This is a genomic window from Sulfoacidibacillus ferrooxidans, from assembly GCF_022606465.1.
Classification (GTDB): Bacteria; Bacillota; Bacilli; order Alicyclobacillales; family SLC66; genus Sulfoacidibacillus; species Sulfoacidibacillus ferrooxidans.
The window spans coordinates 115344-173014 of the sequence record NZ_JALBUF010000005.1 but is presented as its reverse complement, the minus strand read 5'-3'; the positions used below and the strand labels follow the sequence as shown (position 1 = coordinate 173014).

General features: G+C 43.8%; 60 protein-coding genes (2 of these 60 cut by a window edge). All 60 read right to left on the bottom strand.

The features are described from left to right. Window positions 1–348: the 5' portion of a hypothetical protein gene (locus MM817_RS09570; protein ID WP_241714180.1), read on the bottom strand. Its footprint begins 279 nt before the window's first position; the window shows 348 of its 627 coding nt (coding positions 1–348); it begins with the start codon at window positions 346–348; its stop codon lies off the left edge, out of view. Window positions 349–418: 70 nt separating this feature from the next. Then, complete coding sequence (locus MM817_RS16970; protein ID WP_272879883.1) at window positions 419–2995, bottom strand: FtsK/SpoIIIE family DNA translocase; 2577 nt, start codon at window positions 2993–2995, stop codon at window positions 419–421. Window positions 2996–3136: 141 nt separating this feature from the next. Continuing rightward, the gene (locus MM817_RS09555; RefSeq protein ID WP_241714178.1) at window positions 3137–3367 is read right to left on the bottom strand and encodes a YlzJ-like family protein; all 231 of its coding nucleotides are present in this window, start codon (window positions 3365–3367) and stop codon (window positions 3137–3139) included. Further along, window positions 3364–4077 (bottom strand): ClpP family protease, encoded by a 714-nt coding sequence (locus MM817_RS09550; RefSeq protein WP_241714278.1) that lies wholly within the window; start codon window positions 4075–4077, stop codon window positions 3364–3366. The genes MM817_RS09555 and MM817_RS09550 overlap by 4 nt, the downstream gene beginning before the upstream one ends. 132 nt (window positions 4078–4209) lie before the next feature. Next, window positions 4210–5880, bottom strand: coding sequence for a ribonuclease J (locus tag MM817_RS09545; RefSeq protein ID WP_272879882.1), 1671 nt, complete (start codon window positions 5878–5880; stop codon window positions 4210–4212). A 136-nt stretch (window positions 5881–6016) separates the two neighbouring features. Further along, window positions 6017–6904 (bottom strand): 4-hydroxy-tetrahydrodipicolinate synthase, encoded by an 888-nt coding sequence (gene dapA, locus MM817_RS09540; RefSeq protein WP_336605163.1) that lies wholly within the window; start codon window positions 6902–6904, stop codon window positions 6017–6019. A gap of 20 nt (window positions 6905–6924) precedes the next feature. Next, window positions 6925–8130: an aspartate kinase gene (dapG, locus tag MM817_RS09535; RefSeq protein WP_241714176.1), complete on the bottom strand. Its 1206-nt coding sequence runs from the start codon at window positions 8128–8130 to the stop codon at window positions 6925–6927. Then, window positions 8127–9170 carry an aspartate-semialdehyde dehydrogenase gene (locus MM817_RS09530; RefSeq protein ID WP_241714174.1) on the bottom strand — a complete coding sequence of 348 codons (1044 nt, stop codon included), beginning with the start codon at window positions 9168–9170 and terminating at the stop codon, window positions 8127–8129. The genes dapG and MM817_RS09530 overlap by 4 nt, the downstream gene beginning before the upstream one ends. A 61-nt stretch (window positions 9171–9231) precedes the next feature. After that, window positions 9232–9831: a dipicolinate synthase subunit B gene (locus MM817_RS09525; RefSeq protein ID WP_241714172.1), complete on the bottom strand. Its 600-nt coding sequence runs from the start codon at window positions 9829–9831 to the stop codon at window positions 9232–9234. A 3-nt stretch (window positions 9832–9834) separates the two neighbouring features. Beyond that, window positions 9835–10731 carry a dipicolinate synthase subunit DpsA gene (dpsA, locus tag MM817_RS09520; protein WP_241714273.1) on the bottom strand — a complete coding sequence of 299 codons (897 nt, stop codon included), beginning with the start codon at window positions 10729–10731 and terminating at the stop codon, window positions 9835–9837. Between the two features lie 132 nt (window positions 10732–10863). Beyond that, window positions 10864–11319, bottom strand: a complete 456-nt coding sequence (gene dut, locus MM817_RS09515; protein ID WP_241714170.1) for a dUTP diphosphatase — start codon at window positions 11317–11319, stop codon at window positions 10864–10866. A 21-nt stretch (window positions 11320–11340) separates the two neighbouring features. Beyond that, on the bottom strand, window positions 11341–12576 hold the full coding sequence (locus tag MM817_RS09510) for a M16 family metallopeptidase (protein WP_241714168.1): 1236 nt from the start codon (window positions 12574–12576) through the stop codon (window positions 11341–11343). Window positions 12577–12666: 90 nt separating this feature from the next. Continuing rightward, window positions 12667–13722 carry a polysaccharide deacetylase family protein gene (locus tag MM817_RS09505; protein ID WP_241714166.1) on the bottom strand — a complete coding sequence of 352 codons (1056 nt, stop codon included), beginning with the start codon at window positions 13720–13722 and terminating at the stop codon, window positions 12667–12669. 183 nt (window positions 13723–13905) lie between these two features. Beyond that, on the bottom strand, window positions 13906–16122 hold the full coding sequence (locus MM817_RS09500; RefSeq protein WP_241714164.1) for a polyribonucleotide nucleotidyltransferase: 2217 nt from the start codon (window positions 16120–16122) through the stop codon (window positions 13906–13908). A 130-nt stretch (window positions 16123–16252) separates the two neighbouring features. Further along, entirely contained in the window at window positions 16253–16522 is a 270-nt protein-coding gene (rpsO, locus tag MM817_RS09495) for a 30S ribosomal protein S15 (protein ID WP_241714162.1), read from the bottom strand. 197 nt (window positions 16523–16719) lie between these two features. After that, entirely contained in the window at window positions 16720–17667 is a 948-nt protein-coding gene (locus MM817_RS09490; RefSeq protein WP_241714161.1) for a bifunctional riboflavin kinase/FAD synthetase, read from the bottom strand. Next, the gene (gene truB, locus MM817_RS09485) at window positions 17664–18602 is read right to left on the bottom strand and encodes a tRNA pseudouridine(55) synthase TruB (protein ID WP_241714159.1); all 939 of its coding nucleotides are present in this window, start codon (window positions 18600–18602) and stop codon (window positions 17664–17666) included. Before truB ends, MM817_RS09490 begins: the two co-directional genes overlap by 4 nt. After that, complete coding sequence (locus tag MM817_RS09480; RefSeq protein ID WP_241714157.1) at window positions 18595–19593, bottom strand: DHH family phosphoesterase; 999 nt, start codon at window positions 19591–19593, stop codon at window positions 18595–18597. Before MM817_RS09480 ends, truB begins: the two co-directional genes overlap by 8 nt. Further along, window positions 19580–19966 carry a 30S ribosome-binding factor RbfA gene (rbfA, locus tag MM817_RS09475; RefSeq protein WP_241714154.1) on the bottom strand — a complete coding sequence of 129 codons (387 nt, stop codon included), beginning with the start codon at window positions 19964–19966 and terminating at the stop codon, window positions 19580–19582. Before rbfA ends, MM817_RS09480 begins: the two co-directional genes overlap by 14 nt. A 9-nt stretch (window positions 19967–19975) precedes the next feature. Beyond that, entirely contained in the window at window positions 19976–22882 is a 2907-nt protein-coding gene (gene infB, locus MM817_RS09470; protein WP_419723381.1) for a translation initiation factor IF-2, read from the bottom strand. A 38-nt stretch (window positions 22883–22920) separates the two neighbouring features. After that, the gene (locus MM817_RS09460; RefSeq protein WP_241714142.1) at window positions 22921–23250 is read right to left on the bottom strand and encodes a L7Ae/L30e/S12e/Gadd45 family ribosomal protein; all 330 of its coding nucleotides are present in this window, start codon (window positions 23248–23250) and stop codon (window positions 22921–22923) included. Further along, window positions 23234–23506 carry an RNase P modulator RnpM gene (gene rnpM, locus MM817_RS09455; protein ID WP_241714140.1) on the bottom strand — a complete coding sequence of 91 codons (273 nt, stop codon included), beginning with the start codon at window positions 23504–23506 and terminating at the stop codon, window positions 23234–23236. Before rnpM ends, MM817_RS09460 begins: the two co-directional genes overlap by 17 nt. 15 nt (window positions 23507–23521) lie before the next feature. Continuing rightward, entirely contained in the window at window positions 23522–24607 is a 1086-nt protein-coding gene (nusA, locus tag MM817_RS09450; protein WP_241714138.1) for a transcription termination factor NusA, read from the bottom strand. A gap of 37 nt (window positions 24608–24644) precedes the next feature. Beyond that, window positions 24645–25112 (bottom strand): ribosome maturation factor RimP, encoded by a 468-nt coding sequence (locus MM817_RS09445; RefSeq protein ID WP_241714136.1) that lies wholly within the window; start codon window positions 25110–25112, stop codon window positions 24645–24647. 183 nt (window positions 25113–25295) lie between these two features. Beyond that, complete coding sequence (locus tag MM817_RS09440; RefSeq protein WP_241714134.1) at window positions 25296–29675, bottom strand: PolC-type DNA polymerase III; 4380 nt, start codon at window positions 29673–29675, stop codon at window positions 25296–25298. 37 nt (window positions 29676–29712) lie between these two features. After that, complete coding sequence (gene rseP, locus MM817_RS09435; protein WP_241714132.1) at window positions 29713–30978, bottom strand: RIP metalloprotease RseP; 1266 nt, start codon at window positions 30976–30978, stop codon at window positions 29713–29715. Then, window positions 30975–32141, bottom strand: a complete 1167-nt coding sequence (locus tag MM817_RS09430; RefSeq protein WP_241714130.1) for a 1-deoxy-D-xylulose-5-phosphate reductoisomerase — start codon at window positions 32139–32141, stop codon at window positions 30975–30977. The genes rseP and MM817_RS09430 overlap by 4 nt, the downstream gene beginning before the upstream one ends. A gap of 14 nt (window positions 32142–32155) precedes the next feature. Next, a complete protein-coding gene (locus tag MM817_RS09425; protein WP_241714128.1) occupies window positions 32156–32941 on the bottom strand; it encodes a phosphatidate cytidylyltransferase in 786 nt (261 codons plus the stop codon). A 9-nt stretch (window positions 32942–32950) separates the two neighbouring features. Further along, window positions 32951–33727, bottom strand: a complete 777-nt coding sequence (locus MM817_RS09420; protein WP_241714126.1) for an isoprenyl transferase — start codon at window positions 33725–33727, stop codon at window positions 32951–32953. Window positions 33728–33758: 31 nt separating this feature from the next. Next, entirely contained in the window at window positions 33759–34280 is a 522-nt protein-coding gene (gene frr, locus MM817_RS09415) for a ribosome recycling factor (protein ID WP_241714270.1), read from the bottom strand. 32 nt (window positions 34281–34312) lie between these two features. Further along, entirely contained in the window at window positions 34313–35041 is a 729-nt protein-coding gene (gene pyrH / locus MM817_RS09410; protein WP_241714125.1) for a UMP kinase, read from the bottom strand. An 80-nt stretch (window positions 35042–35121) separates the two neighbouring features. After that, entirely contained in the window at window positions 35122–35772 is a 651-nt protein-coding gene (tsf, locus tag MM817_RS09405) for a translation elongation factor Ts (RefSeq protein WP_241714123.1), read from the bottom strand. 60 nt (window positions 35773–35832) lie between these two features. Further along, window positions 35833–36534, bottom strand: coding sequence for a 30S ribosomal protein S2 (gene rpsB, locus MM817_RS09400; protein WP_241714120.1), 702 nt, complete (start codon window positions 36532–36534; stop codon window positions 35833–35835). A gap of 161 nt (window positions 36535–36695) precedes the next feature. After that, the gene (locus tag MM817_RS09395; RefSeq protein WP_241714118.1) at window positions 36696–37175 is read right to left on the bottom strand and encodes an endolytic transglycosylase MltG; all 480 of its coding nucleotides are present in this window, start codon (window positions 37173–37175) and stop codon (window positions 36696–36698) included. After that, window positions 37172–37645 (bottom strand): hypothetical protein, encoded by a 474-nt coding sequence (locus MM817_RS09390; RefSeq protein ID WP_241714116.1) that lies wholly within the window; start codon window positions 37643–37645, stop codon window positions 37172–37174. The genes MM817_RS09395 and MM817_RS09390 overlap by 4 nt, the downstream gene beginning before the upstream one ends. A 17-nt stretch (window positions 37646–37662) precedes the next feature. Continuing rightward, window positions 37663–39090, bottom strand: a complete 1428-nt coding sequence (locus tag MM817_RS09385) for a DUF342 domain-containing protein (RefSeq protein WP_241714114.1) — start codon at window positions 39088–39090, stop codon at window positions 37663–37665. A gap of 17 nt (window positions 39091–39107) precedes the next feature. Continuing rightward, window positions 39108–39581 (bottom strand): chemotaxis protein CheD, encoded by a 474-nt coding sequence (locus MM817_RS09380; protein WP_241714112.1) that lies wholly within the window; start codon window positions 39579–39581, stop codon window positions 39108–39110. After that, window positions 39578–40198, bottom strand: coding sequence for a chemotaxis protein CheC (locus tag MM817_RS09375; protein WP_241714110.1), 621 nt, complete (start codon window positions 40196–40198; stop codon window positions 39578–39580). The genes MM817_RS09380 and MM817_RS09375 overlap by 4 nt, the downstream gene beginning before the upstream one ends. 77 nt (window positions 40199–40275) lie before the next feature. Further along, window positions 40276–41166 carry a P-loop NTPase gene (locus MM817_RS09370; protein WP_241714108.1) on the bottom strand — a complete coding sequence of 297 codons (891 nt, stop codon included), beginning with the start codon at window positions 41164–41166 and terminating at the stop codon, window positions 40276–40278. Continuing rightward, on the bottom strand, window positions 41159–42310 hold the full coding sequence (gene flhF / locus MM817_RS09365) for a flagellar biosynthesis GTPase FlhF (protein ID WP_241714090.1): 1152 nt from the start codon (window positions 42308–42310) through the stop codon (window positions 41159–41161). Before flhF ends, MM817_RS09370 begins: the two co-directional genes overlap by 8 nt. Continuing rightward, complete coding sequence (gene flhA / locus MM817_RS09360; RefSeq protein WP_336605162.1) at window positions 42311–44347, bottom strand: flagellar biosynthesis protein FlhA; 2037 nt, start codon at window positions 44345–44347, stop codon at window positions 42311–42313. 53 nt (window positions 44348–44400) lie between these two features. Next, window positions 44401–45309, bottom strand: a complete 909-nt coding sequence (locus MM817_RS09355) for an EscU/YscU/HrcU family type III secretion system export apparatus switch protein (RefSeq protein WP_272879879.1) — start codon at window positions 45307–45309, stop codon at window positions 44401–44403. After that, the gene (locus MM817_RS16965) at window positions 45285–45449 is read right to left on the bottom strand and encodes an EscU/YscU/HrcU family type III secretion system export apparatus switch protein (protein ID WP_272879878.1); all 165 of its coding nucleotides are present in this window, start codon (window positions 45447–45449) and stop codon (window positions 45285–45287) included. The genes MM817_RS09355 and MM817_RS16965 overlap by 25 nt, the downstream gene beginning before the upstream one ends. Then, window positions 45446–46237: a flagellar biosynthetic protein FliR gene (locus MM817_RS09350; protein WP_241714088.1), complete on the bottom strand. Its 792-nt coding sequence runs from the start codon at window positions 46235–46237 to the stop codon at window positions 45446–45448. Before MM817_RS09350 ends, MM817_RS16965 begins: the two co-directional genes overlap by 4 nt. Next, window positions 46238–46507, bottom strand: coding sequence for a flagellar biosynthesis protein FliQ (gene fliQ, locus MM817_RS09345; RefSeq protein WP_241714086.1), 270 nt, complete (start codon window positions 46505–46507; stop codon window positions 46238–46240). A 12-nt stretch (window positions 46508–46519) separates the two neighbouring features. Continuing rightward, window positions 46520–47287: a flagellar type III secretion system pore protein FliP gene (fliP, locus tag MM817_RS09340; RefSeq protein ID WP_241714084.1), complete on the bottom strand. Its 768-nt coding sequence runs from the start codon at window positions 47285–47287 to the stop codon at window positions 46520–46522. Next, complete coding sequence (locus tag MM817_RS09335; protein WP_241714082.1) at window positions 47284–47808, bottom strand: FliO/MopB family protein; 525 nt, start codon at window positions 47806–47808, stop codon at window positions 47284–47286. The genes fliP and MM817_RS09335 overlap by 4 nt, the downstream gene beginning before the upstream one ends. After that, window positions 47808–48173 (bottom strand): response regulator, encoded by a 366-nt coding sequence (locus MM817_RS09330; RefSeq protein ID WP_241714080.1) that lies wholly within the window; start codon window positions 48171–48173, stop codon window positions 47808–47810. The genes MM817_RS09335 and MM817_RS09330 overlap by 1 nt, the downstream gene beginning before the upstream one ends. A 30-nt stretch (window positions 48174–48203) precedes the next feature. Continuing rightward, complete coding sequence (gene fliY, locus MM817_RS09325; RefSeq protein ID WP_241714078.1) at window positions 48204–49391, bottom strand: flagellar motor switch phosphatase FliY; 1188 nt, start codon at window positions 49389–49391, stop codon at window positions 48204–48206. Beyond that, window positions 49381–50385 (bottom strand): flagellar motor switch protein FliM, encoded by a 1005-nt coding sequence (gene fliM, locus MM817_RS09320; protein ID WP_241714077.1) that lies wholly within the window; start codon window positions 50383–50385, stop codon window positions 49381–49383. The genes fliY and fliM overlap by 11 nt, the downstream gene beginning before the upstream one ends. Before the next feature lie 12 nt (window positions 50386–50397). Next, a complete protein-coding gene (locus MM817_RS09315; RefSeq protein ID WP_241714076.1) occupies window positions 50398–50817 on the bottom strand; it encodes a flagellar basal body-associated FliL family protein in 420 nt (139 codons plus the stop codon). Further along, window positions 50814–51038: a flagellar FlbD family protein gene (locus MM817_RS09310; protein ID WP_241714075.1), complete on the bottom strand. Its 225-nt coding sequence runs from the start codon at window positions 51036–51038 to the stop codon at window positions 50814–50816. Before MM817_RS09310 ends, MM817_RS09315 begins: the two co-directional genes overlap by 4 nt. 165 nt (window positions 51039–51203) lie before the next feature. Continuing rightward, window positions 51204–51659 carry a flagellar hook capping FlgD N-terminal domain-containing protein gene (locus MM817_RS09305; RefSeq protein ID WP_241714074.1) on the bottom strand — a complete coding sequence of 152 codons (456 nt, stop codon included), beginning with the start codon at window positions 51657–51659 and terminating at the stop codon, window positions 51204–51206. A 13-nt stretch (window positions 51660–51672) separates the two neighbouring features. After that, window positions 51673–53427, bottom strand: coding sequence for a flagellar hook-length control protein FliK (locus MM817_RS09300; RefSeq protein WP_241714073.1), 1755 nt, complete (start codon window positions 53425–53427; stop codon window positions 51673–51675). 57 nt (window positions 53428–53484) lie between these two features. Continuing rightward, window positions 53485–53994, bottom strand: coding sequence for a magnesium transporter MgtE N-terminal domain-containing protein (locus MM817_RS09295; protein WP_241714072.1), 510 nt, complete (start codon window positions 53992–53994; stop codon window positions 53485–53487). 79 nt (window positions 53995–54073) lie between these two features. Beyond that, window positions 54074–54517 carry a hypothetical protein gene (locus tag MM817_RS09290; RefSeq protein ID WP_241714071.1) on the bottom strand — a complete coding sequence of 148 codons (444 nt, stop codon included), beginning with the start codon at window positions 54515–54517 and terminating at the stop codon, window positions 54074–54076. After that, entirely contained in the window at window positions 54514–55836 is a 1323-nt protein-coding gene (gene fliI / locus MM817_RS09285; protein WP_241714070.1) for a flagellar protein export ATPase FliI, read from the bottom strand. The genes MM817_RS09290 and fliI overlap by 4 nt, the downstream gene beginning before the upstream one ends. After that, a complete protein-coding gene (locus tag MM817_RS09280; protein ID WP_241714069.1) occupies window positions 55829–56650 on the bottom strand; it encodes a FliH/SctL family protein in 822 nt (273 codons plus the stop codon). Before MM817_RS09280 ends, fliI begins: the two co-directional genes overlap by 8 nt. Beyond that, window positions 56643–57653 (bottom strand): flagellar motor switch protein FliG, encoded by a 1011-nt coding sequence (gene fliG / locus MM817_RS09275; RefSeq protein WP_241714068.1) that lies wholly within the window; start codon window positions 57651–57653, stop codon window positions 56643–56645. The genes MM817_RS09280 and fliG overlap by 8 nt, the downstream gene beginning before the upstream one ends. 12 nt (window positions 57654–57665) lie before the next feature. After that, window positions 57666–57671, bottom strand: the 3' portion of a protein-coding gene (fliF, locus tag MM817_RS09270; RefSeq protein ID WP_241714067.1) for a flagellar basal-body MS-ring/collar protein FliF. Its footprint extends 1533 nt past the window's final position; the window shows 6 of its 1539 coding nt (coding positions 1534–1539); its start codon lies off the right edge, out of view; the stop codon is at window positions 57666–57668.

Here is a 57671-nt window from a genome sequence, read left to right as displayed (position 1 = left end):
TCCGCGCAACGACGAGGTAGCTACAATCGACACTCCACCATCTGTCAATCTCTGCACGTAGATCTCTGAAAGTCCTGGAACAGCTGCCTTTAAATCAGTAGCAATTTTTTGCGTTTCAGCATCCGATACTGTTTGCAAAGATACATTTTCTGAAAATCCACTAACTCCAGAAACCTGATGACTCATAAGATCAGGTTTTTTTTGTGTACCTCCAGTCTGTTCAAAAAAAGCTACCATAAATGCCATGATCGATACGATCACCAAAAAGGCGATTCCCTTTGTCGTGGATGTCCCTCTCGCAAGCTTTACATGAGCATTTACACGGCTAAAAGAATGATTTCTTCTCATTCATAACACCCCTTTGTCGCGTACTACGATATTAATTCATCATACGCGACAAACAGGAGAACATGTCCACTTATCCGTTGGAAGAATGCCTCGCTAACCATTGATCACGACTCATAAGTACAGCTCTTGGTTTACTATTCTCAAATGGGCCAACAATCCCTACAGCCTCTAACGAATCCACTAGACGTGCGGCACGAGCATAACCCACTTTTAATTTCCGTTGCAAAAATGATACGGACGCCTGCTCAGATTCCACAACTAGTCGAACCGCCTCCTCAAAGAGCGGATCCATATCTTCTGCTTGTGACCCTTTTTCTTCTATAAGAACGCTAAAATCATCTAAGTACTCAGCTTCCTGTTGTCTTCTGATGAATTCCACTAATTTCTCAACCTCGGACTCAGATAAAAATGCGCCTTGTAATCGAACCGGTTTTGATGAACCTACTGGCATATAAAGCATATCTCCACGACCTAATAATTTTTCTGCACCGATACTATCGAGAATTGTCCGTGAATCTACACCCGAAGAAACAGAAAATGCGATTCGTGAAGGAATATTGGCCTTGATTAACCCTGTAATGACATCGACAGAAGGCCTCTGTGTAGCCACAACAAGATGAATTCCAGATGCTCTAGCCATCTGTGCTAGCCGGCAGATGGCATCTTCTACATCTCCTGGAGCCACCATCATGAGATCAGCCAGTTCATCGATAATAACAACAATAAGAGGCAACTGTGGTTTGCCTTGTTTTTGTGCAAACATGTTATACCGTTCTAAGTCCCTCACTTTAGCAGAACTAAATAACTCATAGCGATGTTCCATTTCTGCAATCACTTTACGTAGCGCCGCAGCCGCTCTGCGAGCTTCTGTCACCACAGGGGCAAATAGATGTGGAATACCATTATAAACACCGAGCTCAACCATTTTGGGATCAATTAAAATTAATTTAACTTCGTCAGGTTTGGCCCGAAATAAGATACTGGCAATAATTCCATTGATACAGACACTTTTACCCGAACCTGTCGCACCAGCCACCAATACGTGAGGCATTTTAGCGAGATCTCCGACAATCGTGCGGCCACCGATGTCTTTTCCAAGAGCAAAGGATAACAAACTTTGTGCATGTAAAAAATCTTCACTTTCTACCACTTCTCTAAAAGTAACTACGGAAATTTCTTTATTAGGGACTTCAATACCCACGGCAGATTTTCCAGGAATAGGTGCCTCGATTCGAATATCACGAGCTGCTAACGCAAGCGCTAAATCATTTGTCAAATTTAAAATTCTCGATACTTTAATTCCTGCTGCTGGTTGAATTTCATATCGCGTAACTGTTGGTCCGCGGCTATATCCTAAAACAGTGACATGAACACCAAAACTTTCGAACGTCTCAGCCAATTTTCGCGCATTATTTTGCAAATCACGTTGCGAAGATTGTGTCTCACTTCGCTTCACAGTGCTTCTATCGAGTATTCGTGCGTCAGGTAAGTGATATGGACGGCTAACTACTGCAGGAACGACTTCACTTTCTTCATGGTTGATCTCTATACCATGGTCAGCATCTAACCTATCTCCTCTTGGCAGTGGATCTGGAGCAAGCTCTTTGGGTTTACTACTTGGCAAATGCACCGTAATACGACCTCGTGCTTCATCTACATTGAGGTCCGATTCCCGAGGTGCGAGAGCATTTGCAGGGACGAGCGCGAGTGGATCGCCTTGTGGCTCATCACCACTAAAAACAAAGTCTTCATATCCGGGGTCATCGATATACGGCACACCAAAATCAGGGAACGGAAACGATGTTTTATCATCAACTGGAGTCTTATTTAAATCATGAACGATATCAAAATCATTAAATACTTCATCGATAACTGGCTCTGTCTTACTTTTACGTCGCTTTTTTTTGATTGTTGCTTCATCGATCTCATCGGATGCAATGATATCCTTTGAATGTTGCGCTAAACGTTCAGAAGAGACCTTGCGTTTGGGACGTTTTTTCTGTCCTTGCATACGTGTGGCAGTAAATTTCACAAACCGAGTATAGCTACGTTCAAAACGCTTCTCAAAGAATTGCGAACCCTTTTCAATCGTACCCACGATCGACTTACGCGTCATCAGTACAATGGCAATAATGGTTGCGACAATTAAAACGAGCATCGTCCCAGTCACTGCAAATAGATATTTAAATCCAGCAAATAGTGCATATCCAACCATACCTCCACCTGCATTCGATGGAGGCAAAACAGTGGATTGATCCACTACCAGTACACGTAAAGATTGCGTAAGTGATGTAATGCCAAGCTGTGTTAAATGCAATAAATCAGGGTGAATGGTACCGTATTGAATGACACCTTGAGAATATAAGTCAAGTTCGCTCCACACTAAGATAATAAGAAGGATCATTGCAACACCAACCTGAAATAAGGTAAAGCGAAAACGATTGCGCCGTATCATCACAATACTTGCAATCCACATCAAATAGATGGGTATCAAAAAATGCCAATTACCAGCCAACATCACACAAAGGTCATCAAGACCTTGTCCCACTGCACCAAGATCCCCAAGTGTAACAAGTCCTACTACAAAAGCTAATAAACCGAGTACTTCATACTTCAACACGCGTTTTGCGTGATCGAGTTTGGCCATCTCTTAAATCCTCCAAATAAATACACGTTCATTACGGTGATTTCATCTACTATAATTCTGCTAACAGCTTAGAAAATCCTGCATAGTCGCAGAAAAGCGGATCCCGCATCAGGCGGAACCCGCAATCGAGCATAACAACATCTACATTAGAAACTGAGTGACATCCAAAATCTTACCAGGAGAAAAATCTTCTCTTAGATAATCTGCGGGTCGCGGAGAGATGAGTCGATGAATTCTCATCTGCCCATAACCTATCCATTCAACCATGAGAGTAGCACCACGATACTCAATAGCCTCAAGCTTTGCTTGGCGACTGGGATCGTCATACCCTTCTAACACCGTTTCAATAGGAACAATGGACCATAGGATCATTGCAAGACACTTCGCGATCTGAAACCCCGATATTCCTCGATTAGTTCGCGGATTTTGCGCATCGCTTGACCCAATCCACCAATTTCATCGATCAGACCATAAAAGACTGCATCGCGCCCCACAACCGACGTTCCAATATCACGGGCTAATTCTCCGGTGGTTAACATGAGTTGTTTTAATGTCTCCTCAGTAATTCGAGAATGCATCGTAATAAACCGCGTTACCCGTTCTTGCATCTTTTCAAGATACTCAAAACTTTGGGGGACACCAATCACCAATCCATTGAGGCGAATCGGATGAATCGTCATCGTCGCACTTTCTGCAATAAACGAATAATTACTTGCAACAGCGATGGGGACACCAATCGAATGTCCTCCACCTAGTACGAGCGTAACTGTAGGTTTTGACATGGATGCAATCATTTCCGCAATAGCTAAGCCCGCTTCCACATCTCCACCCACAGTATTTAAAATAATCAATACTCCCTCTATATGGTCGTTTTGTTCAGCTGCCACTAGTTGGGGAATCATGTGCTCGTACTTAGTTGTCTTATTTTGAGGAGGTAATACGATGTGTCCCTCAATTTGACCCACGATGGTAAGACAATAAATATTTGACTCATCAATCACTGGATTGGTTTGCCCGAGTTTTTCGATGTTTTCAGCTACAGATGACTGTTCATGTTGCTCCATCGGTATTGACTCCGGCATTTCTCCAGTAGGAACATTTCCTGTGAAAGCTTGTCCATGATTAAATCCCATTGTGCCATGACTCATATGCGTCACTCCTAATCAGTCTCGCTGGTAGTATGTCGCACTGCATGGCATCTATGCCCACTTTTATTACGCTTCCATAATAATTGGCAATACCATTGGCCTACGCCGTGTTTGTTCGTACAAGAACCGCGATAAGGCATCTCTGACGCCCGTCTTTAGCCCGTTCCAGTCATTGATGTTTTCTGTAGCAAGCCTTTGTAATGTAGAGGAGACAATGCGATTGGCTTCATCAAGCAATTGCTCAGACTCGCGAACATATACAAAGCCACGAGAAATAATATCTGGACCAGATAGAATCGTGCCTGTCTGTTTCGATAAAGTTACCACAACCACTAAAATACCATCTTGCGATAATAACTTACGGTCTCGCAAGACAATATTGCCGACATCTCCGACACCTAACCCATCGATCATAATCGCACCGGCCTGAACTTTGCCCCCCATGCGCGCGACTCCACCTTGAAATTCAAGCATGTCACCATTGTCCATGATAAATATATTCTGCGGATCAACACCAGTTGCAATGGCAAGTTCTTTATGGCGGTTTTGCATTCTAAATTCACCATGAACTGGAACAAAATACTTTGGACGAATAAAATTAAGCATTAATTTCAGTTCTTCTTGGCTACCATGACCAGATACATGAACGCCTGAAACAGACTGGTAAATGACATTTGCGCCAATCCGAAAGAGCTGATCAATCGTACGAGATATGGATTTTTCATTTCCTGGGATAGGAGAAGACGCCATAATGACCGTATCACCTGGATAAATCTCCACTTTCCTATGTGCCGAACGCGCCATTCGCGTAAGTGCAGACATCGGCTCCCCTTGAGAACCTGTCGTCAAAAGCGCGATCTCCCGTGCTTGATAACGCGAAATATCATCAGGCTCAATCAGCGTCGTAGGCAATACTTGTAGATATCCTAAATCTCTCGCAATGGTCAAGTTATTGACCATGCTACGCCCAACAACAGCTACTTTACGTGATGAACGTTCAGCAGCAAAGATCACCTGTTGTAAACGGTGGATATTGGAAGCAAACGTGGAAAGAATAACACGTCCTTCCGCATTGCGAAAAACTTCATCGATGGTAGCACCAACTGTCCGTTCGGACATGGTAAACCCTGGGCGTTCGGCATTCGTGCTATCTGATAACAGGGCAAGTACCCCGCGTTTACCTAGTGCCGTCATCTTCGCATAATCTGCATGCCGTCCATCAACCGGAGTTTGATCAAACTTAAAGTCACCCGTCTGAACCACAATACCTTCCGGCGTATCAATAGCAAATCCAACAGCATCTGGGATGCTATGATTGACATGAAAACAGGAAACAGTAAATTCACCAAGCTGAATTTCACTTTCATTTGTAATTGGAATCAGCTTTGTCTGATCCAATATTCCATGTTCGCGAAGTTTAGCCTCCACTAAGCCAAGCGTCAATCGCGTTCCATACACTGGAACTTGTAACGTTTTTAGCACATAAGGAAGCCCGCCGATATGATCTTCATGAGCATGAGTCAAAAAGAGACCTTTGAATTTTTGCTTATTTTCGACAAGAAAAGTGATGTCAGGGATAACAATATCGACCCCGAGCATCTCTTCTTCAGGAAATTTCAAACCCGCATCGACAACAATCATGTCATTGCCGTAAACATATGCCGTCATATTTTTGCCGATTTCCCCTAGTCCGCCAAGGGGAATGATCGTCAATTTATTTGAAAAGTTCTTACTCAACAGTACACCTCCACCAATCACAATCTCACCATTAACAAAAGCAGGGCATTTCTAACCGCACTCGTCTGGTAGTCCGATTATACATGACCTGCCGATACGATCTCAAGAATGCCTTACACTGTTTTACGAAAAAAAATTAATGTACTGTGGATAAATCAACCAAAGATCCTAAGGTACGACGCAATTCTCTCATTTCTTCCGCACTAGCTGGTACTAACGGAAGTCTTACCGATCCAACGCGAATATCGATCATCTCTAACGCTGCCTTTACGAGAACGGGATTTGATGTTTTAAATAAGCCTTCAAACAAGGGCATTAAGCGATGATGAATATGTCGCGCTGTAAGTAGATCGCGATCAAAAAAAGCGCGCAACATATCGTGCATTGATTGACCAGCGACATGCGCGGCAACACTTACTACACCATAGCCTCCCAGAGCTAAAATGGGAAGTGTAAATTTATCATCTCCACTATAAACATAAAAATCGTCTGGAGTTTCTCCGATGATTCTTGAAATTTGTGTGAAATCTCCAGATGATTCTTTAACAGCGACGATATTGTCAATGGCCGCTAATCGAATGATCGTCTCTGGGACAATATTGACTGACGTACGTCCAGGAATGTTGTACACAATAACCGGTTTATCTGTCTCATGTGCAATACTTGTAAAGTGTTGATAGAGACCTTCTTGCGATGGTTTATTGTAATACGGAGCAACAAGTAGAAATGCATCTACTTGAAGCTTCTCAACTTCCTTGGTAAAGGCGATTGCCTCAGCAGTATTGTTGCCTCCCGTCCCTGCAATGACAGGGATGCGTCCTGCTACAATACGCACGGTTTCTTCAAATAGCTGCAATTTTTCTCGATGCGATAATGTCGCTGATTCCCCTGTTGTACCGCTCACTACAAGTGCAGTAGTACCTGTAGAGATAAGGTGTTCAATTAATTTTGGAAGCCGCTTTACATCGAGTTCCAATGATTCATTAAATGGAGTCACCATGGCTGTCACCAGCTGACCAAACATCAGGATCTCTCCTTTGCTTTCTACAAATTGAATTTATCATGAATCGCGCGCAGCGCATTAGCCATATCAGCCTCATGAACAAGACACCAAATGGTTGTATTAGAATCAGCTGACTGCAAAATTTCAATATCCTGATCAGTTAACGCTTCGACAATTCGTGCCATAACACCTGGTACTCCGTGAATACCAGCGCCTACTGCAGCTACCTTGGCTACATTCGCAATCGTCTCTACTTCCAAATCTAAAGCAAGTAACGTATTTACCGCTTGCGAAACGTGGTTATTGGGCACAGTATAGACAACCTCTTCAGGTGTTACATTAAAAAAGTCTACGGATATATCGTTTTCAGCCATGGAACGGAATACAAGGTTTTGAAAGCCTGGCCGTTTGGTCTTTGCGCGTACTTTAATTTGAGTAAGTCGTGAACTGTGAGCTACACCAGTTAAAATCTTATCGTTTGCCGGCCTAGCTTCAAGAAAATGCATACCACTTGTCACAAGTGTTCCCAAATCATTTGATTCAGTACTCCGCACACGAATGGGAATATTCTTTTGCATAGCAAGTTCCACTGCTCGAGGATGAATCACCTTAGCACCCTGCGAAGCAAAATTAGCAATCTCAGTATAGGTCAAATGAGATAAACGACGCGCACCTTCAACAATATTGGGATCTGCTGTCATTATCCCATCTACGTCAGTGAAAATGTCTATAAATTCCGCATCAAGAGCTACACCAAGCGCAGTTGCTGAAGTATCACTACCACCGCGACCGAGCGTCGTTGTCTCACCATCATGAGTCATTCCTTGAAATCCTGTAACGACCACAATGTGATTATTTTTTAATTCTTTTACAATCCGTTCGGGATCGATTTTCGCAATCCTTGCATTGCCAAATTCATTCGAAGTGATCATGCCAGCTTGTGCACCTGTCAATACAGTAACTTCGTGACCACGCCCACGAAGCATCGATCCAAAGATGACAGCTGAGATCGTCTCTCCACAGGACATGAGTAAATCCATATCTCTTGCGCTCACTGTATCATCTGCTCGAACAAGACTAAGTAGCGTATCTGTAGCATAGGGTTCACCGATACGCCCCATTGCAGAAACAACAACCACAACAGAGTAGCCTTCCTCTAACGCCGCTTCAATGTGCATCACAGCTTTTTCACGCATAGAGCGACTTGATACAGATGTGCCGCCAAATTTTTGTACAATTACTTTCATGAGCCTATGCCCTCCTGCAAAATCCACATTTCCGCAATTTGAACTGCATTGAGTGCAGCACCTTTTAATATATTATCAGCAACCACCCACATCGAAAGGCCATTTTTCACAAATAAGTCTTTGCGAACACGACCAACAAATACAGGGAATTGCCCTGCCGCTTGCAAAGCTTGTGGATACACCTGATGCTCCGGATCGTCCTGCAAAACAAGTCCTGGAGAATGGGCGAGCAACCGCAATATGTCTGAAATCTCAAATGGTTGATCGGTCTCAATGTAAATCGACTCCGAATGACCATACATTACAGGAACGCGCGCTGCAGTTGGCGTAACCTCAATGCGAGCATCATTCAAAATCTTATGCGTCTCATTGACCATCTTCATTTCTTCTTTTGTATATCCATTTGCCTCAAATACATCAATTTGCGGCAATACATTAAATGCAAGTGGATAATGATACTCCAGTTTAGACACTGGCAACACTTTTGCCACAGGATTTTCACCTACCAATATAGCAGATGCAGTTTGTCTTAACTCGTCCATCGCAAGCTGTCCCGCACCCGAGGCAGCTTGATAAGTAGACACGACAATGCGGCGAATACCGTACTCGCGGTAAATTGGATATAAGGCAACCATCATCTGAATCGTCGAGCAATTAGGGTTTGCAATGATACCTTGATTCTTGAAAATTTCTTTGGGATTAACCTCAGGAACAACCAAAGGAACAAGTGGATCCATGCGAAACGCGCTCGTATTATCAATCACAAGCGCTCCGCGTTTAACTGCCTCTTTCGCCAATCGCAAAGAGACATCTCCACCTGCACTAAATAAAGCAATATCGATACCTTCAAATGATTCAGGTGTTGCCTCTTCTACGATCAGTTGCTCTCCACGAACCTCCACAACCGTTCCTGCAGACCGTGCAGACGCAAGTAACTTTAAAGAAGCAAACGGAAACTCGCGCCGCAAAAGCGTGTCGATCATAGCCTGACCGACTGCTCCGGTGGCGCCTACCACCGCAACGTGCACTGGTTTTGTCATTGTGATCTATCCTTTCTACACCCGTTGCGTCGCAAGCATCCGTTTTGCATAAAGATGCTATTTAGTGAGCATACTGATAGCGTTCAATCAACATGGGTTGGTATTGACGTTTTTCAAGCGCCATCTCAACTGTCGGCATGATTAAATCCATCTTTGCAACCAACGAATTCATTTTTTTAAATGGATCATCTTGCCCGAACGGGACAAAAAACATATTTTTTGTAGATAATAAACGCGCGACATTCACAGCATTTAATCCGAGTCCATCATTGGTAGAAATCCCAATAATAATCGGCCGATCATTGCGCATTGTTGCTTTAGCAGCCATTAATACTGCTGAATCATTTTGCGCATTGGCGAGACGGCTTAGCGTACTTCCTGTACAAGGTGCAATAATCAAAGCATCGAGAAGTTTTGACGGCCCTAGCGGTTCAGCATCGGGCAAGGTTACAATCGCAGCCTCACCTGTCACTTCTTCAATTCGTGTAGCCCATTCCCCTGCTTCTCCAAATCGAGTGGCAACAGCTAAAACTGAATTTGAAAAAATCGGAATAACCCGAACCCCCGCTTGCACAAATCGTTCAATTTCTGGAAATACCTCGGCATACGTACAATGTGATCCAGTAACTGCAAATCCAACTGTTTTCCCTTTAAGATCCATCGTCTATATACCCCCAGGAGTATTCACCGGTGGCTGAATCATCCGCACAATCGTCTGTGCGATAATCCGCCCTGCCGTTTTTGGCGCAACGATTCCTGGTAGGCTTGGTGCCAATATTGCATTTATTCCGCGCTTCTCAGCAAAGCGAAAATCCGTTCCTCCCGGTGCAGATGCAATATCTACAATCACACAGGAGCGAGGAACATGGGTTAAGACGTCCGCCGTTAAAATAGGGGCGGGAATCGTGTTAAAAATAACGTCAGCATCAGTGATCGCTTCAATGAGATGGTCATGATCATACGGATGTAATCCCATCTCAGCAATTCGCGCTAAATCTGCTGGCTTACGCGCAAAAACCCTCACATTTGCCCCAATCCCTGAAAGCATGCGCCCAAGTGTATACCCACAACGTCCTAGCCCCATCACGACGCATGTCGCACCATGAAGTGTAATCTCTGTTCTTTCCATCGCCATCGCGATTGCGCCCTCAGCTGTTGGAACTGAGTTTAAAATGGCCACCTCATCAAGTTCCATGAGTCTAATCAATTGAAGACCATGTTTACGCACCATCGCCTGTAGCGCTGGACGAGCTATCCCTGAAAAAATCGGTGCATTTTTAGAAATAGACGCAAAGTGCTCATCGGTTAGCCGCAGAGGTGCATCCGAAAATGCGGCATCCACACGCCCCTCATCATCCATACCTGCAATAGGCAGAACAATGACATCAAAGTCCGCTAGAGACGTAGAGTGTAAGTCGACTTTTTGCATGTCAGGGAAAGAAAGTGACAAACGATCAAAGCCGAACAGATACGTCGACGCATCAAGGTCGCTCACATACCGAACGACTTCTATAATGCGCGCGTCACCTCCAATAAACGCCATCTTGATCCCCGTCAACATCATTCCGGGTACCCCTTTCACCTCATTTTACGCCTAGCCAAGAAAAATACAAGGCACGGGATAAATAGACAAAAGCCTACCGCGCATACAGCATCATATGCCGGTGACTTCACTGAGGTGAAAGTAAAAATCTCATACACGATCCGTAGAACCAAAACCACCGCTTCGTGTTTTTTGATCATATGAACCGTTACCATCGTCCGTCGCAAGCAAAAAAGGAGTAAAAATCCCCTGTGCGATGCGTTCTCCACGCTCTACATGCACAGCAACTTCGCCAATATTGACCAGCGGAATAAAAATGTGACCAAAGTTGTTATCATTATTGTAATAATCAGCATCGATCACACCTACGCCATTTGCAAGGATTAATTGATATTTCACAGCAAGACTACTACGCGCGTAGATAAGTAAGCATTCTGTAGGCAATAATCGCACACGCACACCAGTTGGTATGAGCATGACTTTCCCTGGAGAGATGACTGCGTCCTCAATCGTTAAGAGATCGTATCCTGCTGCAGACTTGGTCTGCCTAAAGGGTAAAGATAAATTGGTATGATCGATGTCAGGAACCCATTCAAACCCTCTCATGTCGTTTTAACACGTCCATTTCTACAATTGTACAGGATACTCATGGGGTCCTACAGCCACGATGGAAAAAGGTCCCGTCAACATGGTTTGGGCCGTCTCATGAAGATGATCTACAGTAACTGCATCTAGATCAGAGAGAATCTCATCTACATCGATTTGTCGTCCGAGTAACAATTCATTTTTACCTAGACGATTCATTCGACTCGAAGTACTTTCAAGACTTAGCAACAAAGACCCTTTTAACTGGTTCTTTGCTTTCTCTAATTCTGCGGGTTCAATACCGTTTTTTACACATGTTTGAAATTGCTCTAACACAAGTTCTAACACAGTTTGCGCTTTTGTAGGTGATGCACCAAAATATACAGTAAAAAGACCTGTATCTCGAAACGCACTATGATAGGAAAAAACATTATATGCCATGCCGCGATCTTCTCGTATCTCCTGAAATAACCTAGAACTCGAACTTGCACCAAGAATGTTATTTAATAAAAGTACAGCATCACTTTGTTGATCTTCATAAGCTACACCCTGTGTCGCAATACAAACATGAGTTTGTTCGGCATCTTTTGCCCGAAACTCACTTCTTGCGTGAAAAATTGGAGATTTATTAGAACCGATTTGCAATGTCCTCATGAGCCCACCAAATAGCATTTCAAGAACGGCAATCATTTCTTCATGATCTACCCGTCCGGATATAGAGATGACCATATTTTCTGGCGTATAGCGTTTCTTTACATATTCAAATAATTGTTGTTGTGTAAAAGAGTGAATCGTCTCTTCAGTTCCTAAAATATTCATACTTAAAGGATGATCAAAAAAAGATTGTTCAACGATAAGATCGTGAACAGCTTCTTCTGGATTATCTTCGTACATTTTAATTTCTTCAATAACAACTTCTTTTTCACGTTCTAGTTCTTGCTCATCAAACAGCGAATCAAACAACATTTCAGCCATTGTAGACAACGCTAATATTGCATGCTCATCTAAAACTTTCGCATGATAACACGTGTATTCCTTCGAAGTATAGGCATTGACCTGACCCCCAATATGATCAAAAACCTCTGCCAATTGTCGCGCTGAATGTTTCGTGGTACCTTTAAAAAACATGTGTTCAAGAAAATGTGAAATTCCAGACTGCATCACAGATTCATCCCGAGAGCCCGTCCCAACCCAGACACCCATACTCACAGACCGGACAAATGGAATTTCCTCTATTAGTACACGGAGCCCATTTTTTAATGTGTGTCGAAAGACCAAGTGAACCCTCCTTCTACAATATCCACAAACGAATGTTCACAATTCCCACTATAGCAGATCATCAATTGGAAACTCAAACTACAGTTAGATTTAATTCTTACTCACTCTGCTCATCTCTTGCTGCGCTTGTGCTAACGTTTGCGGTACAGGACGTTCAGAACTAAGTAATTGAGAAACTGTAACAAGTTGATACCCATCTTTTTTGAGTAAAGCAATCAGCTCAGGCAAAGCTTGAACAGTCGGCGCAGTCGGATGCATAAGAACAAGCGCCCCAGGTGTTCTTTTATTCACAATACGCGAGACAATCACCGATGGATTGGGTTTACGCCAATCAATGGTATCAAGCGTCCATAAAATAGTGCGCATCTTCATACCAGATGCAACCTGTACGACTAAATTATTAAAGTCTCCCGATGGAGGTGCAAATAAACTCACCTTTTGACCTGTTGCTTCCGCAATGGCCGCATTCGTTCTACTTAATTGTGAAATCATTTGACTGCGCGATAAACGGCTCATCATCGGGTGGTTATACGCATGACTTCCTACTTCCATCCCATCTGCAACAATTGCCTTAGCTTCCTCTGGATTTTTTTTAGTCCACGATCCATCTAAGAAAAAAGTCGCCATGACATGATTACTTTTTAAAATAGAAAGTATTTTAGGTAAATATTCTGTTCCCCAAGCCACATTAATCATCAAAGCCATTTGCCGTTTTTGTGGATTTCCACGATAGATCGGTTCCGCCACAAAATCTTGCATGGATAGATTGGGAGGGATTTGTTGAAACACTAACGGAATCTGATTCGGATATTTTTTTGCTGCATCTAACGTAGCAGCAAGATTGAGTTGCACACCATTTAACCCAGGAATGAGCTTCCACACTGAATCTACACGTGGGTTAATGGGGCTCGCATGATAATATTGTGCGACTTTCATAAGCATTGATTGTAGCGATGCTGGCTGTTGTTGTTCTGTAGTCTGTTGACCCACCATAACTGCAGTAGAAAGAGCTGGCAATACATCGTCCACTGTACTTGCTGCAGGTTGAAATTGTACAGCAATCAGCGCACATGCAACGCATCCTGCCATGATCGCCACTTCTTTTGATACTAGCATAACGCGCCACGTTTTTCGTTTTTTAGGCATATTCCAGACCCTCCTCATCAAAAACCATTCTCTTCTTGTACAAAGAGAACACTTCTCTTGGTCAGAATATGCCCTTGTCCACTTAAATAATACAAAAAAGCAGCCACGACAGGCTGCTTTCCTATCCATCCTTTGCGACTACGATACCGCTATGCCACACGAACAGTTACAAAAGAATGGGGCTTAGCGTTCATCAGTACCGCGACTACGGGCAGGACTAGAGGACCCACCTCTGCCACGATCTCCTGAACGATTGTTGTCTCCACGAGGTGCAGGACGTCTGTCACCTTCTGGACGCGGCGGTAAATCGACAATCGGAACTCCTTGATCGCGCAATACTTCTCGATGAGATAAATTCACTCGACCTTGTCCATCAATCTCAGTTACTTTCACGCGCAGAACATCACCAACTTTAACAACATCTTCAGACTTTCTGACGCGATCTGCTGCTAATTGAGATACGTGCACAAGACCCTCCTTACCTGGCAAGATCTCCACAAAAGCTCCGTAGCTCTCCACCCTCATCACTTTTCCATCATAGGTTTCCCCTACTTCTACGTCACGCACAATACCTTCAATAATGCTCTTGGCACGTTCTCCAGCAGCGGCATCTGTTGTAGAAATAAAGATACGCCCATCTTGTTCAATATCAATCTTTACACCTGTATCTTCAATAATCTTATTGATGACACGACCACCAGGTCCAATCACTTCGCGTATTTTATCGGAGTTAATCTTCATCGAGATAATACGTGGTGCAAAACGAGATAACTCAGTGCGTGGTTGATCAAGCACAGACAACATCTTGTCTAAAATAAACATACGCCCAGCATGTGCTTTTTCAAGGGCAGTCTGAAGAATTTGACGATCAATACCGCCAATTTTTATATCCATCTGCAAGGCCGTCACACCAGCTGTAGTACCTGCTACCTTAAAATCCATATCGCCTAAATGATCTTCCATACCCTGAATGTCAGTCAAGACTGCAACTGCATCCCCTTCTTTAACAAGCCCCATAGCAACTCCTGCCACAGGTGATTTAATGGGTACACCAGCATCCATAAGGGCCAAAATAGAAGCACATATTGACGCTTGAGAAGATGATCCATTGGATTCAAGGACTTCAGAAACTAAGCGGATCGTATAAGGAAATACATCTTCTGATGGGATGATAGGCTCAATGGCCCGTTCACCCAACGCGCCATGTCCAATATCTCTTCGACTTGGCGGACGCAATGGCCTTGCTTCACCTGTAGAAAAAGGAGGAAAGTTATAGTGATGCATAAAACGCTTGCTTTCTTCCATACCGAGTCCATCGAGAATTTGAACATCGCCAAGTGCACCTAGTGTGCAAATCGATAATGCTTGCGTTTGTCCACGTGTGAAAAGGCCAGATCCATGCGTACGCGGTAAAATACCTGCATCCACTGAAATAGGACGAATCTCATCCAATGCTCGTCCATCTGGTCGCATGCCATCAACTACGATGGCTTGTCGAACAATATCCTTCACAATATCGTGTAGCGCCTCTGCAATGTCTTTGGAGTGCTCCGGATAGCTTTGTGCAAGTGCGATTTGCGTTTCCTTCACCACAGCATCAATGGCTTCTTGCCTACTGTGCTTCTCAGCTTGATAGGTGGCTTCACGCAGTTTTTCAGTCGCATACTCACGTACATGAGCTTCAATGCTCTCGTCAACCCGATGAAGTGTAATCGGCATTTTAGGTTTAGCTGCATCTTTAGCAAACACATCAATACCTTCGATAATACGTCTGATCTCGTCATGACCAAACATAATAGCTTCCAACATCTGTTGCTCAGGTATCTCCTTTGCGCCTGCTTCAACCATCATTATCGCATCACGTGTACCGGCTACGACCAGATGGAGATCACTTTTATCCGCTTGTTCAGCTGTAGGATTAATGACAAACTGACCATCCACACGCCCAACAACGACTCCTGCGATAGGACCATTAAAAGGCACATCAGAAACAGTTAACGCAGCCGAAACTCCAATCATCGCAGCAATCTCAGGTGCACAATCTTGATCGACAGAGAGCACCATAATGACGACTTGTACATCATTTCGAAATCCATCAGCAAAAAGGGGTCGAATCGGGCGATCGATCAGGCGACTTGCTAAAATGGCTTTTTCACTCGGACGGCCTTCTCTTTTAATGAAACCCCCAGGAATTTTCCCAACTGCATAAAGACGCTCTTCGTAATTTACAGTAAGTGGGAAGAAATCAAGTGAAGAAGCCTCTTTCGATGCGGTGACAGTAGCTAATACAACCGTTTCTCCATATTGAACAAGAACTGCCCCGTTCGCTTGTTTGGCTAATCTTCCCGTTTCAAACGTAAGTGGTCTTCCACCTAACGAAATGGAATGTCGATAGATCATCAAGTAAACCCCCTCTCAAATCGCGCTATTTTCTATGTAAGTTCTTCATTCTTTTAAAAGTCATATGCGCTGCAGCTTCAGACCATAAAGACATAAAGGAGAAGCAGGTTTGCCCCGCTCCTCCAAGCTCCTAGTGGCGTAATCCAAGCCGTGTAATGAGCGCGCGATAGCGATTAATATCGTTTTCTCGCAAATATCTCAATAAATGGGCACGTTTATAAACCATCTTAAAGAGTCCACGCCGTGAATGATGATCTTTCTTATGCGTGCGAAAATGTTCATTCAAGTAGTTAATACGTTCCGTCAAAAGTGCTACTTGCACTTCTGGAGACCCAGTGTCTCCTTCGTGAACTGCAAAAGCCTGAATGATTTCTGTTTTGCGATCTTGCACTAATGCCATGATTACCCCTCCATACTTTCTTGTGCGATCACTAGTAGCGCAGTACGCGGCGGAGCACCGACGTACCGAGCGACAGTTACTGGCTAAAAAGCCATACCGCACTATTGAATATTGTACCTAAAGACCATATGATCAGTATGGCACAATTGATATTAGTATACACATCTTATGATGAAGAGTAAAGAAATGACTACATATTAAGATAGGGTAGGATGCCATGCGCGTGCGACTTGCGCGTCTTCACGCAATTGCCCTTGCAACTCTTGAAGTCCTGCAAATTTTTGCTCGCCACGTACATAGTGCAAAACATCAACAACTATCTGCTGATCATACAAGTCATCATCAAATGCCAGAATGTGTACTTCTATCGTTACTGCCCCTGCATCGTACACCGTAGGCCGTTTTCCAATATTCATGACTGCACGCTTTTGCACACCTGTTATCCATACATCCACGACGTAGACACCAAGTTTAGGCAAAACGTAATTTTCGCTTAAGGCTAGATTCGCTGTAGGAAATCCAATAGTCCGTCCTCGTTGATCGCCTTTAACTACTATTCCTCGCAACCGATAGGGGCGCCCCAACAGTGCTGTCACTTGGGCAAGATCTCCCGCATCTAATTCTTCACGAATCATCGAGCTACTTACCGGAATGCCATCAAAGTCAATGGGTTGCACGATGTCTACACCTAATCCAAACTCTTTTCCAATATTCAATAGATCTTCAGGTGTATAACGACCGTTTTTCCCAAAACGAAAATCATATCCAACAACCAAGTGACGTGCTCCAAGGGGCAACAGATACTGGCACACGAATTCTCTTGCAGTCTGTCCCTGAAAAGGTCGGTCAAATGTGGCAACGACCGTTGTCACCATGCCAAGTGTAGCAGCAACCTCTGCTCGTTCATGTAACGGTGTAAGCAATTGTGCAAATCGTTCATCCCCAGTCAATGCATAACGAGGATGCGGATCAAACGTAAAAATTGCAGCGCTCGCTTGAAGCAGAATCGAAATATCCACCGCACGCCGAATCACTGTTTGATGAGCAATATGAATCCCATCAAATTTCCCGATGGCAAATACTCTCTCTTCTGTTTGCGCTACAACAGGCGGTTCACTTAATTGAATAAGTAGTGGTTTGTTCATTCTGTCACCGCCTGCCAGAGAACTTTTTTAGGTATGAGAATACACTCTTCTTGATTCATTTCATGCACTTCATAGATAGCCACTAATGGCCCTGACTCTACATGCACACGTACCAATGACTGAAGTGGCACATGTACCCCTTTGTTCGACCGCCAACCGCTTCCATCCATCGGATAACGAATGGGCTGTCCATATACAATAGTTTTTAAAGTCTCTTCACTTACATATAGAGCCGGCATATGCAAAATAGCTTGTTCAGGAGCTACCGCCAAATCCCATGTTCGATCATAAACAGAATCTATATCATGTGCTTGTTGAATATCAAAAGGTCCAGAAGCCGTTCGTACTAACTTCCCCATATGTGCAGGTATACCGAGCGCTGAGCCTATATCATGACATAGTGTACGTATATATGTACCCTTACTACAGTGAACATCAAAATTCACATGAATGGTTTTTCCCACATGCGATATGCTGAGAATTTCTAAGGAGTATATCGTTATTTGACGAGATGCAAGATGTACTTCAATCCCATCTCGAGCAAGTTCATATGCTCGCTTCCCTTGTACTTTAAGCGCAGAAAAGGCTGGTGGCGTTTGCCATATAAGTCCAACAAAACTCGATATGATATCCCTGATCTGTTGTTCTGACACAGATACATGATCTACGCTCTCGATCATCTCTCCGCTAGCATCTTGCGTATCTGTCGACCATCCTAATACCAGTTCGGCCTGATACCTTTTTCCATCCGTCAAAATATACTCGGTCAAACGCGTCGCAAATCCCAAAAACACAGGCAAGACACCGGTCACATCGGGATCTAACGTCCCTGCGTGGCCTGCCTTTTTGGCACCTAACGCGCGTTTGACACGAGTCACAGCTTGTTGTGAACTCATCTGTGCTGGTTTATTTAATACGATAATGCCACTATGCATGGTTACTATACGCTTGCTTCACAGCGTCCTCTACTTCCTTCATAACAATCTTGACAGCAGCATCAAGTGGACCATCAAGTTCGCATCCTGCGGCACGCACATGTCCACCACCGCCAAATAGTAAAGCGATAGCAGCAACATCTACAATCTCCCGCGAGCGAAAACTCACTTTAATGCTACCATCTGCTCGTTCCCGAAAGAGCAAACCAACTTCTACACCGATCAACGTACGTGGATATGGCAAAAGTACTTCAACATCACCATCGCCTGCCCCAGAAGCTTTTAGTATCTCCTGATCAATAGCCACATAGGCAATTAACCCACTTGGATGCACGGTTAGCGTCGACAAACCAAGACGAACCAATTCAATCTGTTCACGAGTCATTGCCTCTAGTACACGATCAGCCACGAGAAATGGTTCAATATCATATGACAATAAATCAGCCGCAGCCAAGTGAATCTCAGGCGTTGTATTATTGTAATGAAATCCACCAGTATCAAAAACAATGCCTGTATAAAGCAATAAGGCTAAATCATGATACATCGGTAATTGATTGGCTAACATCATCCGATATAACACTAAGCATGTTGCGGATGCTTCCGCTTGCACAAGATTAATTGTCCCAAACTGATTATTTGTCTCGTGATGATCAATATTTATCAACTGACCACCAGGCGCAATCAAGTGCTCCGCTCTACCCATGCGTCTATCATCCGCACAATCGACCGCAACAGCATGAGTGAATGTTGTAATCACATCAGCTGTGCGGACAAACCGTTGTGCCCCGGGCAGAAATACATATCGATCGGGTATTTCATCGTCATTGACAAGTACGCATGGCCGCCCCCACTGATCACACAATTGTGCAACTGCAAGTGCCGCACCTACCGCATCTCCATCCGGGTTAATGTGACAAATGATGAGAAGTGACTCTGTTTGATTGTGTAACAACTCAAATACTTCTTGATAACTCGCGTTAGCGATCGTCATCCTCCCCTTCCCGTATGGCCCTTTGAGCATCATCGCGGGGAAGGATCTCATGAAGTACATGCTCAATGCGTGCACTATAATCAATGGACTGATCTAAACGAAACTGTATCTCAGGGGTAACGCGCAAGCGAATGCGGTTGCCAAGCTCAGAACGAATGAAACCACGTGCTCGTTCCAGCCCTAGCATTGACTCCTCTTTTTGAGTAGGAGTCCCCATAACTGAAATAAACACTTTTGCGTAGCTCATATCGTTTGATAACTCTACATCTGTGACAGTAACAAATCCGACACGCGGGTCTTTCAAGTGATGTTGCACAATATCGCTAATTTCGCGCTGTATTTGTAAGGCAATTCGTTCCACGCGAAGTTTCATTTGTCACACCTACTCCGCTTTGATGGCTTCCATCTTATAAGCTTCAACGATGTCGCCTTCTTTTAGGTCATTAAAATGATCGAGCGTTAAGCCACATTCATAACCAGTGGCAACTTCTTTCGCATCGTCTTTGAAGCGTTTTAAAGAATCTAATTTGCCTTCAAAGACTATAACGCCGCCACGGGTTAAGCGAACATCTGCATCGCGGACCATTTTACCATCAATGACAAAAGCACCTGCAATCGTACCTAATTTTGAGATCTTAAACAGTTGGCGAATCTCTGCACGGCCCAAAATGACTTCTTTATATTCTGGGTCTAACATCCCTTTAGATGCAGCCTCAATTTCATCGATTAAGTGATAAATAATGCGATGTAAGCGCACATCCACTTTTTCTGATTCTGCCATTTTTGCAGCATTGGTCTCTGGACGGACATTAAATCCAATAACAATAGCATTAGAAGCCGATGCAAGTAGAATATCCGACTCTGTGATCGCTCCCACACCTGTATGGATCACTCGAATGCGTACTCCACTGACCGATATCTTTTGCAAAGCGCCAAGTACGGCTTCAGCCGAACCATGTACATCCGCTTTAAGAATGACATTCAAATCTTTCACTTCGCCCTCTTGAATCTGCTTATATAGATCATCCAAGGTGACGCGCGAAGTGGTACCTAGTTCTTCTGCCCGTTGACGCATAGATCTACGTTCAGCGACCAATCGCCCTTGTCGCTCATCATCGTACACAACAAATAAATCACCAGCATTTGGCACAGCTGAAAGTCCAATGATCTCCACTGGAGCAGAAGGGAGCGCTTCTTTCACACGCCGTCCTCGATCATTAACCATGGCACGGATTTTCCCAAATGTATTACCCGCTACAACCACATCACCGATGCGAAGAATACCATTTTGTACAAGAACAGTAGCAACAGGACCTCTTCCACGATCCAATTCTGCTTCGATCACAGATCCCCTTGCACGCATAGACAAGCTAGCCTTCAGGTCTGCAACTTCAGCTACCAACAAGATCATTTCAAGAAGATCTTCAATTCCTTCTTTTTTCAAAGCAGATAGTGGCACAAAGATCGTATCGCCACCCCACTCCTCCGCAACAAGACCGTACTCTGTCAACTCTTGTTTGATGCGGTCAGGATTGGCATCTGGTTTATCCATTTTATTAACAGCTACAATAATAGGCACATTAGCCGCTTTAGCATGGTTGACAGCCTCAATCGTCTGCGGCATGACACCGTCATCTGCTGCTACGACAAGCACTGTAATATCAGTAATCTGCGCACCACGAGCACGCATAGTAGTAAATGCTGCGTGGCCTGGCGTATCAAGGAATGTAATCTTTTTATGATTAATTTCAACTTGATATGCACCAATATGTTGCGTAATCCCGCCCGCTTCAGATGCGGTCACATTGGTTTCGCGAATTGCGTCTAGTAACGTTGTTTTACCGTGATCGACATGGCCCATAATCGTTACGATCGGAGGACGCCACTCTAGAGATGCCTCATCAACAGCTTCTACCAGCATCTCCTCGGCCTCTACATCACGAGGTGCTACAACAGTCACTTCTGCATTTAATTCTGCCCCTACAAGTGCCATCATATCTGTATCAATTTCTTGATTGATAGTCATAGGCATACCTAGGAAGAGCAACTTTTTAATCACCTCTGATGCCTCGCGGCGTATCAGATGAGCAAACTCTAAAATCGTCATGGGTGAATCGACGGTCACTTGACGCGGTACTTCCGGTAATTTAACAGCTTGATGGTTCGAGCGTGTATCTCTGCGACCGCGCGGCGGTTGCAGCTTATGGCTGTTTTCGCGTCTGTCCCCAGTATTCGGACGTCCATTATTGCTGCGTTCCCCTGGGCGCCTACTACGCTGTCCACCAGTTTGACCGTTGCGATTCTGGTCAGATCCACCCTGAAAACGTGAACTTGAAGATGTACTAGGAGTCTGCGAACCGCCAAAAGAACTTCCCGTACCTTGACGGCGATTATCTGGGCGCGATGAAGAGAAGCCAGTTTTCTGTTCTGGTGCCCGACCGCCTCCGCTAGCATACGGTGGGCGTCCACTCGATCCTTGATTGCGTGAATCGCCCTGTCCGCCACCATTATATGGAGGTCTTGGACCACGACTCCCGGCACCTTGTTGCCCTCCCATCGGACGAGCCGATGTTTGGCCTTGCGGACGTCCTCCACCACTGCTTTGTTGCGGAGGTCTATTACTTGGACCTGATGAACGGCGTTCGCCTGAAGCAGAAGATGATGAATCATTTGAGACGCGCGGTCTCCTGTCGCTATCATAATTACGCCTCGTATCACCTGAATTCGGGCGATTAGGATTGCTTCCGTGATAATTAGGATTACTACTACCACTTGGACGATCATTTGAACCCTGTGGCCTTGGCCTATCATTGCGATAGTTGTTACTATGTTGGTTATTTGAAGGGCGATTGCGATCCCCTACAGGTCGCGGTGATTGTGGTTGACCAATGCGAGCACCCGTTATTTGAGAGCCTGCCTCGTCATCCGAACTCGGACCAGATACTGTCCGCACTTCAGGAGTAGTCGTCACACCGTTTGTTGTCGAAGTCACACTATCGCTCTTACTTTCACTTTGTGAAGAGCCAGCAACAGAAGTAAGACTAGACTCACCCTTTGCCTCACCTTGCGAATCAACGACAACTGTAGTGACTGCCCCACCACCAGTGCGCATACTATCATGTGAGCCACGGCGTTCTTGCATAGCAACTGATCGAGCCGCTGCACGAGCTTTTACGTCAGAAAAAAACCCTTCTACCGCAGACACCATCGGGGGCTCCATCACACTCATATGGTTATTAACCGGAATATCCAACCGGCTTAAAATGGTAATTACTTCTTTGCTCGACATGTTATGCTGCTTCGCATATTCATACACACGCAATTTTGTCAAATATCTACACCTCCAACGATTTGCTCAACTAATTCATTGATTTTATTAGCGAATTTTTCATCCGTGATTGCCACCACCGTTCTCTCCTCTTTACCAATCGCTGACCCTAAAACATCTCGCGCGAGAACCACGGAAAAGGGGATTCCATAAAACCTACACTTATCTTGTATTTTTTTTGCACCATTTTTCCCTGCATCTGTAGTCAATATGACGTAGTATGCAGTTCGTGCTCGAATATGGCGCATGCAGATATCGTCACCAGAGACTAACCCGCGTGCGCGCGATGCAAGACCGAGCAAACCAAGTAACTCATCCGTCTTGCTCATTCATATCCACCACACTTATTAAACGATCGTATATTTCTGAGCTAAGCTGAGTTTTTAACGCACGCTCTAACGCCTTTTTCTTCCGTGCAATGTCAAAACAAGACCGAGTAGAGCAAATATAAGCTCCACGTCCAGCTACTTTACCCGTCAAATCAACATGCACTTCTCCAGTAGGTGTTAAAACGATACGTAACATACTACGCTTAGGCTTTTGTTCTTGACATCCCACACATTGGCGCAACGGAATCTTTCTCACGACGATGCACCCTTTCTATTCTTGCAACCATGCATCGTGTTTTTCTTCCGCAAAAACGGACGATGTATGCCCTACCTGGCTCTCACTTTTTATATCAACTTTCCAACCTGTGAGTTTGGCAGCCAATCGTGCATTTTGTCCTTCTTTGCCAATTGCGAGCGACAACTGGTGATCCGGCACAACCACTCGGGCAACCTTCTCACTTTCATATACTTCAACATCTGTCACTTTAGCAGGAGACAGAGCACTTGCAACAAATATAGCGGGATCGTTACTCCATTCAATCACATCAATTTTTTCGCCACGCAATTCTGTGACAATCGATTGAATTCGCATACCCTTCGGGCCTACACATGCACCAATTGGATCTACATCCACATTGTGCGAAAACACGGCCACCTTAGAACGTGAACCAGCCTCGCGCGCTACAGCCTTCACTTCAACAACCCCATCGTAAATTTCAGGAACTTCCATCTCTAACAATCTGCGTAAAAGTCCAGGATGAATACGTGAAAGCAAAATTTGCGGGCCTTTCGTCGTTTTTTCAACCCGTAAAATATAAGCTCGAACACGATCACCAAGAGTCAATTTCTCACTCGGAATTTGCTCAGATACAGATAAGAGACCTTCCGTACGATCTAAATCGACATAATAATAGCGGCCATCGTGCCGCGATACCACACCCGATACGATATCTTCTTCCATATCAGCGTAGGCATTGTAGATAATCCCACGTTCCGCTTCACGTATACGCTGTGTCACTACCTGTTTAGCCGTTTGTGCTGCAATCCGGCCAAACTCCCGCGGCGTGACCTCAACCTCTACAATGTCGCCTAAGCGATAAGAGGCACTACTATCCATCGCCGCATCAAGAGACATCTCAAGTCTTGGATCATGTGGTATCTCTACCACCGTTTTACGAGCGTACACGTGAATACTTCCAGATAAGCGATCAATCTCCACTCGCACATTTTGTGCAGAATTAAAATTGCGCTTATAAGCAGAAATCAGCGCCGCCTCAATCGCTTCGATTAAGATGCCGCTACTGATACCACGATCTTTTTCTAATTCATTGAGCGCCTCAAGAAAATCCGCATTCATACACGGCTAACCCCCTTTCAAGCCAAAAATAACTAACTCACCATACTAGAGCTAGCCGGACTGACGCTATCTTATCTTTTGGAATGACTACCATTGCAGGGTCTTGCCAGACGCGCAATACCTCTTCATCACTTTCCATAAGCGTTCCTTCGACGTTCTTATTTCCTTCAAATGGTTCATAAAAGGACACAAAGATGCGTTTACCAATAGCCAATTCAAAATCGCGTGCAGTTTTTAACGTTCGCTCTGCACCAGCAGAAGATACTTCAAGAAAATAAGCACTAGGAATGGGATCAGTCTCATCCAACGCGGTAGACAATGCCTCACTCACATGTGCACAATCATCTAAATCCACTGCTCCACCCGGGCGGTCAAGAAACACTCGCAAGATCCAGTTAGCGCCTTCTTTTTTATACTCCACTTCAACTAGTTCTAATCCAGCTTCCCGCAAAACCGGCGCAACCATCTCCATAACGAGATCGGTCACCTTTTGCTTGGCGGCCATATACACCCTCCTGAACCCCTCAATCCTAAGGGGTCGAACAAATCATACAAACGAAAGAGTGGGGAACCCCCACTCTTGCTTCGCACGAAAGTATTTCACTCTCTGTCGTTGTGTTAAGTATATCATGGGGAGGGCATGCCTTGCAACAATAGGGGGTCGTGCACCTCTTGAACACACCTAGAACTAAAAAAGAGAGAGCTGATTAGATTCTGGCAAGCCTTCAAGGCATCCACTTTGAACCAATAGATCCACAACCGTTTTAGACACATGTGCTCGATTCTGAAGATCTTCCCTCGATAAAAATGATGTCTCTTCACGAGCAGAGACAATATTTTTAGCAGCTGCCACTCCAATACCAGATGCCGCGGCAAACGGCGGAAGAAGGCCATGGTCATGGACGAGAAATCTCGTTGCATCAGATTCATATAACCCTAATGTGTGAAAACAATATCCTCGGCGCGTCATTTCTAACGCCACTTCTAGTACAGTTTGTAGAGATTTTTCTTTGGGAGAAGCAGTGATCCCTTTACCTTCAATCTCCTCCAAGCGCGCTGCAATCGCATCTGCACCTCGTGCCATCAATTCCAACTCAAAGTCTTCCGCACGTACAGTAAAATAGGCCGCATAGAAACTAAGAGGTTCATGTACTTTAAAATATGCAATGCGCACAGCATTTAATACATAAGCTGCAGCGTGCGCTTTAGGAAACATGTATTTAATTTTTTGGCAAGAATTCATATACCAATCAGGGACATCGAATGACTTCATGTATTGCTCATCCTCATCCGTTAAGCCTTTCCCTTTGCGAACAGATTCCATAATTTTAAAGGCGCGGGATGGCTCGAGACCACGATAAATCAAATACACCATAATGTCATCACGACAACAAATAACCTGATTCAGAGGAGCCGTCTGTTGTCTAATTAACTCTTGTGCATTATTTAACCAAACGTCAGTTCCATGCGACAAACCAGATATTCTAACTAAATCAGCAAACGTATTAGGTTTCGTATCCTCTAACATTTGACGAACAAACTTTGTACCAAATTCAGGAATACCATACGTTCCCGTTTGTGATTTAATTTCCTGTGGCTTTACACCTAGTGACTCCGTTCCGCGAAAAAGATCATACACTTTAGGATCATCAACAGGAACCTGGCGTACATCCATCCCTGTTATATCTTGCAACATGCGCAAAACGGTTGGATCATCATGCCCTAAAATATCCAATTTTAACAAGTTGTCATGAATCGCATGAAAATCAAAGTGAGTCGTGCGCATCTCTGCATTGCGATCATCTGCGGGATATTGAATGGGGCAAAAATCATAAATTTCATAGTCATTCGGTACGATAATTAATCCGCCGGGATGCTGACCCGTCGTTCTTTTAATACCTGTGCACCCTGCAACCAGACGCTGTATTTCTGCAGCTCGCAACATTTTCCCTTGATCATCTGCCCATTTACGAACGTAACCAAAAGCAGTTTTATCTGCAATCGTAGAGATTGTTCCTGCTCTATAGACAAACTCCGTTCCAAATAGTTCTTCTGTGTATTTATGAGCACGTGCCTGATATTCACCCGAAAAGTTTAAGTCAATATCTGGAACTTTGTCTCCTTTGAAGCCTAAAAAAGTTTCAAAAGGAATATCCTGTCCATCTTTTCTCATCGGAGTGTGACAAACCGGGCACTCCTTATCAGGCAAATCAAATCCAGAACCAATCGTGCCGTCTAAAATAAATTCAGACGCTTGACAAGTCCTACACAAGTAGTGAGGGGCAAGTGGATTTACCTCTGTAATATCCAGCATGGTAGCTACAAAAGAAGAACCCACAGAACCACGAGAACCAACAATATAGCCATCTTCCAAACTTTTCGTCACAAGTTTATGGGCAATCAGATAGTTAACCGAAAAACCGTGCGTGATAATACTGTGTAATTCTTTTTGCAACCGCTCATCCACAACTTCAGGTAGCGTTTCACCATACAGTTCATGTGCCTTAGTAAGGGATAATGTACGTACCTGATCTTCTGCACCATCCATATTGGGCGGGTACACTTTATCTGGAAGTGGTCTAACTTCTTCTATTTGATCTGCAATTTCACGTGTATTTGTAACGACAACTTCATGTGCACGCTCTCCCAAATGAGAAAATGCTTCGAGCATGTCCTTGGTCGTCCGAAACGTTAGAGGAGGTTGTTGCCCGCCCATCTTTACATCTCGTCGACCAGGCGCACTGTGTAGTATAATCTCGCGGTAGACAGCGTCTTCACTTCGTAAAAAGTGCACATCTCCTGTTGCAACGACAGGCTTTTGCAGTTCATCTGCGATCGCTAATAAACGCCTATGATAGTCTCTAACAACCTCATAGCTACCAACTTCTCCCGAATCAATTAGAGCCATGTAGTGATCAGGTGGCTGTAGTTCTATAAAATCATAAAACTGCATCATCACGCGAATATCTTGATCCGTTTTCCCTCGCAATAAGGCTTGAAATAATTCACCCAACTTACATCCAGAGCCAATAAGTAGACCCTCTCTATACTGTTTTAACAATTGCCGCGGTGTTCTTGGTTCACGGTAAAAATAATCGACATGAGCCGCTGAGATCAGGCGATATAAATTGCGCAGTCCGCTCTGCGACTGAACAAGCACAGTCGCATGATACGGGCGACTGCGTGCAAAATCACCACTTTTAGCCGAGACGGAAGCAAGATCAGCTAATCCACTGACTCCGTGTTGCACCTTCGCTTCTTCTAATAGTTTGTAAAAAACTCTTCCTGTCGCTTCAGAGTCTGCGAGTGCGCGGTGATGCTGTGTTAACGTCACATTGAATTTTTGCGTCAATGTTTTTAATTTGTGATTGCGATCCGTTGGGAACAGGGTCCTTGCAAGACCAAGTGTATCAATCGTCGGTTGCGTAAACGGATCAAGTCCGATCTTTGATGCCTGAACAGCTAAAAATGAAAGATCAAACTCTGCGTTATGAGCGACAAGAATTGCACCTTCACAAAACTTGCGAAATGCAGGTAAAACCTGATCCACAGTTGGCTTCCCAGAAACCATATCGTTAGTAATACTCGTAATCTCAGTGATCTTGGGAGGAATCGCTTTGATAGGCGCAATCAGTTCAGCAAAAGTATCAATAATTTCTCCACGACGCATCTTAACTCCAGCTATTTCAATCAACTCATGTTCTGCTGCAGATAATCCTGTCGTTTCCGTATCAAATACAACATATGTCGTATCATCTGTAATTGGAAAATCTTTCATTTGATAAACAATGGTTTGACCAATGTCGATCATGTTGATCTCTACACCGTAAAGCACTTTGACATTATGCTTTTTAGACGCTGCAAACGCATCGGGATATGCCTGTACCACACCATGATCCGTAATAGCTATGGCACTATGACCATATGCCTTTGCCGCGGCCACAAGATCCCCCGCAGTAACCACACCATCAAGTGTACTCATTTGCGTGTGAGCATGTAATTCCACACGCGTTTCCTCTGCCTCATCACACGTATTGACCACAGCATACTCGTAGAAATCATTTACTTGTAGAACAAGTTCTTTGGAATACGTGTCATACTGAACCGATCCACGAACACGTAAGTGCATGCCGTCTGACAGCGGAGGAAGTGGACTTTCTTTTTTCCCACTCTTAGAAAATACTTTACAAGTGACAGAGTCAGTATCATCCGTTAAGAAAAATTGGCATAGTTGCCGACCGTTCGCCAAATCACGCCATTCTACACCAAAAATACGTCCCTCTGCCACTACTTTTCTCATTTCATCCTGAATCACATGTAAAGCTTGCGCTGATTCATCAAAGGATTGACCAAACTCCACTTTGCGTGCTGGCACATCCGCATTCTCTTTTGTAACTGAAACTTCTAACCATTGCTGACGCAAGACGTCTTGATCTTGCTGCTCGATTTCCTGGCGAAACGCCTCTACCCGCTCCTCACGGCTCACTCCTTCAGAAAATTCTACAGAAAGAGCAGAATTGCGAGTAAGGAGACGAATCATATCTTCTAAGCGCCGATCAATGTTCCTTGTACGAAAAAAAGCAAGAGAACCAGACATTTGCAATTGTAGAGTTGTTGTCTGTCTAAGTCGCCACTTGACTTGCTGTAACTCTCCACGCAACGTAGGTTCCCTTTCCATAAGTAACCAAGCAGCTGCTCCTATACAAGTGCTCAAAAAAACATTACTTTGTTCTTCCGTCATGTCATATAGCCGTGTCTTCAATGGATCACTCGAAACGGCAGTCATGTCAAATTCAATACCTACTTCTGGTATTTGTAGCTGTAAATAATTCACTCCACCTACGATCTCTATCGGACTCAAATGACAACTCTCATGCAATGACAGAAGAAGTCGATGATCTCGTTCGTGGACATAAGTCATCCCAATACACGGTAACAACCGATCAAAAGCGTTCCTGTCTACCTCAATATTTTTTACAACATTCTTTACAACTACTGTATTAAACTCATCACTACTCGTTTCTGGCAACACGGAACCATGATCTACTACTCCTAAGTCTTCTATCACCCTACACAACGTCCTCTACCCGAGTATATCCAATCACTTAAAACAACTGAGTAACATCTAAATACGTACGCACTACTGTGAGTGTAATAATAAGTACAAACCCAATGGCATGCACCAGATATTCCTTGCGCGGATCGATAGGCCGTCCACGAACAAATTCTACAATAAGAAATAACAATCGGCTACCGTCAAGCGGTGGAATCGGCAATAGATTGAGTATAGCAAGATTCAAGCTCAACAACGCTGTCAAATTCATCAAGTTCAATATACCCAATTGAGCTTGCTGTCCAATAATCGCAACAATTTTAACTGGACCAGCAGAATCTTTCACAAAAGCATTGCGATGCGTAAAGAGAGTGCCAAAACTGTCATAAATCATTTGAGTGTATAATCCCGTTTGTTTCACACCACCCACAACTGCAGGTACAGCACCGTGTGTAACAGCAGGAGATATTCCGATAAAACCAACACCACTTTTACGTCTGCGTGGCGTTACCGTTAATGTCTGTAATTTACCATTTCGCAAAACAGTGATGCCCAGATGATCTTTAGGATGCTGTTCGATATCACCTACAAGTTCTGTCCAACTTGTTACAGCTTGACCGTTTACCTGTTCAATGACGTCGCCTTTTTGCAAACCAGCCATAGCTGCTGGCGAGTTCGGTAGGACAGTTGCTACTTTCGGGGGTGATGTCACCATGCCAATAGAACCTAACACAATAGCAAATAACACCATCGCTAATAGCACGTTCATAAGCGGGCCTGCAATGATAATTAACATACGAGCTAAGATCGATTTTTGCGACATTTGTCGGTCAGGTGGAGCAAGTGCAATGCGGTCTTTTTTACCGGTCACTAAAAATGCTCGTCTTGCAATAGGAAACTCTCGATACCCATCCGGTAAATCAAGTGCAATTTTATATGTCTTAGCCATATCTACAAATACGAGATTTCCAACCAATCCATTAGGTAGATCTGATGGCTCTCCAAGCTCCGTAACCTTGCCCTCATCATTGACGACCACCGACAGAGTTTCACCTAATTTAAAAAATTGGTCTTGTGGCATATCGCCCGCTAATTGCACATACCCACCAAGCGGAAAAAGACGAATAGAATATTCTGTCTCGCCCTTCCCAAAGCGAAAAATAGGCGGGCCAAATCCGATCGCAAACTTCGGAACAAGCACGCCTGCCTTCTTAGCCACAATAAAATGTCCAAATTCATGAATCGTCACTAGCACAAGAAACACCACGACGACTCCGACAACGGACTTTAGCCCGCCCGCCAAGACGCCTGCGATCACGCTTTTGTCCCCCTTTTTGTAATGAGTTGAAGTGCATCATCACGTGCAAATTGATCAGCTGCAAATACTTCTTCAATCCCAAAAGTAGATTCCGCATGATGATCCTCAACAACCCGTCTGACGATATCTACAATGTCGAGGTATCCAATTTGCCCATCGAGAAATGCATGAACTGCAACTTCATTGGCCGCATTCATAACTGCAGGGAATGTTTTTTTAGCCATTCCACAGTCATAAGCTAATTGCAATGCTGGAAATTTAACAAAATCGGGACTTTCAAATGTAAACTCTGAGATACGTGAAAAATCTAACCGTTGCCACGGTGAATGAAGTCGTCCACTTGCACCAAATAGTGCATACTGAATGGGAATACGCATATCAGGCGTCCCCATCTGGGCTAAAATAGCACCATCGTTAAACTGCACCATAGAATGCACGATACTTTGCGGGTGGACTAAGACTTGAATACGGTCATATGGAATACCAAACAATAGATGTGCTTCAATTACTTCTAACCCTTTATTCATCAGTGTAGCCGAATCAATCGTTATTTTAGAACCCATCGTCCATGTTGGATGAGCTAAAGCATCGTTAATGGTCACATTTTTTAATTCTTGAAGACTTGTCCTACGAAATGGACCACCAGAAGCGGTAACAATCAACTTTTCGATCTCTTCAGTACTTGATCCTTGTAAGCACTGTAAAATAGCGGAGTGTTCGGAGTCTACAGGAATCATGCGTGCCTTATTTTCGTTTGCCTTTGCAAGTACAAGATCGCCTGCCGCAACCAATGTTTCTTTATTCGCTAAAGCGACATCAATCGATGCATCAAGCGCTTGCAAAGTTGGACGAATCCCTGCTGCCCCAACTAGTGCATTTAACAAAAGATCTGCCTCAGATAGCGAAGAAGCAGTTAATAGGGCTTCATCTCCAAACCCAACTTCGACAGATGGACAATGCGCGCGCACAAGTTTTGCTTGATCTAACGATCGCACAGCGACGTAACGCGGTTGAAACTCTTGAATAAGCGGAATCAATTGGTCTACTCGGTGATAGGCAGATAGAGCAATGACTCGCAACTCTTCCGAGTGTGCTCTCACAACATCGAGCGCCTGAAGTCCAATCGATCCTGTAGATCCGAGAATCACCATGTTCTTAGTCATCGCTTCACCTCGTTTTAAACATGTGGGAAAATCCAGATAATTAAATGATACGCGATTGGAGCCGCTAAGAGCAAGCTATCAAAACGATCGAGAATACCCCCATGCCCAGGTAATAGCCAACCCGAATCCTTCACTGCATAGTGACGCTTTAAAGCAGACTCCACAAGATCGCCCAACTGACCTGCAATGGAAGTAGCTGCGCCCACTACGGCTAACAAAGCAATTTTATGTATATCGTGTTCTAATAAGAACCACCCTGCAATCGGAGTAACAATAGTAGCAAAGAAAAATCCCCCGATAGCACCAGATACAGTTTTTTTAGGACTTACTTCAGGAAGCAATTTGCGTCCACCAAAAGCACGGCCGATAAAAAAAGCGCCAGTATCAGTCGACCAAATAGCCACAAATACAAGTAAAACCCATCCAAATCCATGAGTTAAGGCACGCAAGTCCAACATCATTCGAAAAGCATAACTTGAATAAAGAGCAGCCGCAAATAACATACCTGCCCCTGCAAAAGAAAATTGTTCTCTACGCAAGATAGTGACTAGAAGGAGCGCATAGAACAATACGTACCAAAATTGCTCAAACGGTCCCCACATCACCATGAGCACCGTAAAAGCAACAGCAATTACATTTTCCGCACTTGCGGGACGAACTTTCATCATTGCGCCGATCTCGAGCGTACTCACCGCAGCAATCGCCGCAAACAATATGGCAAGCCATACTCCGCCAAGAAATGTAGCAGATATCACCAATACGGCGCCCAAAACTGCCGTTACCACACGTTGGCGTAGCATGCCGTCACCTCATTTCAATCCGCCAAAACGACGTTCCCGTGCAACATACGCTTGGATCGCCGAATAAAAGTGTTTACGCGTAAAGTCAGGCCACATCTCATTGACAAATACAAATTCTGCATAGGCAATCTGCCATAACAAGAAATTACTAATTCTCTGATCGCCAGCCGTTCTAATCAGCAAATCAGGATCAGGAAGACCCGACGTTGAAAGATAATCGGACAGCATTTTTTCATCGATATCAGTTACTGCGATCTCTCGCTTTTCAATTTGATATGCGATCTCTTGTACTGCCTTCACTATTTCCCATCGGCTACCATAATTCAAAGCAAATTGAACAGTCAAACCCGTATTGTCTTTCGTTCGATGTAATGCACGCGCAATTGTATTTTGTGTAACTTGAGGCAATTGCGAAGGATCGCCGATGATCTTAATTCGAACATTACGTTCCACTAATTCATCAATATCCAGTTGAAAAAACTCATCGACGAGACGCCATAAGTAATCAATTTCTTGCCGAGGTCTCTTCCAATTTTCCGTTGAAAAAGAATATAGAGTGAGTACTTGAATTCCCCAGTCGTCTGCAGCACGAATGGCATCACGCATGGCTAGCATCCCAGCGTGATGCCCTGCCGCGCGTGGAAGTGCGTGCCTTCGAGCCCAACGTCCATTACCATCCATAATCACAGCGACATGAATAGGAATTTCTTCCGCGCGACACGGCCGATCATTTTCCACCCGCTGTGCCGTTCGCCTGCGGAATACGCCTTTCCATTCTGGAAACATGCCGTTTTCCCCCAGAAACCCCAGCAATGATTTACACTTCGAGTAATTCTTTCTCTTTTATCTGTAATAAACGCTCTACTTCTGCTACAGACTTATCTGTTTCTTCTTGAATCTGCTCTTGTAAACGATGACTTTCATCTTCAGATAAGATCGCTTGCTTTTCAGCCTTCTTGATCTCGTCATTGCTATCGCGACGAACATTGCGCACAGCTACGCGCGACTCTTCTGCCATCTTTTTAATTACTTTTGTTAAATCAATACGGCGCTCTGCCGTCAACTGTGGAATCGTTAGCCGAATAACGATGCCATCATTCGATGGAGTTAAACCCAAATCAGATTTTTGAATAGCCCTTTCAATGTCACTAATCGTGTTTTTATCCCACGGTTGAATGACAATGGTGCGAGATTCAGGAATGGTGATATTGGCCATTTGGTTAATTGGCATCGGTGATCCATAATATTCTACAACCACTTTATCTAGCAAAGATGGTGTAGCCCTTCCAGCTCGAACTGTGGAAAAATCACGGCGCAATGCGGAGATACATTTATCCATCCGCTCTCTTGCGTTTTTTACGTAATCTTCACTCACTCAATATCCCTCCGTACGATCGTGCCGATCTGCTCACCTAGAACTGCACGACGAATGTTCCCAGATTCAGTGATGGAAAACACTAAAATCGGAATATCATTATCCATGCATAATGACGTCGCTGTAGCATCCATGACACCCAAGCCCTGGCTCAATACAGTCATAAAATTTAAGGAATCATATTTAGTTGCAGTAGGTACTTTTTGAGGATCAGCATTATATACACCATCAACGCCATTTTTGGCCATAAGTATGACATCCGCTTCAATTTCAGCGGCACGCAGTGCTGCAGCCGTATCTGTTGTAAAAAACGGGTTCCCCGTTCCTCCAGCAAAAATAACGACGCGACCTTTTTCCAAATGACGCATAGCTCTACGACGAATATACGGTTCTGCAACTTGCCGCATTTCAATAGATGTCTGAACACGAGTTACGACCGAAATACGTTCTAACGCATCTTGCAAAGCAAGGGCATTCAAAACAGTTGCGATCATCCCCATATAATCTGCATGTGCACGCTCCATACCTTCGCCGCTAGCTGATGCACCACGCCATATATTGCCTCCGCCTACAACAACAGAAACTTGTACACCAAGCTCGATAATGTCGCGAATTTGTTCAGCTACTGTACGCAATACGTCGGATGATATACCAAATCCACCCTCGCCAGCTAGCGCTTCGCCGCTCAGTTTCAGAACGACCCGTTGATACTTCGTTCTACTCATACAGACCTCCCTAACCCAAACCCATTTACAAACATATGATCGTTTATACGAAAAGGGAACACTTTCGTGCCCCCCACACATTACTTTTTCACCTGTGCCATCACTTCTGCTACAAAATCGTCTTCTTTCCGTTCGATGCCTTCACCCATCTCGTAACGAGTAAAACGTCGGATGGAGATGTTCTCCCCAATCTTCCCAATCTGCGTCGCCACCAGATTCGCCACCGTTATCGATGGATCTTTTACAAAAGCTTGATCAAGCAAGCATTGTTCACGCAAAAACTTATCCACTTTCCCAGCTACAATCTTATCGACGATATGCTCAGGCTTACCTTCGTTCAATGTTTGCTGACGGAAAATTTCCGTTTCACGTTCGACAACCTCTTGCGAGATATCTTCACGCCTCAAGTACTCAGGCCGCGATGCCGCAATATGCATAGCAATATCTCGGCAGAGACCGCGAAATTGATCTGTTTTTGCAACAAAATCAGTCTCACAGTTCACCTCTACAAGCACACCAATGCGTCCGCCTGCATGAATGTACGACTCAACAACACCCTCAGAAGCAATGCGTCCTGCCTTCTTTGCAGCAGAAGCCAATCCTTGCTCGCGAAGAAACTCAATCGCTTTTTCAAGATCGCCGTTCGCTTCCGATAGCGCTTTTTTACAATCAAGCATCCCTGCACCCGTCTTTTGCCGCAACTCTTTTACTTGTTCAGCCGTTACCGCCACCATGTACACCCCTTGCTCACTCGCATTGATTACAATTCATTCAATCATACAGCATCTCAATTAAGATGCTGTCTCTTCATCACCTTGTTTACCTTCCATAATTGCATCTGCCATTTTTCCACAGAGCAATTTTACAGCGCGGATTGCATCGTCATTACCTGGAATCACATAATCAATTTCATCTGGATCACAGTTTGTATCCACAATGCCAACGATCGGAATCCCCAATTTACGAGCTTCCGCAACAGCGATTCTTTCTTTGCGTGGGTCGATAATAAATAAAGCACCCGGCATTTTCTTCATATCTTTAATGCCACCCAAGAATTTCTCTAAACGATCTTTCTCTTTACGCAATAAAATAACTTCTTTTTTAGGTAACACTTCGAACGTTCCGTCCATTTCCATCGTTTCTAGCGTACGAAGACGTTCAATTCGCTTTTGGATGGTGCTAAAGTTAGTTAACGTGCCTCCAAGCCAACGTTGGTTGACATAATATCCACCACAACGCAATGCTTCATCATGTACAGACTCTTGCGCTTGTTTTTTCGTGCCTACAAAAAGGATATCCTTACCCTCTGCTCCAACACTGCGCACAAAATTATATGCTTCTTCTACTTTTTTTACGGTTTTTTGTAAGTCAATAATGTATATGCCATTGCGCTCTGTAAAGATATAGCGATCCATCTTAGGATTCCAACGGCGCGTTTGGTGCCCAAAATGCACACCCGCTTCTAATAATTGCTTCATCGAAATGACAGCCATGTTCATTCTCCCCTCAAGTTATCCCTCCGCCTACTTCATCATCCTAGTCCCCTGCATCGCAGACTCAACTAGTCTCCATAGACGTGTGAATTTTCACCTGCAAAAGTATAACATTAAAACCACTCTCGGAGCAAGTCGAGGCTTTGAACCAGATGATGTGATTACGACGTAGTGAGCGTTACAATGACTTGCGAGATATTTTCATTTTGATTCAAAATATAGTTACCTGCGTGAATAAATGGTTCATTAGAAGCCAGTTGAATAAAAGGTGCTGCGTTTGTAATAACTCCTTGTTGTACTAGAAGTGCAGCAATCTGATCAATCGTCATGCCTGAAGAAATATCGACTTGCACCGTTTGTCCAACCGATCCAACTTGTGTATTCCTTGCACTAACCTTAGCTACCATCCGCTGTTTACGCAATGTGATCACCTGTTTTTTAGCTGTTTCTAACTGAGCGTTGACTTTCACCAATTGATGAGTTTCTTGATCTAATTGCACTTGCAAGGCGTGTATCTGCGTATCTGATCCAACAGAAGCGACAACATGCTCTTGGTTCATATGTGGCATTACGATCCATATGAATGCAGCTACTAGTAATCCCACCCCTATTCCATTAGCAAAAATAAGCCGACTACTCATGACAACACCCGTCCATTTCTAAGCAATCCTTGAACTAGATCGACTTCCCCAAATCCCACATTTAGTTCCATCATGATCGTTTGTGCATCATCCCCACGGGCGATACGCTGCGCTACATCTTTATATTTTGGCGATAGAAATTCAGGCAGCAGGTCCTGTTCAGTAGGTTCCTTACTACTTTCAAGTGATGGCCTTTGTTCATGTAACATAGTAACCTGTTCTTGTAAATCATGAATTTCATTTTTCAGAGCGTACAATTCTCGTTCCTTTTGAACTTCATAACTATCCATTTTTTGACGAAGACCTGCAATCATTTCAACTAATCGGTCATTCTCCGTCTCCATTTGTGTTGCAAACGTCTCCACGGCTGTGACCACAGCCAGAGGATCACTGACACCTTCCTTACGTTGCGCCAGCCACACATATAAAAAGACCCCTACGGCAAGTAAAATGAACACAACTGCAACCATAATCACCCGTTCCTCCTCTATGTTTTGCGCTCCGTGCGCCCCTTCGTTCGATGCCAGCCGTCTGTGCTACAAGTAAAAAAACACCCCGTAATAAAGTCATCACAATGCCATTCCAAGTGTTCGCGAATAAGATGTACTCCAGGATACATCATCGTTGTAACTTCTATCGTTGTAGGTTTTTTTTGATCTATGACCTCTTTAAGATCATCTCGTTGGTTTTGCAATGTAACGATCTTTTCCTGTGTTGTCGTCTCTGTGATCGCTAAACGTCTACAGATAGTTAGTTGTTCAGAAGACAGTCTGCCTAGTCGTTCTTTCAGCTCCTCTAATTTCCGTGTTGCTTCTACTGTTTTTTGAAGGGTCTCCTCGTGACTGACAATCTGATCCATAATCATCGCGAGTTGTTCCTCTTCCTCAATACCCGTCATAAATTCAATACGTGTTGCTGTACCTAAATGCGACCCTACGACTCGAGCCAATACAGAATCATCGACGCGCGTCAGTCCGCCTACAAGAAGCCCCCGTTTACCTGTAATACGAGCAGATCTTGCACGAACGATGCTGTGCATCACGCTATCTGCTACAATCAAATCACCTTCTGATTCAATGATTGCATTTTGCAAATAAAGCGCTCGCAGTGATCCCTTTGCATAGATTTTCGATTTTGTGGAACCTTGAACACCACCACGTATAATAATGTCACCATCAGCGAAAAGATGAGCACGCTCCACAATCCCAAATACTTCAATATTTCCCGTCGCCTTGATCGTAAACCCTTCGCGAACACTGCCATGAACGACAACACTTCCAAGAAAGTCAATATTACCAACAGAAAAATCCACGTCCTCTTGAACATGAAACACAGGGAGCACTGAGACTCGTTGATTCCGCCCATAGACAATCTGACCATCGATCTCACTTAAAAGAATCATCCCATCTGACGATATGCACGTCCCCGATCCACTTGGAAGAACCTTTACTTGAGGAGCCTTACTTTGTACTTCATTGCCATAAACATCAACGCCCGGGAGGCCATACTGTCCTTCTATCCGATAGACGAGTTCTTGTCCTACTAAGGCGTTTTGTAACATACCGAGTTCCCTATAATCCACATGATCATTGTCAAGTAATTGCGGTATCGGAACAGGATCGATATCAAAACAAAAATGGAGTTGCTCGTCAGTTGGTGTACCCGGTGGTTCTCCCTGTGCAACTACTACGTCAGCCATAGGTCCTAGCCAACTTTCAAGCAGCAAGCTAAGTTCAATATCATCCAGTACGCCGTAGCTATATTGTTGCTTGTCAAGTAAGTCTTTCAATTCTATAAGAGTAAATATCCGATCCAATGTGATTGGCGGTGCCTTGAAAGTTGCAACCGCAAGGAGTCCATTGTCTTTAACAGTAAACCGAACATAATCTTCTAAAATAAACGTTTCTTCTGCCATAGACGTCCCCCCTACATTCAGATAAAACGATCTCCCTGTAGCACCGTTTTAATCCAAATTTGTCCTGAATCACATTGCACCTGAATCGTTCTCCCTACATGTCCCCCTACATCAGAGCCTACTATTGGTATATGCAACAAGACAAGTTGTGCAATAATCGCTTCCACATTGCGAGGTCCAATTCGAACGAGATCCATACCCGTAGAAAAAGCAAACATTTGCGCCCCACCCGCTAACTTAGCACGCACGTGGTTGCGGTTGGCGCCTTGTTCTATGAGTTGACCCAACAATGTCTCTACGGCAGTATCTGCATACTTAAACCGATCCTCTGTGGTTCCATGTGAAGTAGGCAACATAATGTGCGCTAATCCGGCAACCTGTGAAGATGGATCAAATAAGACTAATCCAACACAGGATCCAAGCCCCAGCGTTCGTAGCGTATCGTCCCCTTTCGCTACTTTCGCATCAGCCATGCCTACATTGTGAATCATACAGAACCTCCAATACCAAGTGCGTGCAAGAGCACATCTTGTGCACCAGGAAAAGGAAAGAGGAAAAAGTGAGCGTCTTCTTGTTCTTCACGATGATGCACGGCTGTATGTATGACTAATGCATACCTTCCTCCCATTTGATCCGTTTGCAATGCAATCGATAGAATCGATTGTGCCATATCTACAGCGACAAGAGGAACCGACGGCAACATGCGCAACTGTGTAAAATCCATCAATGCAGATAAATAGTTAGCAGCTAATATGTTGCCAACTTCACCAAGTGCGGACAACCCGATATCACTAAATCCATCTTTTGATTCTTCTCCACCGCATATATTGGACACTAATTGTTTTGCACTTTTCATAGACTGAATAAAAAACATAGTCCCTTCTATATCCCCTGTAACTTGAAGAAAAACACCTGCTACCACTACCTCTGGGCCACCCAAAGTCATACTAATCTCATCAAATGGCACTAACTCTACTTGCGGAACACGCATGGCAATTGGCGCTTGTAAAAGCTCGGACAATGCAGTAGCAGCGTGTGCCGCGCCAATATTGCCTAATTCACAGAGTATATCTGCTGCATAAGAGTCTAACTGATAACTATCAGTCACTTCCATCCCCCTTTCATGATGCATATCCATAGAGTTTTCTCTAGACTATGGCAAAAATCTTTGTATGACAAGCTGTTTCATCGCCTAAATGGTAGAAATCGGTTGAGAAATCCTTGTAAACCTCGTGTTTTCTCTAGCTCTGGAGCAATCGGTCGAAAAGAATCTTCTCTGACATTCTTTGTGATTTGCATCAAACAACGCGTCGCAAGTGAGTGCGGTTCTAGTAACACAAAGGGAGTCTGTTTAGAAACAGCCCTCTGTACAGCCGGATCTTCTAATACATAGCCAATAACCTCGATCTGTGTTTGTAAAAATTGCTCTGCAACGCGACTTAACTTTCTTCCTGCATCCATTCCTGCCACCACATTCACCGCTCGATTAATCAGAAGAAAAACTGGTGGTAATGTAATCGTGTTTTTAACCATTTTCAATAGTGCATAGGCATCTGCAAGTGCTGTAGGTTCTGGTGTAGTTATAAGTAGTAACTCGTCACAAAGCCCCATGAGCTCAGCCGTAAAAGGACCAAATCCAGCTCCAAAATCAATGTAAACCCGCTCAAATTGATCTTCGATTAAAAGTAATTCTTCTGTAAGTTTTGCACCATACAATGAGTGTGCTTGCATGTCCGTAATTAGTTTTGCACCACCCGATATAAAAGCCAAATCATGTGGACCTCGTGTTAATGCTTGCTGCAAGGAAATATGACCTTCTAGTACATCTAGCAAACTATAATGAGGTCTTACCCCCAACAAAATATCGATATTAGCAAAACCAAAATCACCATCTAAGATTGCGATTCGCATTCCTTCTTTTGCTAGCATCAAGCCGAGATTCAATGAAATATTGGATTTCCCAACCCCACCCTTGCCACTTGCTACGGCAATCAAACGCATATTCCCAGAACGTTTCGACACTGTAGGGTGTTCCTCACGCAGTAATTGGCGTAACGACTCCGCTTGATCAGGCAAGTGGCTCACCTCCGCAAAAGTAGGACTGAAGCGTGGGAATATCCGCACCTCGTAAGTCATCAGGTACATGTTGTCCAACTGAAAAATAAGAGAGCGGTTTATGCAAAGCATCAGACATAGTCAATACGAGGGAAGGTAAAATCGTTTCATCCAATTTCGTAAACAAGAGTGCATCATAGCCCACACTCGCTAATTGTGTCGCAACTTGCTGTGACTCTTTTTCCCTTGCAGACGCGCTTAATACAAGGTATATCACGTCGATTGATACGGCTGATAGAATCTGCTTTAACTCCTCAACCTGTTTTTCTTGCAAGAAAGCTCTACCTGCTGTATCAATGAGAATTAAATCTAATGTCGACCATGCATCCACTTGTTCTTTGAGTTCATTTGCAGTGTGCGCGACTGCAAAGGGAACATTTAAAATCTCTGCATATGTGCGCAACTGCTCAACTGCCGCCACACGAAACGTATCAATCGTTAAAAGACCCACTTTACGATGTTCGCGTAAACGTGCCAAGGCAGCTAATTTAGCAATAGTGGTTGTTTTCCCAACTCCTGTTGAACCAATAAGTGCAACAATTCGATCCTGCAGACGAATAGGACGGACCGCATCACTATTATTCAATACATCAGCAATGAATTTTCGCAATGATTCACACTGATTTACTGTGCTCCCACTATCAAACTCTGACTGCCCACGTAAGTAGCGTAATAAAAGTGTTTGTGATAAACCTGTACTAATCAGTTGCTGCATGGTGCTAGTGACCTCATTTGAGCGTATAGGCTCTGTTTCACCCGTAATCAGAGCACCAAGTAAGGTCTTAATATCTTGAAGATCTTCATGAAAAACAGAAGCGGTCTCGACGTTTTCTCTCATTTGCACATGCTTTGAGAGTGGCAACACATCTTTAGCAACATCCGTTTGCTGTACCGGCTTTAGTATACTCGGTGGAGTACGATCAATAGGTGTTTGAATATCATCAATTCCGGCAACAATTTCGATGACGCGTTTACCAAATAACCCCTTTAATCCGCGAGCGGGGATTTTTTTTTGTGATAAGATAAGAGCATCGCGACCTAGCTCTGAACGTATCTGATTCAATGCCTCACCAGCTGAAGTTGCCACATAGCGTTTAATAAACATCTATACATTCACCACCCCGCCATTTTCAATTGGTGTATCCGGATCTAACTCAGCGTAAGACAAGACAAATAGTTCGGGTAGTGAGCGTTGCATGAGACGTTGCACATGTGCGCGAAGTTGCGGTGAAACAAGCAAAATCGCTGTTTTACCAAGTGATGCAAGTCTTGCGGTATGATCGGCTACAGCCTTTAGCAATTGCTGCGTAAGTCTTGGATCAAGTGCCAAATGAGTTCCATGATCCGTGTGATTTAAATGTTCCTCGATCCGTTTTTCAGTTGTTTGACTCAACGTGATCGCGGTGATTGTCGTAGCTATTCCTGAACGAACTTGCGCAGTAATTTGCCGACTGAGCTTTTGACGGACAAATTCAGTAAGCACATCCGGATCTTTTGTATATCGCGCCTGATCGGCCAATACTTCGAGTATAGATGGCAAATCGCGAATCGAAACTCGTTCATCTAAAAGATTGCCTAATACCTTTTGTACATCGCCTACTGTGAGTAACTGTGGTACCAATTCCTCCACCAGAACAGGCTGCCGTTCTTTGACCGTATCAAGTAACGTCTTTACTTCTTGACGCCCCAATAATTCACGCGCATGCCGTTTAATGAGTTCCGTTACATGTGTCGCGATCACAGATGGTGCATCCACAACGGTATACCCTGCAATCATTGCCTTTTCACGCATCGATTCACTAATCCACTCTGCAGGCAAATGAAAAGCTGGTTCTTTGGTTGGAATACCTACTATTGAAGGATCAGTCATGCCTCCACTCATCGCAAGATAATGCCCGATCATCAATTCATAACGTGCAATCTCTGATCCGCGTATACGCACCACGTACTCACTTGGACGCAGTTGAATATCATCGCGAAAGCGAATCATAGGCACGACAATCCCAAGGTCAAGTGCGATTTGACGGCGAATAAGAGCGACTCGTTCCAATAGATCCCCACCTTGCTTGGTATCTGCAAGTGGAACAATAGCGTAACCAAATTCAAATTCAATGGGTTCAACTGAAATTAATTGATACATACTTTCCGGACTTTTCACTGTTTTTGCTCGTTCAATGTCTGCTTTTTGCTGTGTTTCTTTTACGGTTTTCACCTGCATTCGCGACATGCGATAAGCTGAAAACGCTAAGACAGCAGAAATTGGACCTGTAATAAAGATGCCAATAGGTGAAAATGCACCCAGAAAAAATAGCACAATAGCTACAATATATAGTGTCATGGGTGAAGAAAAGACCTGAGCCATAATATCTCCGCCAAAATCTTCACTACTAGATGATCGAGTGACAATTAAACCCGTTGCAGTAGATAGCAAGAGAGCCGGGATCTGACTCACGAGTCCATCTCCAACAGATAGAACGGTATAGGTGGAAATAGCCGTCTGAAAAGGCATTGACTGTTGTGCCATTCCGATGATAAATCCTCCAATAATATTGACAGCTACAATAATCATCGACGCGATGGCATCACCTTTAACAAACTTACTTGCACCATCCATCGCTCCATAAAAATCAGCTTCTTGTTCTATAGCTTTACGACGTGCACGCGCTTGCGCCTCTGTAATTAATCCTGAATTCATATCTGCATCGATGCTAATTTGCTTTCCTGGCATGGCATCCAGTGTAAACCTTGCTGCCACTTCCGCTACACGCTCCGCACCTTTTGTAATAACTATAAACTGGATAATAATTAATATAATAAAAACAATGACACCCACTACAGCATTACTTCCGATTACAAAACTCCCAAAAGTCTCAATGACTTGTCCAGCATAGCCCTGCGTTAAAATGAGTCGTGTTGACGAGATATTGAGTGCGAGTCGAAATAAAGTAGTAATAAGCAAGAGTGAAGGAAATATAGAAAATTGAAGAGGTTCCTTTGTAGACATGGCAACAAGTAAGACACTAAGAGATGTAGCCAGATTTAAAATGATCAAAAAGCTAAGGAGTACTGGAGAGATGGGTATGACAAGCATAGCAATAATGCCAATAACCACGATAATAGGTAATAACGTCAACTTCTTCACCGCAATTTTTCTCCTTTGCAATATGTCATTCCCTAGCATACCAAATCGTAGGTTCACAAAATACGTCGACGCAACCGATACACATAGGCTAGCACTTCTGCGACCGCGCCAAATAATTGAGGTGGTACAAAGTCATCAATTTCAGCCAATTGATAGAGTGAACGTGCAAGTGGTCGATTTTCTACAATGGGTACATCATGTTGTACAGCAATTTCGCGAATTTTAAGTGCGATTTGATCAACTCCCTTGGCTACGACTTGTGGTGCATGCATGGTTGTAGCATCATAGCGTAATGCCACTGCGTAATGGGTTGGATTGGTTAAAATCACATCAGCCAAGGGTACCTTTTGGAGCATTCGACGGCGTGCGATGGCGCGCCCACGCTCGCGAATTCTCCGCTTAATTTGCTGATTGCCTTCCATTTGTTTCATTTCATCTTTTACATCTTGTTTAGACATTTTGATGTTGCGGGTAAACTGAAACCGTTGAAACAAAAAGTCTCCAAATGCTAATACTAAGAAAGCTCCACCTACATAGAGAAAAATCAACAAGGCACTATTGATAAAAAGTGCAAATAATTGTGCTGGATCTGCACCAATGAGCATAAACACTTGAGGTGCACTCGACATAACAGCTAAGTATACAGCAGCTCCAATCACAGATAACTTCAAGATCGACTTCATCATCTCAACAAAAGAGCGCACAGAAAATAATCGCGTGACTCCTTTTAGAAAGTCAATCCGGGAGAAATCAGGGAGGAGCGAACTTGGAACAAACATGGGACCAACTTGAATAAAAGCAGCAAAAATGCCAAACCCAAGACCTGTGATAATAATCGGAAATAAAGCCATGATCACATGCTTAAAAGCCACTTGCAGATCAGCTGAATCAATACCCGTTACAGAAGCTTTCAGAGTTCCTTGTCCTAAAAGCAGGATCATGGCTTGCCACAATGCCTGCAATAATCCTCCGCCAAAAACCCTACCGCTGCAGTCAGGTCATGGCTCGTTGCTACTTGTCCCTTTCGCCTAGCCTCACTTCTACGTCGCGCAGTCGGTTGTTCTGTTTTTTCCGCAAAAAATTGCAGATTCCACTGCATCATGCCGACCCACTTCCTAACGCAAGTAAAAGACTGTTAATTTGCTGATCCATGATATCAACAAGTTCTCTCATTAAATCAACCAGTGCAGGCATCAATACCCCAACTAAGGCTAACCCAATGAATAAGGTAATCGGAAGTCCTACAAAAAAAACATTCATTTGAGGCACTGCACGTGAGGCGACTGCAAGAGCAATATTTGTTAAAAAAATCGCAAGCATAACAGGCGCTGCAATTTCAACACCAATACTAAACAACGTAATCGTGGCATGTAAAAATACATCTGCCACTGACCCGCCAAAATGTGCAACTCCTATCGGCACATAACGGTAACTTTGTAATAAAGCCAAAATCACATTTGCGGCACCATGTACTCCAATAAAAAAAAGTGAAAATAAAATATAGACAAGGTTTGCAAGAGGTGTGGATGGTGTAGAAAACCCTGGATTCACTAGACTAACCATAGAAAATCCAATTTGAATATCTAACAATGCGCCAGCAAACTGAACCGCATAAAACACAAAACTGGCTATTAAACCAAGTGCAACTCCAACCAACGCTTCTTGTATAAGGAGTACAAAAAAAGTCATATCATTGATCGTAATGCCAGAGGCTACAAGCATGGAATGTGTCTCACTGGCATTAATGATCACAGATAAGTAAAGGGCTAAGCCGATCTTCACAATCGTAGGAACTTGCAAATTCCCAAAGATCGGAGCAGAAAATAATATGCCAATGGAGCGAACAAAAATGAGAAGGAAAATAAGAATAGACGTTGTCCCAATCATCATCTATCGTATATACTGCTGTAAATTTCCAAGAATGTTTGCAGTAAAATGAGTTAATAGCCCCAACATCCAAGGCCCTGCAAGAAAAAGAATGACAATAATAGCTGCAATCTTCGGAACAAACGTAAGCGTCTGCTCTTGAATTTGAGTTGTTGCCTGAAAGATACTAATAATGAGTCCAACAAGCATACCCACAATAAGAATGGGTCCAGTTAATTCAAGAACAATAAAGATTACCTGTTGACCTAACCCAACGACAAAGTTGCCATCCACATACGGTACCTCCTATCCATGAAAACCTGCAAGTAGTGATTTAACGACCAAGTACCATCCATCTACCATGACGAATAGCAATAACTTAAACGGCAATGAAATCAGTACAGGCGGTAACATCATCATTCCCATGGACATAAGCGTTGTCGCTACAACCAGATCAATAATTAAAAAAGGAATATAAATCATGAACCCAATCTGAAAAGCCGTTTCCAATTCACTAACCGCAAACGCTGGTACTAATGTAGTTATAGGTAGCGAAGTGAGATTTTTAGGTGGAGCCATATGTTGATACTGTAAAAACAGATCCACATCCTGAATTCTCGTTTGCTTTGCCATAAATACTTTAAATGGGTACTCTGCACTCGCGATCGCAGTACTTTGATTCATGTGACCAGCTAAATACGGTTGTACTGCATCTTTATTGACTGCTGAAAAAGTAGGTGTCATCACAAACAAGGTAAGAAATAAAGACAATCCAATAATCACCTGGTTTGGCGGAGTCGTCTGCAAAGCGAGCGCACTTCGCACAAATGATAAGACCACTACAATGCGAGTAAAAGCAGTCATCATGATGAGAATGGCCGGAGCAACGCTCAAGATAGTTAACAACACAAGAATCTGAACGACATTGACAACGCCTGCAGGGCTCGTTGATGGTGATACTGACAGAGACAAACCCGGCACATGTAGCGATGTTGCTGCAAAGGCGGGCGACACATGTGCACATAATAAAAAGATAAATAAGGACAGAGAAACATATTTTAGACGTACTCTCATCGCTTTTGCTCCGAATCTACTGCATCATCTTCTCGCACTTGCGCCCCATCAGAACGTTCACTAGGTTCCTTTTCGCGCAGTACGTCCTGCCGACGCATTTGTACATGTTCAAAACGCTCCCGCAAATACTCCCCAAAATCAGGGTCTTGTGAATGAGTCTCACTCGTTCTCTTTTGTTTCCAAAGAGATATTAACCATGAAAAAGACGGATAAAGGCGTGAACCTTGTAGATCATTCTCACGGCCACCGTGAGATAACTTCTCCGCCAATTGTTCATCATCAAATCGAGCGACAAGTTCCACATGTGTACCAACACCTACAAGCAAGACCGTCTTTTCATCTACGATCACTGTGTGTAGCGACTTGTTTTGACCTAACGATTGAGCTGCTACTACGCGCACATATCGATTACTAGAGAGCGCAAGTGCCTTTTTTCCTAGCAACCGAATAGAGACTACCGCAAGTGCAATAATGAAAAGGAGACTTATCATCAATTCAGCAACACTGGCAAACCCACTCATTATAGCGCCAACGTTTTACGAATCGCTTCTAATACGCGATCCGCCTGAAATGGTTTTACGATAAAATCCTTAGCCCCAGCCTGAATAGCCTCCACAACCATTCCCTGTTGACCCATAGCAGAACACATAATCACGCGCGCTGTAGGATCGAGAGCGCGAATTTCTTTGACAGCTTGAATTCCATCTTTTTCCGGCATGGTGATATCCATCGTCACAAGATCAGGGCGCAACTCTCTAAACTTATCTACTGCTTGTTGTCCATCTCCCGCTTCCCCAACCACTGTGTATCCATTTTTCGTTAAAATTTCTCGAATCATCATCCGCATAAATGCGGCATCATCCACAACGAGAACGTTTTTTGACATTCATAATCCCCCCAATACATGTACCTCTTGTTACTGCAAGCGCTTAATACGTTCGGCTGGACTCACTATATCTGTAACTCTCACGCCAAAATTCTCATCGATGACTACAACTTCACCACGAGCGATTAGTTTGTTATTGATAAGAATATCTACAGGTTCACCAGCAAGAGCGTCTAATTCAATAATAGAACCAGGAGCAAAGTCGAGAATATCTCGAATCAACCGTTTGGTTCTTCCAAGCTCAACGGTCAGTCCAAGAGGAATATCGAGTAGTAAATCGAGGTTACGTCCCCCATGAAGAGCAGGCACATCATCAAATGCTGTAAATACTGCTTTTTCAACCACAGGCTCTGGTTCAGGTTGTGCTTTTCTTAGCGGTGCAGAAGCATAAGAAGGGACTGATTCTACTGGTTTGTTTTGCGGTCTTGTATACGTACCTGAGTTACTATTTATCGATGGTCGTTCAGTTATAGGTGGTGCAACACTTGCTGCTACCTGTGCCGATGATGCTTCTGTTGTTGCCATCAACATGTGAACCAGCGATTTCGCAAATGATAAGGGAAGCATCTGCATGATATTTGAATCAATAAGCGTCCCAACCTGTAAGTGGAAAGATACTTCAACTAACACGTCTTGAACATTTGCAGTAAATAAGCTGTCATTACCAATCTTTAAATCAACAACCTCCACGATAGGAGGAGAAATATTGACGCTCCTATGAAACATCGTAGACATAGAAGTCGATGCAGAACCCATCATTTGATTCATCGCTTCTGCTACAGCACTTACATGCAGATCATTAATCTCTTCAGATGGAGCGGTTCCATCTCCACCTAGCATAAGATCAGCAATAATTTTTGCATCATCCACCAAAATCATGAGTATATTGCTACCCAGTAAGCCTTCAGTAAATTCCACCCGCGCTGCCACATGTGGAAGCGGAAAGTCTTTCCTTAACTCATCTGGTTTTATAACCCGCACTTGTGGCGTTGTGATATTTACCTTCTGTCGTAAAAGTGTAGAAAGAGTTGTAGCCGCGGTTCCAAAAGAGATATTTCCAATCTCTCCCAAGGCATCGCGATCAAATAACGACAACAGATCTTCATCATGTGTTTCAGTCACCACTTGATCAATAGTACTTGCAGACACTTCGCTTGCAGCAGGACCACCTGCCATCAATGCATCAATTTCCTCTTGCGAAAGAAAATCATTCGCCATAATTACCGCCTTCTTCCACTACCTGTGTTATCTTCAATGCGTATCTTCCACGCACCTTACCAGCAAATCCTCGATATTTAACCTCATCGCCCACCCGCATGGCAAGTGGTACGGAGATCGCCTGCTCCAGTGGTAGGACATCGCCTAATTGAAGATGTAACAAGTCATTTACTTGAATCTCTGTTCGTCCTAACTCCGCAGTCATCTCAACTTCTACACGATCCATATGTTTCACAAGCAGTTCTGATTTTTCGTGATCAATCAATGAATTCCCTTGCTTAGATCCAGAGAAAGCAAACCTCGAACTGAGACGAGGCATGACACTTTCTAAGACGACATGCGGCATACAAATATTGATCATACCTTGCACTGAACCTATCACTACTGATAGCGCGACTACGAGAACAATATCATTCGGGTTAACAATCTGTATAAATTGCGGATTAATTTCGAGACTATCATAACTAAGATTCAATTCAACAATACTCGACCATGCAGAGGAAAGCGTAAACAAGGAACGAGAAAATAATTTTTCTAATACCATCGTGTCAATTTCAGTTAATTTATGACCTCTTACCACAGCTTGACCCGTACCACCAAATAATCGATCCAAAATTGCAAACGACAAATCGGTACTAACTTCCATAAGAAACTTACCACCCAATGGATCAACGTCGATCACATGGATCACTGTTACAGCAGGAACAGATCGCACAAATTCTTCAAAAGGTACTTGATCTACAGACGTTACACCTAATTGCACCACTGTACGAGTTTGCGCAGAGAGATAGTTCGCTAGCAAACGCGAATAGTGTTCATAGATGCGTGATATCGTGCGTAAATGCTCTTTTGAAAAACGCATAGCACGCTTGAAATCATAGGAGCGAACACGTAATTGTGCATCATCTCGTTTGATCTCCTCCGCTGACAATTCTCCGGAAGTGAGTGCGGATAACAAGGCGTCTATCTCTCCTTGGGATAAAACCTCCGGCATAACCGAACCTCCTTATTGCACAATCAATGAATCAATATACACTGCAGTTATTTTCCCGGATGTCAAAAAAGAATTAATACGATGCATGACGAGATTTTTAATGACATGACGACCCCCAGGCTGCATGATTTGTGTGCTATTCAATCCATGAAGCACAGCAATCACAGCATCGTCTACTTGAGCAGATCGATCCGTTAACTCAGTGACAACAGCGGTACTTGGGGCTTGTAAGGTGAGCTGAATCTCAATAATCCCGCTATCTTGAAGATTAGTAGTAATTTTATCAACGCTATATTGCCAAGACTGCAATTGTGCCGCAGTAGGTGGTCCACTTGGTCCTGGCTTTAAAACAAATTCATAAACCATCGACCCACCGATCAAAACCACACCTACCGCTAAAATCCCAAGAAGCACCACTGATTTGCGGCTCATTCCAGATGATCATCCCCCACTTGTGCAGCTATCACACCAGCAATACCAATTTTCTTATAGTATTCGGTCATTCGTGACACAACATCATTTGTACTTTCTTGCACCACGTATTTTTTGCCAGATACCAACGTAATCACAGTATCTGGTGTCGATTCAATTAACTCAATCATCATCGGATTCAAATAAAAGGAAGAGCCTTTTACTCTCGTCAAGTACACCATTGCACAACACCGCCAAGCTATAAGCTATGATCTGACACACATGTCGATGGTAGTGACACAGCAGGTTAGAATACCTAATGAAATCATTCTAACCTGCGTTAAATTGATAAGCATAGAATTCGACATTTGCACGGAAAATCCTGTCGAATCGCTATAATAAAATATTTATCGAATAACAGATTGCACTGCAGACAATGGATACGTTGTACCATCTACCATAATTGTGGGTCCATTAGCAGAGGATTGCACAGATGACACTGAACCATTCACCGAAGCACCACTTCCATCTGTTAATGAAACGGTTGCACCTAGTAGCTGCAATGCACTGGTCATTGATTGTGACGTCTGTAGAGATTGCAAATCAGAAATCACATTTTTTTGCCCTTGCGCGACATTGGTCATCTGTTCTAAGGAAGAAAACTGAGCAAGTTGTGCAATAAATTGAGTATTACTTTGGGGAGACAGTGGATCTTGATATTTCATTTGCGTCACAAGTAATTGCAAAAATGCATTTTGCCCCAATTGACTATTATCTGTAGTCGTTTGTGTAGTACCATCAGTTGCAGTCGTTGCAGCATTTGTTGATGAAGTGCCCATTAATGAAGCAGGTGTCATGCTCATTGTTCATCCCCCTTTATGCTTTTGCAGAAAAACCTTCATGCTGTGGTATCAGATCAACTCTTTCCCTTAGCTGTGCAATCATCACTTGATGGTTTTGTCTTTCTGTTAACTGACTAGCAGTCATTGGGTCTTGCCTTGATTGCTGTTGTTGTTGACCAGAATCAGCCCGAACGTCAACAGCAACCGATTGAAATCCTTGCATCTGCAATTGTTCTAACAGAGCCGGGAGTTGATCTCTAATGAGCGATTGCGCTTCCGTAGTCGACGCAGTAAATTGAACTCTCAACTCTCCATTTTTAAAAGAACTAACCCGCAATTGTAGCTTTCCTAAATGGGCTGGAACAAGCGTCATTTCAACCGTGGATTGTCCCAAAACAGCACGTTGTGCCATTTGTTTTACAATCCACTGACTTGCCTCTGCCGCGACTTGTTGTGATGAAACAATGAATGAAGGTTGACCAGCACTTCCATTTGCAGTACTAGAAGTTGGTTGCTCTACGGTCCACCCTTGCGTTACTCCTTGAGATGCAGCCCCTAAAATATCCCTGTTTTTAGAAGGTGCAACAGCAATACGAAAAGCAATAGAACCTTGTTTCAATGAAGTACCTCGTTTCAGATGAACGTGTAATCTTTTAACTCCCATCTGTAACGTAAGATTTTTTGTATCGTCCCCCGCTACACGAAGGAATCCCAAGTGACTTGTTTTTCTAGTTTGAGCTAGCGTCTGCGCGGCACCTTGAGCTTTTGTACCCGCTAACACTTGGCCATTTAACAGATGCTGATTCGCCATAGCAATAGGTGCCTGTCGCTGAGAAGAAACAGATCTAAGCGAAGAATGGACCCGAGAAAGATCACCTTTTCCCCTTGTGACTTCAACATTCACCGAAGCGGAGACAACTCGCTGATTGAGCAGTTGCGAAGCAGAAATAGCAGCTTTACTAGCATCAATCCCTTGCACACCTTTGCCCACATGGTGGAGGCTGATTCGAAAGCTACCCTTTCCTTTCGATGCAACTTGCCCTCGATCAATAGGTGCATTTTTGATGCCTGATACCCTCTTCGAATGGTTAGCCCATTGAACGCTATGACGATCTGAAGCACCTGTAGATTGCATTAAGAGATCAGCTGCAGCATTGCTACCGATATGCGCAGAAAGTACAGTCGATGAATGGTTCAATGCCTGTTTCGGGTCAGCAGTACTTACATTTACAAACCGGAGGCTGATTCGAAAGCTACCCTTTCCTTTCGATGCAACTTGCCCTCGATCAATAGGTGCATTTTTGATGCCTGATACCCTCTTCGAATGGTTAGCCCATTGAACGCTATGACGATCTGAAGCACCTGTAGATTGCATTAAGAGATCGGCTGTAGCATTGCTAATGGTATGTGCAGAAAGTACAGTCGATGAATGATTCAATGCCTGTTTCGGGTCAGCAGTACTTACATTTACAAACCACGGTGCAGTGTGTATCCCATGATCATGTTGTAATGCTTCCCCCTCTTTTTTGTCGACAAGCTCTTTACGATGTGATTTCTTCTTCTCTTCTTTGTGTGACGATAAGTGGTTAAGGATGGGTTTTTGCTGAGCGTCTTTTCCAGCAATTGCATCTCTTTGTTCTTCCATTAACGTCTCAAATCTACGCGTCGTATCCCCAGATGTATGACTGTGACCATTCTCTGCTTTCTTTTGCATGGATAGTGGATAACTTGATTCATTAGATACGCGCTTTACATGTACTGCCGAGATAAGACTGAGTAAACTCTGCAACTGAGCTATTCACCTCCCTTCCATTTGAAACGCCCATGCAATACTGCATTCGAATCGTTATGCTCCATCTTGAAGTAGGATAGCCGCCTGTTTAGGTGGCATCGCTGCTAATGTAGATGCTTGATCCGAGGCACTCATCGCCTTTACTACGAAAACTTGTTCTCGAGTAGGCAATTGCATCAAAATGGCTACAGCCTGTTGCGATGACATATTCGAATAAATGGCAGCCTGCTTAGACCATGAAGCATTATTACTTTGCAATTGATTAATTTTTGCTTGTAAAGAACTAATTTTTGACATCTCACTTACAACATCTAACTTAGACTGTGATAGTTCTTGATTCAACAAAGAGACTTGCCCATGTAAACTTTCAATAGTCAACTGTTTTTGCGCCATTTGTATATGCAAAGCATCTAATTCGGATGTTGTCGATGATGCATATGTAGACTGTGTATGGCTTCCATCAATTTCCATTAGATGTGATTCTAGTGTTCCAAGAACATTGTATCCCAAAATTTGTAGAGCCAATGCTGCAAAAATAGTTGTTGCTATAATTGGTAGAAACAAGTAATAGAACATCCAGGACAAAGGTCTCATCCGATGCATATCCTCATCATGTACCTTTGTCTCTTTTATCTTCTTTCCGTTACTTTTCATCACTGTCACCTATAAGTCTACGGGTTAGCGCTAATTCATCGTTATGCACGATGGTTTTTCGCTCTCTTTCTACATGCGCAATGCTATCCATTTGTTCTCCAAAACGCTTCCACGTCTCAGACTTTTGATAAGCAATCTTAGTACTCTCCACAGCATCTTTTAACGTCACTTCAAGGGCGCTCACAGCCTGTTCTTTTTGAACCATATGCAGTTCTAAGAGCGATTCATAGTGGTACCATTCAAGCACAGTAGCTGCAGCTGTAACTGTCTCTTCCCTAGCAGACATCACCTCGGCAATGGCAAATTTAGCTTCTTCAAGTTCATGGCGCTTTGCTTCGACTTGAAGGCGTATTTGTTGTTGCTCCTGTTCTTTAGCCTTAAGTAATTGAGTGTAGAGATGTCCCATACGACGAATTCGTTTAGTATCATTCATCCGCTCATCACTCCTTTTGCAATCGCTTCAAGAACTTGAACCGTTGATTGAAAATCAGTGCTTTCATCTTTTCTTTGCTTTAAAAAAGTCATCAAATGAGGCTCTAATTCAATAGCCAAATCAGCTGTCCGATCCGTCCCCTTTTGATACGCCCCAATGCGGATCAAATCCTCCACATCACGTTTTGCTGCAAGGAGGGACCGCACTTGTATGGCTGCCTGCAATTGATCACGTGTGACCAATTCTCCCATGAGCCGACTAACACTTTGCAATGGATCAAGCGCAGGAAAATGCCCGCGATTGGCAAGATCTCGACTTAAGACAAAATGCCCATCTAAAATACCTCTTACCGCATCAGCGATAGGGTCTTGCATATCATCCCCATCGACTAAAACCGTATAAATCCCAGTAATTGCACCTTTTTTTGATCGTCCAGCTCGTTCTAATAACTTTGGCAATAAATTAAACACAGAAGGCGTATAGCCACGAGCCGTTGGTGGTTCACCCACTGCTAAGCCCAATTCGCGTTGAGCCATAGCAAATCTTGTGACAGAATCCATCATGAGTGCTACTTGGAGGCCCTGATCGCGAAAATATTCTGCAATAGCCGTAGCCGTAAACGCCCCTTTTACACGTACAAGTGCCGGTTGATCAGATGTAGCAACGACAACAACAGATCGTTTACGTCCTTCTTCTCCAAGATCTCGTTCGATAAATTCCCTTACTTCGCGTCCTCTTTCGCCAATGAGAGCGATGACATTCACATCAGCTTCGCTATTTTTTGCAATCATTCCAAGTAAGGTACTTTTACCTACACCACTACCTGCGAATAACCCAATTCGTTGTCCTTGCCCAATAGTGAGCAACCCATCGATCACGCGAACACCCGTACATAATGGCGTATCAATCAACGGGCGGGACAGCGGTAGTGGAGGCGTACGGTATAGCGGCATCCACTCACCATCTGTGAGCGAGTGGATGCCGTCTATAGGATTGCCCAATCCATCCACGACACGTCCTAAAAGTTCCACTCCTACGCGAACTTTCAATGACTCACCTGTGGCTCGCACTTCACTTCCAGGTGACAGGCCTTCCACAGACCCGAGTGGCATAAGAAGGACGTCATCTTTTCGAAAACCCACCACTTCGCACAATGACTCTGCACCATCATCAGACAGAATCACGCATAGATCACCAATACGTGCTGAAGGCCCCTTTGACTCTATCGTAAGTCCTACAACCTTTTCGATTCGTCCATGAACCCGATGCAATTTTGCGCGATCCAGACACTGTTGATAGCCGACCAGTCGCTTACTCATCACTTGCTTCGCCTTTTTCAACATGCTGTGCACACGTTAGCAACGCGTGTTCAACTTCCTGTAAGCGCGTGGATAAACGACTATCAATACTCCCGATCTCCGTCACAATGACTACATCTCCCTTAGATAAACTAGCATCGGGGATGATGAGAAGTTCAGCCTGATGATGGAGTGATTGTTCGTAGCTTCGCCTATGTCCAAGCGCGATATCTAACTCGATGGGAGACACACGCAACTCTACTCGCTTTGCTTTATCCACCTCATGTAGAAGACCTGAGACTAAACGAGCAGCCACACTATCATCCACAAGGACTTGTGATGCTACGACTTTTTTTGCAATGTCCACTGCCAGTGAAACTATCATAGACTCCGAGCTTTTCACTCGCTCTTTACGCTCTATCTGTGCGCACAACAGCACATCTTGCGCTTGCATAATGAGTTGCTGATACTGACTTTTTGCACTTTCTTCTCCCGCTTTGAAACCCTCTTTTTCGCCTGATTGGTACGCCTTATCGCGAATTGATTGCTCATCTAATCGCGCTTGTTCCAAAAGGTTGTGCACATGCTGTTGCGCTTCTTGTTTATCTTTTTCAGTCTGTTGTTGCAATGCTGTAAGAACAGCTTGTTGTGCATCAATCTCATCATGTAATGTTTGAAGTGTTTTTTGCCATTCAACAAGTGGATCGTGACATATAGCATCCTGCAAATCATCATCTACAGCTGTATTGCTATCCAGAAGAGTGGATGATGGTGGTGTGATCATAATCATGCGTGTTGGCAAGTCTGTCGATGGAAGTCGTACAATTTTAGACAAGAATATCATCGCCTCCACCACGAGTGATCACAATTTCGCCCATTTCCTCAAGCTGCCTGATTTGCGCTACTATTCGCTGCTGTGCATCTTCTACATCTCGTAGACGTACAGGACCTGCAAACTCCATATCTTGTTTAAAAGTCTCGACCATGCGCTTGGACATATTGCGATAAATCGCTTCTTGTACATCTTCACTTGCCGTGCGCAATGAGAGCTGTAGATCAGCCTGCTCAATGTCACGAATGATACGCTGAATCGCTCGATTATCGAGGAAGACAATATCCTCGAACACAAACATGCGTTTTTTGATTTCTTCAGCTAACTCTGGATCATTTTCTTCTAATTGCTCTAAAATGCTCTTCTCAGTGGCACGATCCACTCCGTTAATAATTTGAACAATCGCATCTAGCCCGCCTACATTCATCGAATCTGGAGAAGCAGTCTGAGAAAGCTTATTTTCAAGTACTCGCTCGACTGTCATCACAACTTCAGGACTCATCGCATCCATAGTGGCGATTCGTCTTGCAACCTCCGTTCTAAGTAATGCAGGCAACGCACCTAAAATGGCAGAAGCTTGTGGTGCATCTAAATACGAAAGCACAAGAGCAATCGTTTGAGGGTGTTCATTTTCGATAAAGCCCAACACTTGACTTGGATTTGCCTTTCTTGCAAATTCAAACGGTCGTACTTGGAGTGATGCGGTCAAGCGATCAATGATTGCTATAGCTCGATCCGTCCCAAGTGCTTTTTGCAAAATTTCCCGAGCATATTCGATACCGCCTTGGGTTATGTAATCTTGTGCAACGGCCAACTCATGAAATTCCTTTAAAATAGATGAACGATCAAGACTTTCCACGCGCCGCAACGCCGCTATCTCTAATGTCAAGTCTTCGATCTCATCTTCACGCAAGTGATGATACACAGTGGAAGCCACATCAGGTCCGAGCGCAATGAGTAAAATTGCTGCTTTTTGGCGATTGGTGTATTGGTCAGTTCGCGCCATTACCCCACACTCCTATTC

What these genes read in the sequence shown, in the direction of transcription:
- MM817_RS16970 (WP_272879883.1), bottom strand. Translation starts at nt 2,995, where the DNA reads ATGGCCAAACTCGATCACGCAAAACGCGTGTTGAAGTATGAAGTACTC.
- MM817_RS09555 (WP_241714178.1), bottom strand. Translation starts at nt 3,367, where the DNA reads ATGATCCTATGGTCCATTGTTCCTATTGAAACGGTGTTAGAAGGGTAT.
- MM817_RS09550 (WP_241714278.1), bottom strand. Translation starts at nt 4,077, where the DNA reads ATGCCGGAGTCAATACCGATGGAGCAACATGAACAGTCATCTGTAGCT.
- dapA (WP_336605163.1), bottom strand. Translation starts at nt 6,904, where the DNA reads ATGTTTGGTCAGCTGGTGACAGCCATGGTGACTCCATTTAATGAATCA.
- dapG (WP_241714176.1), bottom strand. Translation starts at nt 8,130, where the DNA reads ATGAAAGTAATTGTACAAAAATTTGGCGGCACATCTGTATCAAGTCGC.
- MM817_RS09530 (WP_241714174.1), bottom strand. Translation starts at nt 9,170, where the DNA reads ATGACAAAACCAGTGCACGTTGCGGTGGTAGGCGCCACCGGAGCAGTC.
- MM817_RS09525 (WP_241714172.1), bottom strand. Translation starts at nt 9,831, where the DNA reads ATGGATCTTAAAGGGAAAACAGTTGGATTTGCAGTTACTGGATCACAT.
- dpsA (WP_241714273.1), bottom strand. Translation starts at nt 10,731, where the DNA reads ATGTTGACGGGGATCAAGATGGCGTTTATTGGAGGTGACGCGCGCATT.
- dut (WP_241714170.1), bottom strand. Translation starts at nt 11,319, where the DNA reads ATGAGAGGGTTTGAATGGGTTCCTGACATCGATCATACCAATTTATCT.
- MM817_RS09505 (WP_241714166.1), bottom strand. Translation starts at nt 13,722, where the DNA reads ATGCCTAAAAAACGAAAAACGTGGCGCGTTATGCTAGTATCAAAAGAA.
- MM817_RS09500 (WP_241714164.1), bottom strand. Translation starts at nt 16,122, where the DNA reads ATGATCTATCGACATTCCATTTCGTTAGGTGGAAGACCACTTACGTTT.
- rpsO (WP_241714162.1), bottom strand. Translation starts at nt 16,522, where the DNA reads ATGGCATTAGTGCAAGATCGCAAAACAGAAATCATTCAGGCTTTTGCA.
- MM817_RS09490 (WP_241714161.1), bottom strand. Translation starts at nt 17,667, where the DNA reads ATGAACAAACCACTACTTATTCAATTAAGTGAACCGCCTGTTGTAGCG.
- truB (WP_241714159.1), bottom strand. Translation starts at nt 18,602, where the DNA reads ATGCATAGTGGCATTATCGTATTAAATAAACCAGCACAGATGAGTTCA.
- MM817_RS09480 (WP_241714157.1), bottom strand. Translation starts at nt 19,593, where the DNA reads ATGACGATCGCTAACGCGAGTTATCAAGAAGTATTTGAGTTGTTACAC.
- rbfA (WP_241714154.1), bottom strand. Translation starts at nt 19,966, where the DNA reads ATGAAACTTCGCGTGGAACGAATTGCCTTACAAATACAGCGCGAAATT.
- infB (WP_419723381.1), bottom strand. Translation starts at nt 22,882, where the DNA reads ATGTCGAGCAAAGAAGTAATTACCATTTTAAGCCGGTTGGATATTCCG.
- MM817_RS09460 (WP_241714142.1), bottom strand. Translation starts at nt 23,250, where the DNA reads ATGAGCAAGACGGATGAGTTACTTGGTTTGCTCGGTCTTGCATCGCGC.
- nusA (WP_241714138.1), bottom strand. Translation starts at nt 24,607, where the DNA reads ATGAATGCGGATTTTCTTGAGGCGCTCAATGAATTAGAAAAAGATCGT.
- MM817_RS09445 (WP_241714136.1), bottom strand. Translation starts at nt 25,112, where the DNA reads ATGGCCGCCAAGCAAAAGGTGACCGATCTCGTTATGGAGATGGTTGCG.
- MM817_RS09430 (WP_241714130.1), bottom strand. Translation starts at nt 32,141, where the DNA reads ATGACTAAGAACATGGTGATTCTCGGATCTACAGGATCGATTGGACTT.
- MM817_RS09425 (WP_241714128.1), bottom strand. Translation starts at nt 32,941, where the DNA reads ATGCTACGCCAACGTGTGGTAACGGCAGTTTTGGGCGCCGTATTGGTG.
- MM817_RS09420 (WP_241714126.1), bottom strand. Translation starts at nt 33,727, where the DNA reads ATGTTTCCAGAATGGAAAGGCGTATTCCGCAGGCGAACGGCACAGCGG.
- frr (WP_241714270.1), bottom strand. Translation starts at nt 34,280, where the DNA reads ATGGATAAATGTATCTCCGCATTGCGCCGTGATTTTTCCACAGTTCGA.
- pyrH (WP_241714125.1), bottom strand. Translation starts at nt 35,041, where the DNA reads ATGAGTAGAACGAAGTATCAACGGGTCGTTCTGAAACTGAGCGGCGAA.
- rpsB (WP_241714120.1), bottom strand. Translation starts at nt 36,534, where the DNA reads ATGGCTGTCATTTCGATGAAGCAATTATTAGAAGCGGGTGTGCATTTT.
- MM817_RS09395 (WP_241714118.1), bottom strand. Translation starts at nt 37,175, where the DNA reads ATGAGTAGTCGGCTTATTTTTGCTAATGGAATAGGGGTGGGATTACTA.
- MM817_RS09390 (WP_241714116.1), bottom strand. Translation starts at nt 37,645, where the DNA reads ATGGTTGCAGTTGTGTTCATTTTACTTGCCGTAGGGGTCTTTTTATAT.
- MM817_RS09385 (WP_241714114.1), bottom strand. Translation starts at nt 39,090, where the DNA reads ATGGCAGAAGAAACGTTTATTTTAGAAGATTATGTTCGGTTTACTGTT.
- MM817_RS09380 (WP_241714112.1), bottom strand. Translation starts at nt 39,581, where the DNA reads ATGATTCACAATGTAGGCATGGCTGATGCGAAAGTAGCGAAAGGGGAC.
- flhF (WP_241714090.1), bottom strand. Translation starts at nt 42,310, where the DNA reads ATGTTTATTAAACGCTATGTGGCAACTTCAGCTGGTGAGGCATTGAAT.
- MM817_RS16965 (WP_272879878.1), bottom strand. Translation starts at nt 45,449, where the DNA reads ATGATGCAGTGGAATCTGCAATTTTTTGCGGAAAAAACAGAACAACCG.
- MM817_RS09350 (WP_241714088.1), bottom strand. Translation starts at nt 46,237, where the DNA reads ATGATGATTGGGACAACGTCTATTCTTATTTTCCTTCTCATTTTTGTT.
- fliP (WP_241714084.1), bottom strand. Translation starts at nt 47,287, where the DNA reads ATGAGAGTACGTCTAAAATATGTTTCTCTGTCCTTATTTATCTTTTTA.
- MM817_RS09335 (WP_241714082.1), bottom strand. Translation starts at nt 47,808, where the DNA reads ATGAGTGGGTTTGCCAGTGTTGCTGAATTGATGATAAGTCTCCTTTTC.
- MM817_RS09330 (WP_241714080.1), bottom strand. Translation starts at nt 48,173, where the DNA reads ATGTCAAAAAACGTTCTCGTTGTGGATGATGCCGCATTTATGCGGATG.
- fliY (WP_241714078.1), bottom strand. Translation starts at nt 49,391, where the DNA reads ATGGCGAATGATTTTCTTTCGCAAGAGGAAATTGATGCATTGATGGCA.
- fliM (WP_241714077.1), bottom strand. Translation starts at nt 50,385, where the DNA reads ATGCCGGAGGTTTTATCCCAAGGAGAGATAGACGCCTTGTTATCCGCA.
- MM817_RS09315 (WP_241714076.1), bottom strand. Translation starts at nt 50,817, where the DNA reads ATGAGCCGCAAATCAGTGGTGCTTCTTGGGATTTTAGCGGTAGGTGTG.
- MM817_RS09310 (WP_241714075.1), bottom strand. Translation starts at nt 51,038, where the DNA reads ATGGTGTACTTGACGAGAGTAAAAGGCTCTTCCTTTTATTTGAATCCG.
- MM817_RS09305 (WP_241714074.1), bottom strand. Translation starts at nt 51,659, where the DNA reads ATGAGCATGACACCTGCTTCATTAATGGGCACTTCATCAACAAATGCT.
- MM817_RS09290 (WP_241714071.1), bottom strand. Translation starts at nt 54,517, where the DNA reads ATGAATGATACTAAACGAATTCGTCGTATGGGACATCTCTACACTCAA.
- fliI (WP_241714070.1), bottom strand. Translation starts at nt 55,836, where the DNA reads ATGAGTAAGCGACTGGTCGGCTATCAACAGTGTCTGGATCGCGCAAAA.
- fliG (WP_241714068.1), bottom strand. Translation starts at nt 57,653, where the DNA reads ATGGCGCGAACTGACCAATACACCAATCGCCAAAAAGCAGCAATTTTA.